The sequence below is a fragment of the Sinorhizobium terangae genome, from assembly GCF_029714365.1.
GTDB lineage: Bacteria > Pseudomonadota > Alphaproteobacteria > Rhizobiales > Rhizobiaceae > Sinorhizobium > Sinorhizobium terangae.
The window spans coordinates 3185001-3242671 of the sequence record NZ_CP121659.1 but is presented as its reverse complement, the minus strand read 5'-3'; the positions used below and the strand labels follow the sequence as shown (position 1 = coordinate 3242671).

Annotated in this window: 44 protein-coding genes and 1 tRNA gene (1 of these 45 only partly in view); 20 read left to right on the top strand and 25 right to left on the bottom strand. The window is 63.0% G+C overall.

The window, feature by feature from the left end:
- Nucleotides 1-265 precede the first annotated feature (265 nt).
- The 8 genes from QA637_RS15350 to QA637_RS15315 all read right to left on the bottom strand — a co-directional run bounded on the left by QA637_RS15350 (nucleotide 266) and on the right by QA637_RS15315 (nucleotide 8868).
- Entirely contained in the window at nucleotides 266-1990 is a 1725-nt protein-coding gene (locus QA637_RS15350) for an ABC transporter substrate-binding protein (protein WP_153436665.1), read from the bottom strand.
- 81 nt (nucleotides 1991-2071) lie between these two features.
- Nucleotides 2072-2491, bottom strand: a complete 420-nt coding sequence (locus QA637_RS15345) for a DUF2160 domain-containing protein (RefSeq protein ID WP_153436664.1) — start codon at nucleotides 2489-2491, stop codon at nucleotides 2072-2074.
- Nucleotides 2491-3315, bottom strand: coding sequence for a carbohydrate ABC transporter permease (locus QA637_RS15340; RefSeq protein ID WP_153436663.1), 825 nt, complete (start codon nucleotides 3313-3315; stop codon nucleotides 2491-2493). The genes QA637_RS15345 and QA637_RS15340 overlap by 1 nt, the downstream gene beginning before the upstream one ends.
- A gap of 20 nt (nucleotides 3316-3335) precedes the next feature.
- Nucleotides 3336-4202, bottom strand: a complete 867-nt coding sequence (locus QA637_RS15335) for a carbohydrate ABC transporter permease (protein ID WP_283062158.1) — start codon at nucleotides 4200-4202, stop codon at nucleotides 3336-3338.
- Nucleotides 4203-4205: 3 nt separating this feature from the next.
- Nucleotides 4206-5276 (bottom strand): ABC transporter ATP-binding protein, encoded by a 1071-nt coding sequence (locus tag QA637_RS15330; RefSeq protein WP_283062157.1) that lies wholly within the window; start codon nucleotides 5274-5276, stop codon nucleotides 4206-4208.
- Nucleotides 5277-5296: 20 nt separating this feature from the next.
- Nucleotides 5297-6367, bottom strand: coding sequence for an ABC transporter ATP-binding protein (locus QA637_RS15325; protein WP_283062155.1), 1071 nt, complete (start codon nucleotides 6365-6367; stop codon nucleotides 5297-5299).
- Between the two features lie 89 nt (nucleotides 6368-6456).
- A complete protein-coding gene (glpD, locus tag QA637_RS15320; RefSeq protein ID WP_283062153.1) occupies nucleotides 6457-7974 on the bottom strand; it encodes a glycerol-3-phosphate dehydrogenase in 1518 nt (505 codons plus the stop codon).
- A gap of 129 nt (nucleotides 7975-8103) precedes the next feature.
- Nucleotides 8104-8868 carry a DeoR/GlpR family DNA-binding transcription regulator gene (locus QA637_RS15315; protein WP_153436658.1) on the bottom strand — a complete coding sequence of 255 codons (765 nt, stop codon included), beginning with the start codon at nucleotides 8866-8868 and terminating at the stop codon, nucleotides 8104-8106.
- 268 nt (nucleotides 8869-9136) lie between these two features.
- Between QA637_RS15315 and QA637_RS15310 the strand changes: the two genes are divergently transcribed.
- The 7 genes from QA637_RS15310 (at nucleotide 9137) to QA637_RS15280 (ending at nucleotide 17414) form a co-directional block, all read left to right on the top strand.
- The gene (locus tag QA637_RS15310; RefSeq protein WP_153436657.1) at nucleotides 9137-9907 is read left to right on the top strand and encodes an SDR family NAD(P)-dependent oxidoreductase; all 771 of its coding nucleotides are present in this window, start codon (nucleotides 9137-9139) and stop codon (nucleotides 9905-9907) included.
- Nucleotides 9908-10051: 144 nt separating this feature from the next.
- Entirely contained in the window at nucleotides 10052-10966 is a 915-nt protein-coding gene (locus QA637_RS15305; protein WP_283062151.1) for a LysR family transcriptional regulator, read from the top strand.
- Nucleotides 10967-11206: 240 nt separating this feature from the next.
- A complete protein-coding gene (locus tag QA637_RS15300; RefSeq protein WP_283062150.1) occupies nucleotides 11207-11686 on the top strand; it encodes a formate dehydrogenase subunit gamma in 480 nt (159 codons plus the stop codon).
- Complete coding sequence (locus QA637_RS15295) at nucleotides 11683-13239, top strand: formate dehydrogenase beta subunit (RefSeq protein ID WP_283062148.1); 1557 nt, start codon at nucleotides 11683-11685, stop codon at nucleotides 13237-13239. Before QA637_RS15300 ends, QA637_RS15295 begins: the two co-directional genes overlap by 4 nt.
- A 224-nt stretch (nucleotides 13240-13463) precedes the next feature.
- Nucleotides 13464-16346 (top strand): formate dehydrogenase subunit alpha, encoded by a 2883-nt coding sequence (gene fdhF / locus QA637_RS15290; protein ID WP_283062146.1) that lies wholly within the window; start codon nucleotides 13464-13466, stop codon nucleotides 16344-16346.
- A 20-nt stretch (nucleotides 16347-16366) separates the two neighbouring features.
- A complete protein-coding gene (fdhD, locus tag QA637_RS15285) occupies nucleotides 16367-17194 on the top strand; it encodes a formate dehydrogenase accessory sulfurtransferase FdhD (protein ID WP_153436653.1) in 828 nt (275 codons plus the stop codon).
- On the top strand, nucleotides 17184-17414 hold the full coding sequence (locus tag QA637_RS15280; protein WP_153436652.1) for a formate dehydrogenase subunit delta: 231 nt from the start codon (nucleotides 17184-17186) through the stop codon (nucleotides 17412-17414). Before fdhD ends, QA637_RS15280 begins: the two co-directional genes overlap by 11 nt.
- Before the next feature lie 137 nt (nucleotides 17415-17551).
- Here QA637_RS15280 and QA637_RS15275 read toward each other — a convergent pair whose 3' ends face one another.
- The 3 genes from QA637_RS15275 to rocF all read right to left on the bottom strand — a co-directional run bounded on the left by QA637_RS15275 (nucleotide 17552) and on the right by rocF (nucleotide 20469).
- Nucleotides 17552-18031: a chemotaxis protein CheW gene (locus QA637_RS15275; protein ID WP_153436651.1), complete on the bottom strand. Its 480-nt coding sequence runs from the start codon at nucleotides 18029-18031 to the stop codon at nucleotides 17552-17554.
- 230 nt (nucleotides 18032-18261) lie between these two features.
- Nucleotides 18262-19467 carry an ornithine--oxo-acid transaminase gene (gene rocD, locus QA637_RS15270; protein ID WP_283062144.1) on the bottom strand — a complete coding sequence of 402 codons (1206 nt, stop codon included), beginning with the start codon at nucleotides 19465-19467 and terminating at the stop codon, nucleotides 18262-18264.
- Between the two features lie 78 nt (nucleotides 19468-19545).
- The gene (gene rocF / locus QA637_RS15265; RefSeq protein WP_283062143.1) at nucleotides 19546-20469 is read right to left on the bottom strand and encodes an arginase; all 924 of its coding nucleotides are present in this window, start codon (nucleotides 20467-20469) and stop codon (nucleotides 19546-19548) included.
- A 140-nt stretch (nucleotides 20470-20609) separates the two neighbouring features.
- On the opposite strand from rocF, the gene QA637_RS15260 reads away from it, so the two are divergent.
- Nucleotides 20610-21044, top strand: a complete 435-nt coding sequence (locus QA637_RS15260) for an Lrp/AsnC family transcriptional regulator (protein ID WP_283062142.1) — start codon at nucleotides 20610-20612, stop codon at nucleotides 21042-21044.
- Between the two features lie 243 nt (nucleotides 21045-21287).
- Complete coding sequence (locus QA637_RS15255) at nucleotides 21288-21764, top strand: VOC family protein (RefSeq protein WP_283062141.1); 477 nt, start codon at nucleotides 21288-21290, stop codon at nucleotides 21762-21764.
- 81 nt (nucleotides 21765-21845) lie between these two features.
- Here QA637_RS15255 and QA637_RS15250 read toward each other — a convergent pair whose 3' ends face one another.
- The 5 genes from QA637_RS15250 to QA637_RS15230 form a co-directional block, all read right to left on the bottom strand.
- The gene (locus QA637_RS15250) at nucleotides 21846-22631 is read right to left on the bottom strand and encodes an APH(3')-II family aminoglycoside O-phosphotransferase (protein WP_283062139.1); all 786 of its coding nucleotides are present in this window, start codon (nucleotides 22629-22631) and stop codon (nucleotides 21846-21848) included.
- Nucleotides 22632-22787: 156 nt separating this feature from the next.
- Nucleotides 22788-29837, bottom strand: coding sequence for a translocation/assembly module TamB domain-containing protein (locus QA637_RS15245; RefSeq protein WP_283062137.1), 7050 nt, complete (start codon nucleotides 29835-29837; stop codon nucleotides 22788-22790).
- Nucleotides 29838-29935: 98 nt separating this feature from the next.
- Entirely contained in the window at nucleotides 29936-31849 is a 1914-nt protein-coding gene (locus tag QA637_RS15240; protein WP_283062136.1) for an autotransporter assembly complex protein TamA, read from the bottom strand.
- A gap of 261 nt (nucleotides 31850-32110) precedes the next feature.
- Nucleotides 32111-33310, bottom strand: coding sequence for an NAD-dependent formate dehydrogenase (locus tag QA637_RS15235; protein ID WP_283062134.1), 1200 nt, complete (start codon nucleotides 33308-33310; stop codon nucleotides 32111-32113).
- A 279-nt stretch (nucleotides 33311-33589) separates the two neighbouring features.
- Nucleotides 33590-33841, bottom strand: a complete 252-nt coding sequence (locus QA637_RS15230) for a YMGG-like glycine zipper-containing protein (protein ID WP_153440661.1) — start codon at nucleotides 33839-33841, stop codon at nucleotides 33590-33592.
- 424 nt (nucleotides 33842-34265) lie between these two features.
- On the opposite strand from QA637_RS15230, the gene QA637_RS15225 reads away from it, so the two are divergent.
- The 4 genes from QA637_RS15225 (at nucleotide 34266) to hemA (ending at nucleotide 39419) form a co-directional block, all read left to right on the top strand.
- On the top strand, nucleotides 34266-34754 hold the full coding sequence (locus tag QA637_RS15225) for a (2Fe-2S)-binding protein (RefSeq protein WP_153440660.1): 489 nt from the start codon (nucleotides 34266-34268) through the stop codon (nucleotides 34752-34754).
- Nucleotides 34755-34834: 80 nt separating this feature from the next.
- Entirely contained in the window at nucleotides 34835-37183 is a 2349-nt protein-coding gene (locus QA637_RS15220; protein WP_283062132.1) for a xanthine dehydrogenase family protein molybdopterin-binding subunit, read from the top strand.
- A gap of 15 nt (nucleotides 37184-37198) precedes the next feature.
- On the top strand, nucleotides 37199-37996 hold the full coding sequence (locus QA637_RS15215) for an FAD binding domain-containing protein (RefSeq protein ID WP_283062131.1): 798 nt from the start codon (nucleotides 37199-37201) through the stop codon (nucleotides 37994-37996).
- A gap of 208 nt (nucleotides 37997-38204) precedes the next feature.
- Entirely contained in the window at nucleotides 38205-39419 is a 1215-nt protein-coding gene (gene hemA / locus QA637_RS15210) for a 5-aminolevulinate synthase (RefSeq protein ID WP_283062130.1), read from the top strand.
- 19 nt (nucleotides 39420-39438) lie between these two features.
- On the opposite strand, the gene dxr is transcribed toward hemA, so the two are convergent.
- Complete coding sequence (dxr, locus tag QA637_RS15205) at nucleotides 39439-40614, bottom strand: 1-deoxy-D-xylulose-5-phosphate reductoisomerase (RefSeq protein WP_283062128.1); 1176 nt, start codon at nucleotides 40612-40614, stop codon at nucleotides 39439-39441.
- A 213-nt stretch (nucleotides 40615-40827) separates the two neighbouring features.
- Here dxr and QA637_RS15200 point away from each other — a divergent pair, with 213 nt between their 5' ends.
- From QA637_RS15200 to QA637_RS15190, 3 genes are all read left to right on the top strand, one after another.
- Entirely contained in the window at nucleotides 40828-41553 is a 726-nt protein-coding gene (locus QA637_RS15200) for an META domain-containing protein (RefSeq protein ID WP_283062126.1), read from the top strand.
- A 119-nt stretch (nucleotides 41554-41672) separates the two neighbouring features.
- The gene (locus QA637_RS15195) at nucleotides 41673-42074 is read left to right on the top strand and encodes a MarR family winged helix-turn-helix transcriptional regulator (protein WP_283062124.1); all 402 of its coding nucleotides are present in this window, start codon (nucleotides 41673-41675) and stop codon (nucleotides 42072-42074) included.
- A 76-nt stretch (nucleotides 42075-42150) separates the two neighbouring features.
- A complete protein-coding gene (locus QA637_RS15190; protein ID WP_283062122.1) occupies nucleotides 42151-43446 on the top strand; it encodes an MFS transporter in 1296 nt (431 codons plus the stop codon).
- Nucleotides 43447-43556: 110 nt separating this feature from the next.
- Here QA637_RS15190 and QA637_RS15185 read toward each other — a convergent pair.
- Nucleotides 43557-43633 (bottom strand) — tRNA-Arg (locus tag QA637_RS15185).
- A 202-nt stretch (nucleotides 43634-43835) separates the two neighbouring features.
- Here QA637_RS15185 and QA637_RS15180 point away from each other — a divergent pair.
- From QA637_RS15180 to metH, 4 genes are all read left to right on the top strand, one after another.
- Nucleotides 43836-44732 (top strand): ROK family protein, encoded by an 897-nt coding sequence (locus tag QA637_RS15180; protein ID WP_153440653.1) that lies wholly within the window; start codon nucleotides 43836-43838, stop codon nucleotides 44730-44732.
- A 27-nt stretch (nucleotides 44733-44759) separates the two neighbouring features.
- On the top strand, nucleotides 44760-45254 hold the full coding sequence (locus QA637_RS15175; RefSeq protein WP_153440652.1) for a heme-degrading domain-containing protein: 495 nt from the start codon (nucleotides 44760-44762) through the stop codon (nucleotides 45252-45254).
- A 16-nt stretch (nucleotides 45255-45270) separates the two neighbouring features.
- Nucleotides 45271-46428, top strand: a complete 1158-nt coding sequence (pmi, locus tag QA637_RS15170) for a mannose-6-phosphate isomerase Pmi (protein ID WP_283062119.1) — start codon at nucleotides 45271-45273, stop codon at nucleotides 46426-46428.
- A gap of 353 nt (nucleotides 46429-46781) precedes the next feature.
- Entirely contained in the window at nucleotides 46782-50555 is a 3774-nt protein-coding gene (gene metH / locus QA637_RS15165; protein WP_283062118.1) for a methionine synthase, read from the top strand.
- A gap of 79 nt (nucleotides 50556-50634) precedes the next feature.
- On the opposite strand, the gene QA637_RS15160 is transcribed toward metH, so the two are convergent.
- The 7 genes from QA637_RS15160 to QA637_RS15130 all read right to left on the bottom strand — a co-directional run.
- Nucleotides 50635-52113 (bottom strand): aldehyde dehydrogenase family protein, encoded by a 1479-nt coding sequence (locus QA637_RS15160; protein WP_283062116.1) that lies wholly within the window; start codon nucleotides 52111-52113, stop codon nucleotides 50635-50637.
- Between the two features lie 203 nt (nucleotides 52114-52316).
- Nucleotides 52317-53912 (bottom strand): GMC family oxidoreductase, encoded by a 1596-nt coding sequence (locus QA637_RS15155; RefSeq protein ID WP_283062115.1) that lies wholly within the window; start codon nucleotides 53910-53912, stop codon nucleotides 52317-52319.
- 49 nt (nucleotides 53913-53961) lie between these two features.
- Nucleotides 53962-54963, bottom strand: coding sequence for a branched-chain amino acid ABC transporter permease (locus tag QA637_RS15150; protein WP_283062113.1), 1002 nt, complete (start codon nucleotides 54961-54963; stop codon nucleotides 53962-53964).
- Complete coding sequence (locus QA637_RS15145; RefSeq protein ID WP_283062112.1) at nucleotides 54956-55843, bottom strand: branched-chain amino acid ABC transporter permease; 888 nt, start codon at nucleotides 55841-55843, stop codon at nucleotides 54956-54958. The genes QA637_RS15150 and QA637_RS15145 overlap by 8 nt, the downstream gene beginning before the upstream one ends.
- A 3-nt stretch (nucleotides 55844-55846) precedes the next feature.
- A complete protein-coding gene (locus QA637_RS15140) occupies nucleotides 55847-56548 on the bottom strand; it encodes an ABC transporter ATP-binding protein (RefSeq protein ID WP_153440645.1) in 702 nt (233 codons plus the stop codon).
- Nucleotide 56549: 1 nt separating this feature from the next.
- On the bottom strand, nucleotides 56550-57332 hold the full coding sequence (locus tag QA637_RS15135; RefSeq protein ID WP_153440644.1) for an ABC transporter ATP-binding protein: 783 nt from the start codon (nucleotides 57330-57332) through the stop codon (nucleotides 56550-56552).
- Between the two features lie 12 nt (nucleotides 57333-57344).
- On the bottom strand, nucleotides 57345-57671 hold the 3' portion of the coding sequence (locus tag QA637_RS15130) for a beta-hydroxybutyrate-binding protein (RefSeq protein ID WP_283064978.1). 879 nt of this gene lie beyond the right edge of the window; the window shows 327 of its 1206 coding nt (coding positions 880-1206); the start codon falls outside the window, past its right edge; it ends in the stop codon at nucleotides 57345-57347.

The following is a 57671-nucleotide window of genomic DNA, read 5'->3' as shown; positions in this document are numbered from 1 at the left end:
CGGCGAGGCATTACCTTATTGAAAAAGGGGAAACAGTTTTCGGTTGATCAGCGGTAATACGGTCGATCTGCTACCTCCCGATTGCTTATTTTATCCATTCGTCTCCGGATACTTGCCGTTGTAAGACGCGCCCCGCCCGGCCTGGATGGGATAGAGTGCCTGCTTCTTCATCAAACGAAAGCCGGAGCTGTTTCCAGCCCCGGCGCCGCATCTCCAGATGTCGTGGCGCCGCCCGAAAATTCGGACGGCACCTGCCTTGGGAGGCTTAGTTCGTCTGCCAGCTCTTGACCAGTTCGTCATAGTTGACGGTCATCGGCTTTTCCTTCTCGTTCTCGACCTTCAGCTGTGGAGCGAGGTTGCCGGCCTTGACGGCTTCCGCGTTCCAGTATTCGAGGTCGTGCTCTTCGGCGAGCTTCGGGCCGATGTCGCCCTGGATGCCGGCGCGTTCGAGGCGCTGCAGCACCTTTTCCTGCTCGGCGCAAAGCGAGTCCATGGCCTCCTGCGCGGTCTTGGCACCGGAAGACGCGTCACCGATCGCCTGCCACCAGAGCTGGGCCAGCTTCGGATAGTCAGGCACGTTCGTGCCGGTCGGCGACCACTGCAGGCGGGCCGGTGAGCGGTAGAACTCGATCAGGCCGCCGAGCTTCGGTGCGCGCTCTGTGAAGCTCGGATGATCGAGCGTCGACTGGCGGATGAAGGTGAGACCGACATGGCTCTTTTTCACGTCCACGGTCTTGGAGGTCACGAACTGCGCGTAGAGCCAGGCGGCCTTGGCGCGGTCGTCCGGCGTGGATTTCAGGATCGTCCAGGAGCCGGCGTCCTGATAGCCGAGCTTCATGCCGTCCTTCCAGTAGACGCCGTGCGGGCTCGGGGCAAAACGCCACTTCGGCGTGCCGTCCTCGTTCACCACCGGCAGGCCCTGCTTCACGAAGTCCGCGGTGAACGCCGTATAGGTGAACATCTGCTGGGCGATTTCACCCTGCGAAGGAACCGGACCGGATTCCGAGAAGGTCATGCCCTGGGCGGCCGCCGGAGCATAGGCCTTCAGCCAGTCGAGATACTTCTGAATGGCATAGACCGACGCCGGGCCGTTGGTGTCACCGCCGCGCGCAACGCAGGATCCGACGGGGCGCGAGTTCTCGTCGACCCTGATGCCCCACTCGTCCACCGGCTTGCCGTTCGGGATGCCCTTGTCGCCGTTGCCGGCCATTGACAGCCAGGCGTCGGTGAAGCGCCAGCCGAGCGACGGGTCCTTCTTGCCGTAATCCATGTGGCCGTAGACCTTCTTGCCGTCGATCTCGCGGCCATTGAAGAACTCGGCGATGTCCTCGTAGGCCGACCAGTTGACCGGAACGCCGAGGTCGTAGCCGTACTTGGCCTTGAACTCTTCCTGGATTTTCGGATCGTTGAACCAGTCGTAGCGGAACCAGTAGAGGTTCGCGAACTGCTGGTCGGGGAGCTGGTAGAGCTTGCCGTCCGGGGCTGTGGTAAAGGACTTGCCGATAAAGTCATCAATGTCGAGGTTGGGGTTGGTGACGTCCTTGCCCTCGTTCGCCATGAAATCGGTCAGGCTGCGGGCCTGCTGGTAGCGCCAATGGGTACCGATCAGATCCGAGTCGTTGATGTAGGCGTCATAGACGTTTTCACCGGACTGCATCTGCGTCTGCAGCTTTTCGACGACGTCGCCTTCGCCGATCAGGTCGTGGGTGATCTTGATGCCAGTAATGTCAGAGAACGCCTTGGCGAGGGTCTTCGATTCATATTCATGGGTGGTGATCGTTTCGGAGACGACCTTGATTTCCATGCCGGCAAAGGGCTTTGCCGCATCGATGAACCATTGCATTTCCGCTTCCTGGGCGGCGCGGTCGAGCGACGAGAGGTCGCCGATTTCCTTGTCCAGGAACGCCTTTGCCTCATCCATGCCGGCGTAGGCCGACCCGGTGAGAGCCAGCAGCATGGCTGCCGTCGTCGTTAGAAGATGCCGTCGCATAAGTTCCTCCCTTGGGTTTTGCGATTGCAGTTCATTGCAGTTTCGAGGAGCGCGCCGTCGACGCGCCCCTCATTGCGTTTCTCAGACGTAGCGGAAGACGCCGATGGCATAGACCACCGAGAGCGCGACCGCCCACCAGAGGTTTGTGCCGACGAGCCCCAGCCAGCCGAGATGAATGAAGGCGGATCCGAGCAGCGAGACGAAGAGTCGGTCGCCGCGGGTGGTTTCGAAGCGCAGGATGCCGACGCGCGGATTTCCTCCGGGCCGGGCATATTCCCAGACGGCCATCAGCGAAAGCAGCGTGAAGATCGTCAGAAAGAACATGGCGGTCGGGAAGGACCAGGCCATCCACCCGCCGGGGATCAGCGGGGCGAACCAGTCGCGTTCGCCGTCCTTGAGCGGCAGGGCGGAAACAAGCAGGCCCGCAGCTACGACATAGACGACGAGCACCGCGACAAGTGCGACGGGCCAGCGGTTCTTGCGAGTGGCGATGGTTGCCATCAGACCCTCCCCAGGGCGAAGCCCTTGGCGATGTAGTTGCGGACGAAGTAGATGACGAGCGCGCCGGGAATGATCGTCAGCACGCCGGCGGCGGCAAGCACACCCCAGTCGAGACCGGACGCCGAGACGGTGCGGGTCATGGTGGCGGCAATCGGCTTGGCATCGGTGGTCGTGAGCGTACGCGCGATCAGGAGTTCGACCCACGAGAACATGAAGCAGAAGAAGGCGGCGACGCCGATGCCGGATGCGATCAGCGGCACGAAAATTTTCACGAAGAAGCGCGGGAAGGAATAACCGTCGATATAGGCCGTCTCGTCGATCTCCTTCGGCACGCCCGACATGAAGCCTTCGAGGATCCAGACCGCCAGCGGCACGTTGAAGAGGCAGTGCGCGATGGCGACCGCGATATGCGTGTCGATCAGGCCGAAGGCGGAATAGAGCTGGAAGAAGGGCAGCGCGAAAACGGCCGGCGGTGCCATCCGGTTCGTAAGCAGCCAGAAGAACAGGTGCTTGTCGCCGAGGAAGCGATAGCGCGAGAAGGCGTAGGCCGCCGGCAGCGCCACCGAGACCGAGATCACCGTGTTCATCACGACGTAGGTGATCGAGTTGATGTAGCCGTTGTACCAGGAAGGGTCGGTGAAGATCACCCGGTAGTTCCGGAGCGTCGGATTCTGCGGCCAGAGCGAGAACGTGCTGAGAATCTCGCCCGTCTCCTTGAAGCTCATATTGACCAGCCAATAGATCGGCAGGAGCAGGAAGACGATGTAGATCGTCGGGACCAGCCAGGAGAGGCGTTGCGACAGCGGTTGCGTATTGGTTTTCATAATGTCTCCTCCCTCCTTTCTCAGCCTTGAGCCTCGCTCGTGGTCATCACCGTGTAGAAGATCCACGACAGAAGCAGGATGATGAGGAAGTAGATGATCGAGAGGGCTGCGGCCGGGCCGAGATCGAACTGGCCGATCGCCATCTTGACGAGATCGATCGACAGGAAGGTCGTCGAATTGCCCGGTCCACCGCCGGTCACGACGAAGGGTTCCGTATAGATCATGAAACTGTCCATGAAGCGCAGCAGGAAGGCGATCAGGAGCACGCGCTTCATCTTCGGAAGCTGGATGTAACGGAAGACGGACCAGCGCGAGGCGCCGTCGATCTTGGCCGCCTGGTAGTAAGCGTCCGGGATCGAGACGAGGCCGGCATAGCACAGGAGCACGACGAGGCTCGTCCAGTGCCAGACGTCCATGACGATCAGCGTCACCCACGCATCGATCGGATTCTGCACATAGTTGTAGTTGATGCCGAGCGAGGCGAGCGTGCGTCCGAGGAGGCCGATGTCGACGCGGCCGAAGACCTGCCATATGGTGCCGACGACGTTCCACGGAATGAGCAGCGGCAGTGCCATCAGCACCAGGCAGATCGGAACGCCGATGCCCTTCTTCGGCATGTTGAGTGCGATCACGATGCCGAGCGGAATCTGGATCGTTAGGATGATCGCCGAGAAGATCAGGTTGCGGGTGAGCGCGTCCCAGAAGCGGTCGGATTCGAGTGTATCCACGAACCAGTCGGTGCCGGCCCAGAAAAACTCGTTGTTGCCGAAGGTGTCCTGCACCGAATAGTTGACGACGGTCATCAGCGGGACCACGGCGGAGAAGGCGACGAGCACCAACACCGGCAGGACCATGAACCAGGCCTTGTTGTTCCAGGTTTTTTCCATGGCTCAAACCTCCTCACCGACGCGCCAGGAATCGGCGTAGATATTGATTGCCTTCGGATCGAAGGTGACGCGCGGCTCGGCGGGGATCTCGCCGTCCTCGTCGACGACGATCGAGATCGTCCGGTCGGCAAAGCGGGCGCGGACGATCTTGCGGCGTCCGATATCCTCCACCTTGGTGATCGAGACCGGCATGCCTTCGCGCCCAAGCACGATGAACTCCGGGCGAATGCCGAGTTCGGTCTTGGCCCCGGACTGGATTTTCGGCAGGAAATTGAGCGGGATGCTCTCGCCGCCGATCGCGGCCTTGCTGCCTTCGATCGTCGCCGGCAGCACATTCATGCCCGGCGAGCCGATGAAATAGCCGACGAAGGTATGGCGCGGCCGTTCGAAAAGCTCGGCCGGCGTGCCGATCTGGACGATCTGGCCGTCATACATGACGACAACCTTGTCGGCGAAGGTCAGCGCCTCGGTCTGGTCATGCGTCACATAGACCATGGTGAAGCCGAACTGCCTGTGCAGCCGCTTGATCTGCGAGCGCAGCACCCATTTCATTTCCGGGTCGATCACGGTCAGCGGTTCGTCGAAGAGGATGGCGCTGACGTCCGAGCGGACGAGGCCGCGGCCAAGCGAGATCTTCTGCTTCTGGTCGGCGGTCAATCTCCGGGCCGTCTTCATCGCCCAGCCGCCAAGGCCGGTCATCTCGATGATCTCCTTGACGCGCCGGTCGACCTCCGCCTCCGGCACATGCCGGTTGCGCAGCGGGAAGGCGAGATTGTCGTAAACGGTCATCGTGTCGTAGATCACCGGGAATTGGAACACCTGGGCGATGTTGCGTTCCTGGGTGGAGAGATGCGTGACATCGTGACCGTCGAAAAGGATGCGTCCCTCGGACGGATTAATGAGGCCGGAAATGATGTTGAGAAGCGTGGTCTTGCCGCACCCGGAAGGACCGAGCAGCGCATAGGCGCCGCCGTCGTTCCACTCGTGATGCACTTCCCTCAGCGCGTAGTCCGCCTCCGACTTCGGCTTTGCGCCGTAGGCGTGGCGGATATGTTCAAGGTTGATTCTGGCCATGTTCTCCTCCCAGCGCCGCCTCAGGCCGTTCCGCCGATCGCGCGACCGTCCGGCCCGAAGGCCATCAGGTGGCGTGTATCGACAAAGACCTGAAGAACCGCGTCCGGTTCGATGTCGTGAATGCCGGGCGCGAGCATGACCCAGCGCGCGCCGGCGAAGCCGACGTGAATGAAGCTCTCCGAGCCGGCGATTTCAGAGATCGCCGTCTTGACGGTAAGCGCATTGCCGCTGCCGTTCGGCGGATCGAAAGAAAGGTGGTGCGGCTGGAAGGCGACCGTGCAGGGCCCGTCCGGAACGGCCGAAAGATGGGCCGGGACGGTAAGCACGGGCTTTCCATCGAGCGTGAAATCCGCTCCCGTCTTCACGAGCTCGATCGTGTTCAGCGGCGGATCGGCGAAAGTGCGCGCGGTGACGATGTCGATCGGGCGGCGATAAACGTCGATCGTGCGGCCGAACTGGGTGATGCGGCCCTCGCTCAAGGTGGCGGTATTGCCGCCGAGCAGCAAGGCCTCGGACGGCTCGGTCGTTGCATAGACGAAGATCGCACCGGAGGCGGCGAAAATCTTCGGCAATTCCTCGCGCAGTTCCTCGCGCAGCTTGTAGTCGAGATTGGCCAGCGGTTCGTCGAGCAGCACCAGGTCGGCGTTCTTGACGATCGCTCGTGCAAGCGCGGTGCGCTGCTGCTGGCCGCCGGAAAGGTTCAAGGGTGTGCGGTCGAGATAGGGGGTGAGCTTCAGGAGCTCGGCCGCCTTGCGCACGTCCCGATCGACAGTTGCGCTATCGGCGCCCTTGATGCGCATTGGCGAGGCGATGTTGTCGTACACCGTCATCGCCGGATAATTGATGAACTGCTGGTAGACCATGGCGACAGAGCGCTGCTGCACCGGCAGGCCGGTGACGTCGGCGCCATCAAAGCGAAGCGAACCGGAGGCGGGCTTGTCGAGACCGGCCATCAGCCGCATCAGCGACGTCTTGCCGGAGAGCGTGGGGCCGAGCAGCACATTGAGCGACCCCCTCTCCAGCACAAGGTCGGTCGGGTGGATATGGGTCTCCCCGCCCACGACCTTGGATATGTTCTTCATTTCAAGCATCGAATTCTCCGGTGTTCCACCCAGCCATCGGCAGTCTCAAATTGCACGGTCTCGGAGCGGGATTTTGGTTTTCCGCCTGCGTACCGTGCCTAGGCGGCAGCGTTGGCCGCGCCCTGCATATATTCCTCCAGCTCCGCGGCTTCGGCCGGCGAGAGCTTCAATCCCAGTTTCGTCCGGCGCCACAGCACGTCCTCCGCGCACCGCGCCCATTCCTGCTCGATCAGCCAATTGACTTCGGTTTCGTAGAGGTCTGCTCCGAAACGCCTTCCGAGATCGGTCTCGCTCGCCGCCTTTCCGAGAAGCCGGGCCGCCCGCGTGCCGTAGAGCCGCACGAGGCGGCGCGCGTGTGAACTGGCGAGAAAAGGGTAGCGCGCCTTGAGGCTGGCGACCTCGGCGTCGTAGCCGGTAGCGGGAAAATCGCCGCCCGGCAGGTTCGATCCGGCGGTCCATTTCCGGCCCTTGACTCCGATTGCCTCGCCAATTTTTTCGAGTGCAGACTCACTCAGCCGCCGATAGGTCGTGAGCTTGCCGCCGAAAATGTTCAAGAGCGGCGCCTGGCCGTTCTCACCCTCGAGGCGCAGCACGTAATCGCGGGTCGCCTCCTGCGCCTTGCTGGCGCCGTCGTCGAACAGCGGGCGCACCGCCGAATAGGTCCAGACGATGTCGTCGCGCGTTACCGGATCGGTGAAGTATTCGCTCGCCGCCTTGCAGAGATAGTCGATCTCGGCGTCGCTGATGCGCGCCTCCGCGGGGTTGCCGTCGAAATCGTGGTCGGTCGTGCCGATCAGGGTGAAATCGTTCTCGTAGGGAATGGCGAAGATGATCCGCCCGTCCGGGTTCTGGAAGAAATAGGCGCGCGGATCGTCGAACTTCTTGTTCACGACGATATGGCTGCCCTGGACGAGGCGCACATTGTGCACGTCGTTCTTGCCGATCGTGTCGGCGAGCACGCGATCCACCCAGGGACCGGTGGCATTGACGAGCATGCGGGCACGCAGGGTTGCGCGCGCGCCGGTCACCATGTTTTCCGTTTCGATAGTCCAGTGTCCGTCGTTGCGGCGCGCCGAGACGACTCGGGTGCGCGGCATGACCCGCGCCCCGCGATCGGCGGCGTCGCGCGCGTTCAGCACCACCAGCCGCGCATCGTTGACCCAGCCATCGGAATATTCGAATGCCTTGGTGAAAAGCCGCTTCAGCGGCAGTCCCGCCGGGTCGCGGGTCATGTCCAGCGTCCGGGTCGGGGGCAGCAGCTTGCGACCGCCGATATGATCATAGAGAAACAGGCCGAGGCGGATGAGCCAGGCGGGGCGTAGCCCGCCTTTATGGAAGGGCAGCACGAAGCGCATCGGCCAGATGACATGCGGTGCCATCGCCCACAGTATCTCGCGCTCCATCAGCGCCTCGCGGACGAGGCGGAGCTCATAATATTCGAGATAGCGCAGACCGCCGTGAATAAGCTTGGTGGAGCCGGACGATGTGCCGGAAGCGAAATCCTTCATTTCGGCCAGTGCGACGGTATAACCCCGACCGACCGCATCGCGTGCAATGCCGCATCCGTTGATGCCGCCGCCTATTACGAAGACGTCGAAGATCGTCTGCTCTGGCACTGTATTTCCCCTCCGCATTTCGCAATGCACAAATTGATGCGGCTGCGAAAGTGAAATCAGTTAAAACGAAAATATATCGAATGTCAAACGAATGTTTCCGCGAAGCCGGGCCCCGCAAAGCGGTCCGAGTCAGGCATCGGTCTCGACCAGCCGAACGTCCTGTTCCGCGCATATTTTCCGAACATTTTCAATGATGCAGCGGTCGGTGATAAAAGTCTGGACCTGGGAGATGTGGCCGATCCTGACCGGTGCGGTTCGTTCGAATTTCGTGGAGTCCGAAACGAGAATGACGTGCCGCGCATTGGCGATGATCGCCTGGGCGACTTTCACTTCCCGGTAATCGAAATCGAGAAGTGCGCCGTCGTGGTCGATCGCCGAGGCTCCGATGACGGCAAAGTCCACCTTGAACTGCTTGATGAAGTCGACGGCGGCCTCGCCGACGATGCCGCCGTCTGAGCCACGCACGACACCGCCCGCAATCACCACCTCGATCGACGGGAATACGCGCAACCTGTTGGCAACATTGATGTTGTTGGTGATGACCATCAATTCCTTGTGGTCGAGCAGCGCTTCTCCCACCGCTTCGGTGGTGGTGCCGATATTGATGAACAGCGAGGCGTTGTCAGGGATAAGCGCGGCGGCGGCGCGGCCGATCGCCTGCTTCTCGGTCGCGGCGATCTGGCGGCGTGCGTCATATTTGACGTTTTCCTTGCCGCTCGGGAAGATGGCGCCACCGTGGATGCGGTTAAGCACCCTTGCGTCGCAGAGATCGTTGAGATCCTTGCGGATCGTTTGCGGCGTCACTGAAAAGCGCTGGGCAAGCTCCTCGACAAGCACGCGCCCCTCTGTTTTTGCCAGTTCCAGAATTTCTGCCTGCCGCCCGCTGAGATACATTCCGGCTCCCCAGTTTTCGTTTTTTTTCATAATATGCAAAAACGAAAGCCATGCAATTTCAGAAGTCGGCGTTCTTGCATGATGCCGGTTTCGCGGCAACCGCTGGCTCGCCCATGTTGCAATCCGGCAATGGATGGGCGAGCCTGTCGGTCTGTCAGGCCAGGAGAAGAGATTGTGGCGCTCTTTCTCCCGCGTTCTGCTTCAATTTATGGCTGTTGATCGGCACGTGTGATCCGGACTGGGATATAGGGTCAGAGGGGGGAAGGGCATGTTTCATCCGGCCTTGTTCAAGGGCATGAACGTGGTGGTGACCGGCGGTGGCCGGGGTATCGGGCTGGAGGTTGCGCGACAGTTTCTCGATTGTGGCGCGCATGTCCTTGTCCACATGGGCAGGACGGTCGCCCGCGAACGGCACGATTTTCTCGAGTTGGCCGCAACCGAGGGCAGGGCGTTTCTTTGCGCCGCCGATTTTCTCGTCGCTGGCGGCGTCGAAACTCTGGCGGATGCCGTCCGGGAGCGCTTCGACAGGGTCGATGTCCTCATCAACAATGCCGGCACGATGGTCGGGCGCTTCCCGGCAGCCGACCTGACCGACGAAGACTATCGCACCGTCGTGCAGCTCAACCAGACGTCGGTCGTCGAGATGACGCGGGCGATGTTGCCGCTGCTGCGCAGGGGCACCCATCCTGCGATCGTCAACACGGTATCGATCTCCGCCTCGACCGGCGGCAGCGCCGGCTCGTCGATCTACTCTGCCACCAAGGCTTTCGTCGCGACCTATTCGAAGGCACTGGCGCGCGAACTGGCGCCGGAGGGCATCCGCGTCAATTGCGTCTCGCCGGGAACGATCGCCACCGATTTCCATGAACGCTATTCGTCGCCGGAGAAACTCGAGGCAACGCGCAAGACGATCCCGCTCGGCCGGCTCGGCTCAGCCGAGGATTGTGCGCCAGCCTATCTCTTTCTCGCGTCCCATGCGCTTTCGGGCTATATCACCGGCCAGGTGCTGGAGGTGAACGGCGGGCAGCTCATTGCTTGAGCGGAATCCGCTGTCTAGCTGCCCTCATCCGCCTGCCGGCACCTTCTCTCCGCGAGCGGGGCGAAGGGACAAGCGACACGGGGGCCGCGGGGAGAGGGTTAGGGGTGAGGGGAAGGTCAAATCATCGCGACCTAAAGGCCAGGAATGATCGATAAGCTGGAGTTCTTTCTCGCACTTGCCCGCCAACGGCATTTCGGCCGGGCGGCGGAGGAGTGCGGTGTCACGCAGCCGACGCTTTCGGCGGCGATCCGCCAGCTCGAAGACCAGCTTGGCGTCATGCTCGTCAATCGCGGATCGCGTTACCAGGGTCTGACGCCCGAGGGCCAGCGGGTGCTCGAATGGGCGCGGCGAATCGTCAGCGACACCCGTACCATGCGCGAGGAGATGCGCGCGGCACGCAAAGGTCTGTCCGGGCATATCCGGCTGGCCGCGATCCCGACGACGCTTGCCATGGTGCCGATGATCACCGCGCCGTTCCAGGAAAAGCATCCGGATGTGACGTTTTCGGTGCTTTCGACGACGTCGCTGCAGATCCTGACGCTTCTGGAAAACCTCGAGATCGACGCGGGCTTGACCTATCTGGAGAACGAGCCGCTCGGCCGCGTGACCACCGTGCCGCTGCAAATCGAGCAATATCATCTGGTTACCGCTTCCGGCACGCCGCTATCGGATCGCAAAAGCGTGACCTGGAAGGAAGTCAGCAACGTTCGGCTTTGTCTATTGACGGCCGACATGCAGAACCGCCGTATCATCAATCAGCATTTTGCAGAAGCCGGCGCGGTCCCCAGGCCGACACTCGAATCGAATTCGATGATTGTGCTTTTCTCTCACGTCCGCACCGGCCGGTGGGCGAGCATCATGCCCTTCAACGTCGCGAAATCATTCGGTTTTCACGAGGATATCCGGATGATCCCGATCATCGATCCGGATGTCCATCACACGGTCGGCTTGGTCGCCACCTACCGCGAGCCCTTCACGCCGCTAGTCTCCGCGCTCCTGCATGAAGCCCGCATCCTGGGCGAGCGCAACGAGGCCCTGGAACACGTTCACCGAGCCTGAACGCGATCAATTTCAATAAGTTGATGCAAAGGCCGCATTGCGTCTCGTCTTATCCTGCATCGATAGATTTTTCCTATCGATTAACGGAACAGCATTATTGACCCTTCCGGCCTTACGCGCGAAGCTTAAAGGGCAAAGATCGACGAGGCTCCGGTCTTTGCCGAGATGAAAACATTCGGCGCTGCAGCGGTCGGGCGGAAGGCCTGGTCGCGCCGCGCCAGAGCCGGGAGGGCTCTTCGGGTGAATATTCAGCTGCCGCGCGCAGACGTGGCTGAGCGAACGCTCGCGATTGTCGGTGAACTCAAGGGGCTCGAAGGCCCGCTTCTTGCGATCCTGCATGAAATCCAGGACGAATTCGGCTATGTGCCTGAAGAGTGCTTGCCGGTGATTGCGCGTGAGCTCAACCTTTCGCGCGCCGAAGTCTATGGCGTCGTCACCTTCTACCATGATTTCCGCGAGCACCCGGCCGGGCGTCATGTGCTGAAGCTCTGTCGTGCCGAAGCCTGCCAATCGATGGGCGGCGACCGGCTGGCCGAACGCGCCAAGGCGCTGCTCGGCATCGACTTCCATGAAACGACGCCGGATGGCGCGGTGACGCTGGAGCCCGTCTACTGTCTTGGGCTCTGTTCCTGCTCGCCGTCGGCAATGCTCGACGGTGAGGTGCACGGACGGATCGACGACGCAGAGCTTGAGGCGCTGGTCGCGGAGGCACGCCGATGACCGTGAAGATCTACATTCCGCAGGATGCCGCCGCACTTGCGCTCGGCGCCGAACGTGTCGCCACGGCGATGGCCGAAGAGATCGCGGCCCGCGGGCTCGACGTCGCTATCGTCCGCAATGGTTCGCGCGGCATGCATTGGCTGGAACCGCTGGTCGAAGTCGAAACAGCCGAGGGCCGCATAGCCTACGGCCCGGTGAAGGCGAGTGACGTCGCTTCGCTTCTGGATGCCGGGCTGGTCTCTGGCGGCGCGCACCCACTCTGTCTCGGGAAGACGGAAGATATTCCGTTCCTCAAGCAGCAAACGCGGCTGACCTTCGCCCGCTGCGGCGTCACAGACCCGCTGTCGCTCGACGACTATCGCGCCCATGGCGGCCTGCGTGGTCTCGAAAAGGCGGTGGCCATGCAGCCTGCAGCCATTGTTGCGGAGGTAACCGAAAGCGGCCTTCGCGGACGCGGCGGTGCCGGATTCCCGACCGGCATCAAGTGGAAGACGGTTCTCGAGGCGGCGGGTTCGCGCAAATACATCGTCTGCAATGCCGATGAGGGCGACAGCGGCACCTTCGCCGACCGGATGATCATGGAGGGCGATCCCTTCGTGCTGATCGAGGGCATGGCGACCGCCGGCATCGCGACCGGCGCGACCAAGGGCTATGTCTACACGCGCTCCGAATATCCGCACGCGATTGCGGCGATGGAGCAAGCGATCGAGATCGCCCGCGCCGCTGGCGTGCTCGGGGCCTCGATACTCGGTTCCGCTCATGCTTTCGATATGGAAGTCAGAACCGGCGCCGGCGCCTATGTCTGTGGCGAGGAGACCTCGCTTCTGAACAGCCTCGAAGGCAAGCGCGGACTGGTGCGCGCCAAGCCGCCGCTTCCGGCGCACAAGGGTCTGTTTGACTGTCCGACTGTCATCAACAACGTCATCTCGCTCGCCTCCGTGCCGATCATTCTGGACAAGGGCGCGGCATTCTACCGCGACTTCGGCATGGGCCGCTCGCGCGGCACGATCCCGATCCAGATCGCCGGCAACGTCAAGCACAGCGGCCTTTATGAGACCGCCTTCGGCCTGACGCTCGGCGAGATCGTCGACGAGATCGGCGGCGGCACGGCAAGTGGCCGGCCGGTCAAGGCGGTGCAGGTGGGCGGCCCGCTCGGCGCCTATTTCCCGCGGGCGCTGTTCGACACCCCGTTCGACTACGAGGCCTTCGCAGCCAGGGATGGCCTGATCGGCCATGCCGGAATCGTCGTCTTCGACGACACGGCAGACATGCTGAAGCAGGCGCGCTTCGCCATGGAATTCTGCGCCGTCGAAAGCTGCGGCAAGTGCACGCCCTGCCGCATAGGCTCGACACGCGGCGTCGAGGTCGCGGACAAGATCGCGGCCGGCATCGAGCCTGAGAAGAATCGCGAGCTGCTCGCCGATCTTTGCAACACGATGAAATTCGGCTCGCTCTGCGCGCTCGGCGGCTTCACGCCCTATCCTGTGATGAGCGCGATGACGCATTTCCCGGAGGATTTCTCGCCGGCTCCGGCGGTGGAGGCTGCGGAATGAACGTGGCGGCCTTTACCCCCCTCTGGCCTGCCGGCCATCTCCCCCACAAGGGGGGAGATCGATGCGCGGCCGGCCACCCGCTCCAACCGAAACGCTTCTGCGAGTGGAATGCCTCGGTGAAGACGCCCAGCGTGCCACATCCATTCTCCCCCCTTGTGGGGGAGATACCCGGCAGGACAGAGGGGGGTGATCTCTCCCTGAACGCAATTTCTCAGGAGGCCTAAATGTCTCTCATTCATGAAATCGACTACGGCACTCCCGCTTCCAAGTCCGAAAAGCAGGTGACGCTCACCATCGATGGGCGCGAGATCACGGTGCCGGAGGGCACGTCGATCATGCGCGCGGCGATGGAAGCCGGCATCGAGGTGCCGAAGCTCTGTGCCTCCGACATGATGGAAGCCTTCGGCTCCTGCCGCCTCTGTCTGGTCGAGATCGAGGGACGCGCCGGAATGCCGGCCTCGTGCACGACGCCGGTGGCGCCGGGCATCAGCGTCTCGACGCAAACCCAGCGGCTCAAGGACGTCCGCCGCGGCGTGATGGAGCTTTACATCTCCGACCACCCGCTCGACTGCCTGACCTGCGCGGCCAATGGCGACTGCGAACTGCAGGATATGGCCGGCGCCGTGGGCCTGCGCGACGTGCGCTACGGCTATGACGGTGCGAACCACGTTAAGGCACGGAACAATGGTGGCGAGATCAATCTCAAGTGGGCGCCGAAGGACGAATCCAATCCCTATTTCACCTTTGATCCGGCGAAATGCATCGTCTGCTCGCGTTGCGTGCGCGCCTGTGAAGAGGTGCAGGGCACGTTCGCGCTGACGATCGGCGGGCGCGGCTTCGACTCCAAGGTTTCGGCGGGGATGAACGAGGATTTCGTTTCTTCCGAATGCGTCTCCTGCGGCGCCTGCGTGCAGGCCTGCCCGACGGCGACGCTTACCGAAAAATCGGTGATCGAGATCGGCCAGCCGGAACATTCGGTGGTCACCACCTGCGCCTATTGCGGCGTCGGCTGCTCGTTCAAGGCGGAGATGCGCGGCGAGGAACTGGTGCGGATGGTGCCGTGGAAAGACGGCCAGGCAAACCGCGGCCATTCCTGCGTCAAGGGGCGTTTCGCCTATGGCTATTCGAACCACAAGGACCGCATCCTCAATCCGATGATCCGCGAAAAGATCACCGATCCCTGGCGCGAGGTCACCTGGGAAGAGGCGTTTGAGCATGTCGCGTCCGAATTCCGCCGTATCCAGTATCAGTACGGTCGTGATTCCGTCGGCGGCATTACGTCGTCGCGCTGCACCAACGAGGAGACCTATCTGGTGCAGAAGCTGGTGCGCGCCGGCTTCGGCAACAACAATGTCGACACCTGCGCCCGCGTCTGCCACTCGCCGACCGGCTACGGCCTCAATCAGACCTTCGGCACCTCGGCCGGCACGCAGGATTTCGACAGCGTCGAGCATACGGATGTCGCCGTCATCATCGGCGCCAACCCGACCGACGGCCATCCGGTATTCGCTTCGCGGCTCAAAAAGCGCCTGCGCGAAGGCGCTAAATTGATCGTCATCGATCCGCGCCGGATCGACCTCGTTCGCTCCGCCCATGTCGAGGCGTCCTACCACCTGCCGCTGAAGCCCGGCACCAACGTCGCCATCCTGACGTCGATAGCACACGTGATCGTCACCGCAGGGCTCGCCAACGAAGCTTTCATCCGCGAGCGCTGCGACTGGTCGGAATATGAGGACTGGGCCGCATTCGTCGCCGAGCCCTATCACAGCCCGGAAGCGACCGAAGCCTATACCGGCGTTCCAGCCGAGCTGGTGCGCGGCGCGGCGCGCCTTTACGCCACCGGCGGCAACGGCGCCATCTACTACGGCCTTGGCGTCACCGAGCACAGCCAGGGCTCGACCACCGTCATGGCGATCGCCAACCTCGCCATGGTGACCGGCAACATTGGCCGGCCCGGTGTTGGCGTCAATCCGCTGCGCGGCCAGAACAACGTGCAGGGCTCCTGCGACATGGGCTCCTTCCCGCACGAACTGCCCGGCTATCGGCATATTTCAGACGATGCGACGCGCGACGTCTTCGAGAAGCTCTGGGGCGTGACGCTCAACAACGAGCCGGGCTTGCGTATCCCGAACATGCTCGATGCCGCCGTCGACGGGACCTTCAAGGCGCTCTATATCCAGGGCGAGGATATCCTGCAGTCGGATCCGGACACCAAGCATGTCGCTGCCGGGCTTGCGGCGATGGAGTGCGTCGTCGTGCACGACCTCTTCCTCAACGAAACGGCCAACTACGCCCACGTCTTCCTGCCGGGGTCGACCTTCCTCGAAAAGGACGGCACCTTCACCAATGCCGAGCGGCGGATCAACCGCGTTCGCCGTGTGATGCGGCCGAAGAACGGCTATGCCGATTGGGAGGTGACGCAGAAGCTCGCCCAGGCCATCGGACTTGACTGGAACTATCGCCATCCGTCCGAGATCATGGACGAGATCGCGGCAACGACCCCGACCTTCGCCATGGTCTCCTACGACTATCTGGACAAGATGGGCTCGGTGCAGTGGCCCTGCAACGAAAAGGCGCCGCTTGGTTCACCGATCATGCATGTCGATGGCTTCGTGCGCGGCAAGGGCAAGTTCATCCGCACCGAATTCGTCGCAACCGACGAGAAGACCGGTCCGCGCTTCCCGCTGTTGCTCACCACCGGCCGCATCCTCAGCCAGTACAATGTCGGCGCCCAGACACGGCGCACCGAGAACGTGATCTGGCATGCGGAAGACCGGCTGGAGATCCATCCGCACGACGCCGAGCAGCGCGGCATACGCGACGGCGATTGGGTCAGGCTGGCCAGCCGTGCGGGTGAGACGACGCTGAGATCGTTGATCACCGACCGCGTCGCGCCGGGGGTGGTTTACACCACCTTCCATCACCCGACGACGCAGGCGAACGTCATCACCACCGACTTCTCCGACTGGGCGACCAACTGCCCGGAATACAAGGTGACGGCGGTGCAGGTCTCGCCCTCAAACGGTCCGTCCGACTGGCAGCGCGACTATGACGAGCAGGCGCGGCAGGCGCGCCGGATCGCCGGCAATCTGGAGGCGGCGGAGTAGGGAGTGCGGGAGCACGTCGCATGACCGGTATCAAGACGAGCGTGAAAGTGGCTGAAGCCGCCCGCCGCGCAGGGACCCTTGTCGCAGGGTCCCGGGTGGTGCCCGAGGAGACGCCGATCGCGTTGACCTATGGCGGCTCCACCCACGCGGTGATGATGGCGACGCCCGCCGATTTCGAGGATTTTGCTGTCGGCTTCAGCCTGACCGAAGGCATCATCACTGAACCGGACCAGATCGAGGCTGTCGACGTCGTGGCAGAGGACAAGGGCATCGACCTGCAGATCACCCTTCGGGACGAAGAGAACGACATGCTGCGCCAGCGGCGCCGGCACATGGCCGGCCCGGTCGGTTGCGGTCTCTGCGGCATCGAATCTATCGAGCAGGCCGTCCGCCATACCCCGGATGTCTCGGGGGCGGCACTCAGGCTTTCGCAGATGGACGTCGTCAAGGCCGTCGCACTGCTCAACGGCCAGCAGCCGCTGCATTTCGAGACACGCGCGGTGCACGGCGCGGCGTTCTATGTGCCGGGAAAAGGCCTGATTGCCGTACGCGAGGATGTCGGACGCCACAATGCGCTCGACAAGCTCGTCGGTGCGGCGGCGCGTGCCGGCTTCAAGGGCAGTGAGGGTGCCGTCGTCGTCACCTCGCGCGTATCGGTCGAGATGGTTCAGAAGACTGCGATCATCGGTAGCCCGGTGATCATTGCCATTTCGGCGCCGACGGCGCTCGCCATTCGCACGGCGGAAGAGGCGGGCATGACGCTCATCGCGCTCGTGCGCGGCGACGAATTCGAAATTTTCACCCATGCCGCGCGCATACATTCCGGAGCTGTTGCCGATGTCGCCTGATACCAATGCCAAGCTCATCTACATGGCCAACCAGATCGCCACGTTCTTCAAGAGCCAGCCGGCGGCGGAGGCGGCGGCGGGCGTTGCAACCCATATCAACAAATATTGGGAGCCGCGCATGCGCCGCAAGCTGTTCGAGCACATCGAGGCCGGCGGCGAGGGACTAAACCCGCTGGTCCTCGAGGCGGCCGCGAAGATCCGCCGTCCGGAAGCGGCGTAGTCTGTAGTCGGCGGTGGGCCGAAGAAGGCCCCTCCCCAAGCCTCAACAAGGCGGAGCTCCCCCCAGCCTGTCGCCCCGAACGGAAAAAGCCGCCTCACAGGGCGTGAGACGGCCTTCATCCAAGATTAAGCGAAACCTCACGCGGCGAGTTCTTCCACGTCCCGCTCCTTGAACATGCGGGCGAGGTTCAGGAAGCAGATCATGCCCGATTCATTGGCGATGATACCTTCGGCAAAACTCTTGTCGAAGGAGGCCGTCACTTCCGGTACCGGCTGAACCTGGCTGCCCTGAACGGTGAGAATGTCGGAGACGCGGTCGACGACCAGGCCGATGACCATGTTGTGCACTTCGGCGACGACAATCGCGCTGCGTTCGTTGGCGACCGTCGACTTCATTCCGAGCTTGTGGGCAAGGTCGATGATCGGGATTACCGTGCCGCGCAGGTTCATCACGCCGATCACTTCCGGCGGAGAATGCGGAATGGGTGTCGACGGCGCCCAGCCGCGGATTTCGCGGATCGTCGTGGTTTTGACGCAAAATTCCTGATCGTGAAGACGGAACGCTATGATTTCCAGCGTCTCGCCGTCAAATCCGGCCGTTCTCAGTGTGCCTGTCATCGAAGGTCCCTCCAGCTTTCCGGTCGATGCCTCCCGCCGCGAATAAGCGCAGCTTCCAGCCAATCAGGAGGCGTCGTTAGATCCGCCGAGGACATCCGGCGAGGCGCAAGGTGCATCATGCGCGGAGGAATCCGCTTTGCGCTTTGGGGCGCTAGTCTAAGCCGCGATTCGTTAAGACTTGCTTTTGCGGCCGACCCGCCCCGATGCCGGGACGGATCGGAAGTATGGTGTCATGCGGAGGCGAGCACGGCGGCGAAATGTTCGACCGCCCAATCGACCTGGTCCTCGGTGATGACGAGGGGCGGGGCGATGCGGATCGTGTCGCCATGGGTGTCCTTGGCGAGAATGCCGCGCGCCTTCAGTGCCTCGCAGTATTTGCGGGCGCCGCCCGCTTCCGGAACCAGCTCGACCGCGAGCATGAGGCCGCGACCGCGGACTTCCTTGATGATGTTGGAGCGGACATCGCGCAGGCCGTTCTGAAAGCGCTCGCCCATCCGGGCGGAATTTTCGATCATGCCCTCTTCGGTGAGCGCCTTCAGCGCGGCCCTCGCAATCGCGCAGGCAAGCGGATTGCCGCCGAAGGTCGAGCCGTGCTGGCCGGGTTTCAGGACGCCGAGTACCTCGGAATTCGAAAGCACGGCCGAGACCGGGTAGAAGCCGCCGGAGAGGGCCTTGCCGATCAGCGTCACATCCGCCTCGATGCCCTCATGCTCTTCCGCAAGCAGCTTGCCGGTGCGGCCGAGACCGGTCTGGATTTCGTCGAGAATGAGCGTGATGCCGTGCTTCGTGCAGAGCTCGCGAACCCCGGCGAAATATCCAGTCGGCGGCACGATCACGCCGGCTTCGCCCTGGATCGGCTCGACAAGGAACGCGACCGTATTTTCGTTGATCGCTTCGCGGAAGGCGTCGATGTCGCCGAAGGGAACGATCGTGAAACCCGGCGCAAAAGGTCCGAAGCCGCTGCGGGCGTCCGGATCGGTCGAAAAGCCGACGATGCCCATGGTGCGGCCGTGGAAGTTGTTGGAGCAGACGATGATCTCCGCCTTGTCGTCGGCAACGCCCTTGACCTCGTAACCCCATTTGCGCACGGCCTTGATGGCGGTCTCGACCGCCTCGGCGCCGGAGTTCATCGGCAGCACCTTGTGCGAGCCGGTAAGCGCCGCGATCTCCTCGTAGAAATGCGCGAGCTGGTCGTTGCGGAAGGCGCGCGATGTGAGCGTCAGCTTCTGCGCCTGCTCGATCATCGCCTTGAAGATCTTCGGATGACAATGGCCCTGGTTGACGGCGGAATAGGCCGAGAGGCAGTCGAGATAACGATTGCCGTCGATATCCCAGACATAGACGCCTTCGCCGCGCGAGAGCACGACGTCGAGTGGCTTGTAGTTATGGGCGCCCAGCCGGTATTCGGTTTCAATCAGGGCCTCGGTTGTTGTCATCAATGATCCTCCAGGTTGTATGTTGGCGCCGCGCCTCCCATGGCCATGCGCGGGATCGCCGGGACGTCTCGGCTGCTTTCAGGCGCTGCGGGTCGGCCGGTCAAGAATGCGGCGGCCGAAGAGGCTTGCGGTCAGTTCCACCAGAATACGGGCGCTCTTGCCGCGGTCGTCGAGGAAGGGATTGAGTTCGACGACGTCGAGCGACGAGACGAGATCACTGTCGCACAGCATCTCCATGATCAGATGCGCTTCGCGGAATGTCGCGCCGCCCGGCACGGTCGTGCCGACACCGGGCGCGATTTCCGGATCCATGAAATCGACGTCGAGGCTCACATGCAGGAGGCCGTTGGCGGCGCGGACCTCATCAAGGATCTGACGCATGATGTGGGCCATGCCGATCTCATCGACGGCGCGCATGTCGTAGACATTGACGCCGTGCTCGGCGATCTCCTCACGCTCGCGCGCGTCGACCGAGCGAATGCCGATCTGATAAACCTTCTTCGGGTCGACCAGCGGCCGGTCGCTGGCGAGGACCGGGGCGAATTCCGCCTCGCCGCAGAAGAAGGCGACAGGCATGCCATGCATGTTGCCGGAGGGCGACGTGTCGGGCGAATTGAAGTCGGCATGCGCATCGAGCCAGAGGACGAAAAGCGGCCGGCCGGCTTCATCGGCGTAGCGGGCCATGCCGGAGACGCTGCCCATGGAAAGCGCATGGTCGCCGCCGAGGATGATCGGGAAATGCCCCTTGCGGGCGGCGTCGTGCACGGCGTCGTTCAAGGCCCGGGCGAAGGCTGCGACCATCTGCAGATTGTTGGCGCGCGGATGATTGGCGAGGTCGCGCGCCGGCAGCGGCCGGACGTCGCCTTCGTCGTGAACCGTATGGCCGAGTTCGGCCAGAACCGTGTCGATGCCGGCGATCCTCAACGCTGTCGGGCCCATGGCCGCGCCGCGCCGTCCGGAGCCTTCTTCGATGGGTGCGCCGATCAAGGTGATGGTCTTCATTTCCGCCCTTTTCCTTCCTCTAATTCCCGCGAGAGTGGCGCGGATTATCGTCAAAAGGCATGACAGCAAAAAGATGGAAAACTGTCGATTGGAAGGCTATTGTTGCCGTATTGATAAGACGAATCTGGCAAATTGCAAACATGGACGATCTCGATCAAACCCTTATCAGCGCGCTCAGACAGAATGCGCGCACACCCGTGTCGAAGCTCTCGGCAATAACGGGCGTGTCGCGCGCAACCGTTGCCGCGCGCATTGATCGGCTGGTGGCAAACGGAACCATCGCGGCCTTCACGATCCGCACGGGGTCCGAAATTCCGGCTTCCGGCATGCGCGCCGTCGTCATGATCGAGGTTCACGGCAAGATGGCCGATCGCGTCGCGGATCAATTGCGCGGCCTGCCGCAGGTCAGGGCGCTGCACAGCACCAACGGGCGGTGGGATTTCATCGCCGAGCTCGAGGATCGCGACCTCGTCAGCTTCGACGAGACGCTGAGGCGCATTCGGCTGATCGACGGCATCACCGTGACCGAGACCAACATCCTCCTGAAGACCAGCAAGATGAGTGGAGCGTTCTGACGCGGCTGCATGTCTCCTGAATCGGAGCCGACCCAAGGAATCATGCGGCACCTCAAAGCGCGATCGCGCCGTACTTGTCCTTTTTCGCGGGCCGCAAGCTAGTTTGTTCTTGATTTGTTCTAGTTTCCCTGTAAGATATCCAACCTCAGCGAAAAAGAGAGGCAGAAGGACTGCGCGGCGTCCGCCCGCATCCGTTCTCATTCATTGCAAACCGGTCACGTATCGCGATCCAGGGAGGTTGTCATGGCCATGTACAATGGCGGCCCGGCACGGCAGATTTGCATAAAGCTGTTCGTCAGGCATGGGGACGAGGAGCGAGCGATCGCCTTCTATCGTGATGTCTTCGGCGCCGAGCTTCTGCAGCGCCATGAGTGGAGCGGTATCCTGACGAGCGCCGATCTCTGCCTCGGCGATTCCATCTTCCGGGTGGCTGGCGCCAATCCGCGACGGGACGCCGAGCCGGGCCTGGGCGGGCCGCGATCGCCGCATGCACTCGGCACGACGGCGGCGATCCTTGAACTCCATGTCGACGACGTGGATCGGGTGCTCGGACGGGCGATCGGTTCTGGCGCGAGCCTGCGCAATGCCGCCGAAACGTTGCCAACGGGAGACAGGGTCGGCGCCCTCATCGACCCGTTCGGACATATCTGGGCGCTGTTCACCGCCATGGACGAAAGCGAAGTGGTGGACGCGTTTGGAGTCGACCGAAATGCGGCTTGATGCGAGGCTCCGCTCACCCCTTCCCAATCCCCTTGTTGGGAGTGGGAAGGGAGCCGGAGGCCGTCCGCTTTCGCGTCTACTTTAGAAAAACTCGTCCAAAAGACAGTAAAAGGAAAGCTTCTCCGGATCGGGATTCGGCAAGCCGTACCGGCCGAGAAACGGCCGAACCCAGTCTTTTCCCAGATTGTAGCTGACGCTTCGGCAGGCCAGAGCGATGTCCTGGTGAAGATCCGCGACTCCGAGGCGACCGCAATCGATGAAACCGGCGAATCGGTCCCCGCGCGCGACAATGTTGGGCAAGCAGGCATCGCCATGTGTCACAACCAACTGCTCATCTTTCGGGCTTCGTACTTGCAGCTCGCCGAAGAGCTCTCGCGCCGTCCTTTCCCGCCGTTCGTCGTCGAAATCGTTTTCATCGACAAGGCCGGCGTCCATGCGCGCCTCTGCAGCGGCGATGCGGTTTCTTAGTCTGTGATCGAAGGGACATTTGGCCGGATCGAGGCGGTGGAGGCTGCGCAGCGCGTTGGCAAGAATGACGATGCGTTCGGCGGGCGACAGGCGAGAGGAGGCAAGATCGATCCCCCCGATTGCTTCCATCAACAGCCAGCTTTGCCCTGCATGCTGCGCCTGGCCGAGAACTCGCGGACAGGGCAGGCCCTGTGTTGCGAGCCATTCAAGTCGCGCCGCCTCGTTTTCCAATTCCGAAAAAGGTCCTGACTTTTCATGTTTGACGACGAGTGGGGGCTGGCCATCGGCCCTGAGCAGGAGCACAGTGGACGCCGATTGACCGAGCGTGTCTTTTTCTGAGGCATAGCCCGAAAGCCGGTCACGGAACGCCGGCGGCAGATCGATCTCTTGCATTTGCATGGCGGCTCGAAAGGTTGATTTTGCAGTGAATTGTGTGGGCGATGCAGTAGTCTCCGGCCAAAAGGGGGCGAAGCGTGCCGCAGCGGCTCAGTCCCGGTTCCCCGCTCGCGGCAGAGACAGCCACGGAGGGGCAGCCGAAACCATCTTTGCCTCGTCCTAATATTCCCTCTCGAAGAACACGCCGCCGGCAGCTGAGCCGTCGCCTGCGGCTTCGCCCTTCAGCTTAACGCCCCTTCCGACATCGAAATTGATCACAGCCTTGCTGGAGCTCGAATCCGAGCCCTGCTGCAATTCGAGGTACGTGCGGTCGTTGAGGTACTTGCCGGCGCGCACCTGGGCGCTGCCGCTCTCATCGGTCGTGATGTCGAGATCGTCGACGCCGAGTTTGTTGCGCAGACCGTCGAGCACGGATGTCGAACCGCCGCCGGCGAGCTGGCTGACGGCCGAGGCGAGCTGGGCGATCTGGAATGCCGACAGGTTGGAAAGGGACCGGTTGAAGATAAGGCGCGCCAGAATTTCATCCTGAGGCAGCGCCGGCGAGGAGGAGAAGGTCACCTGCGGATTGTTGGCAAGCCCGGAGACATTGACGGTGATGGTCGTCGAGCCGGCGCTCGAGGTGGCGTCGAGGTCGAGCGTCGGGATCAGGTCGCCGCCGAAACCGATCCGCCCGCGCGTAAACGTCAGGCGCTTGCCGAGAATTTCGAGCCGCCCGCGGCGCATGTCGAAGCCGCCGGCAACGATCGGCTGCACGGCTGTGCCCCGGATCGTCAGCTCGCCGCCGAGCTCAGCGTCGATGCCGCGCCCGCGCACGAAAAACTGTCCTGGAGCACTGACGACAAGGTCGAACGCAATGACGCCCTGAGCCTGGACCCCGGCGCCCGCGGAAGTATCCCTGCGAACGCTCCTTGCCATCTGCTGCACTTTGGCCGGGGCGTTCCTGTGCTTGATGTCGATCTCGGATAGAGAGGTGGGCAGTTTTTCTGGAACGGTGATTGCCGCGCGGCGGATCGTCAGCCTGCCGCCGAGCACGGGAGTGGCGACCAGCGGACCTCTCAGCGTCAGGTCGCCGGCGAGGTTTGCGGTAAAGAGCGTGCCGTCGACATAGGTGGCGTTGTTGAGGCGGATCCTCAAATCCGCAGGGAAACCGGAACCGGCCGCAGTCCCGACGGTCCCGCTCGCCTCGATCGAGCCGCCCGCGGCAAGATTGGTGGAGAGCCTCGAAATCGTCGCCTGCCTGCCGTCGAGTGTGACATTTGCTGCGATGTCGTTGAAAGCGAGATTGCGCCGGACGTCGACCAGCCGGCCACCGGCGGTCGTGATCGTCCCGGAGATCTGCGGAGCCTTCGCCGGGCCGGAAACCGAGAGATCGATCGTTGCCGAGCCTGTGAGCGTGAAGCCGTTTTCCGCCATGATACCGGCAAGCAGCGCGAAGGGCACGTTGCCGGAGAATTTCATCGAAAGAGGCATCGTGCCGCCAAGCTCGACGCTGCCGCCGCCCCTGATGGAAAGCCCGGAAGCGCCCGACAATACGGTATCGAGCGTGACGCGATTGTCGACGAGCCGACCTTTGGCGGTAATGTCGACCGCGCTGACGCCAGCCGAACGCACCTGCGCCAAGGAAGCGCCGCTCCATTTGAGATCGTATCCGACCACCGGTGCTGCCGGGGTGCCATCGACGTCAACCGTTCCGGCGATCGTGCCTTCGGCGCCAAGGGTGGGTGCGAAGGTGTTGATCAGAGCGGCGGGCATCGCGTTCAATCGTGCCGAAAGGTCGAGCTTTTCCCCCGCTGTGCCGGTGATTGTGATCGTACCTCGGGACGCCTGAATGACGAGGTCCATGAGACGCACGACGCCGTTATCGATCGCCACAACGGTCGGCTCGGCGAGCTTCAACGGAAGTCGCTTCGGCGTCGCCGAGAAGGAGGCAAGGCGGATTTCCGTGCGGCCGGCAGCGCTCGAAAGATCGCCCCTGGCCGCCAGCGGTCCGCCATCATAGTTTCCGTCGATCGAAAAACCTGTCCTGCCCGCCTGTCGCTCGAAAGCGAGATTGAGGCCGGAAACGCGATTCTGCCCCTGCGCGATGCTGTCCGCCCGGATGCTGCCCCGGATCGCGAGCGCTGCGACATCGGCAATGCTGATGTCCGCGACAGGTTTTGCGATCGTCAAGGCGTCGCGCTTGATGCTGCCGCCGCTTGCCTTGAGCGCGATCGAGGTGACGCCGTTGACGGTGCGCACCGTCGCGGAACCGGCGAGATCGCCGGATGCGGTCTGGCCAGCCATGGCGGCCAAGAGGCCGAGATCGGGCAGGTTGAAGTCGATCGTGCCATCCGGCTTGAAGTCGGGCGTCAGGTTGAGCGCGCCAGTCAGCCGGTTGTCGCCGATCCTTGCCTGCAAGGTCGGGATCGTCGTGCGGCCGTTCTCGGAGACCACGTCGGCACGCACATCGATCGCCTGGCCGCCGAGCGCGCCGGTCGCGGTCAGCTTGGCCTGCGGGCTGCCGGGCTTGGCTGTCACGTCGGCATTGATCGCCAGGTCCGTCAGGCTGCGGCCGGCCAGCGTCGCGCCGCTGGAGGTCATCTGAGCCTTGATGCCGAGTTCGTTGAGCGGGCCGGAGATGTCGGCGTTGAACGCCACGTTGCCCTCAGCGTCCGCCAGCAATTTGCCGAGGTTGGGGAGCGTGCCTTCGATTGCGGCGGTCAGCGCGCCATCGGCAAGCGCGGCGGTGCCGGTGGCGTCAAAGGTGCCGGACGAGAGATCAAGCGCGCTCAGCCGGACGCTGCCGCCTTCGCCGGTCTCGACCTTGCCGGAGATCGCGATCGTCCGGTCGAATTTCGTGGCAAGGTTGGGCGGCAGCAGATGCGGTTCGGCGAAGAGCTTGAAGTCGGCAGCGGCGGTTGCATTCGCGCGGTTGAGGCGGCCGGTGACGTTGCCACGGAAGGCGCCGCTTTCGATCGTCAGCGGATCGAAGCGGACATCGCCTTCGGCGACCGTGATCGTGCCTTTCGCGGTGACGTCTTGTGCGACGATGCCGGCGGAGCGAACCGACGCAATGGAGGCGCCGTTCCAGACGAGATCGTATCCGACCACCGGCGCGGCTGCCGCCCCGCTAACATTGACGGTGCCGCCGATCGCGCCCTCGGCGCCAAGCGTCGGGGCGAAGGTGTTGATCAGGGTGGCGGGGAGCGCGTTGATTTGCGCCGAGATGTCCAGCTCATCGCCGGCGGTGCCGGCAACGACAATTGCGCCGTCCGACGCGAGAATGGTGAGATCGTCGAGGCGAACAACGCCGCTTTCGATGGCGATTGTCGTCGGCGCGGCAAGCTGCAGCGGGACTCGCTTCGGCGTCGCCGAGAGGGATGCCAGGCGGATCTCCGTGCGACCGGCATTGCTGACGAGATCGCCGGTGGCAGCAACCGGCGCGCCGTCGTAGGCCGCATCGATCGTGAAGCCGGTCCGTTCTGCCTGCTGCTCGAAGGCGAGAGTGAGGCCCGAGAGGCGGTTTTCTCCCTGTCCGAGACTCTCCGCGCCGATCTTGCCTCGGATCGCCAGCTTGGCGACATCGGCAATGCTGATGTCCGCGACAGGTTTTGCGATCGTCAAGGCGTCGCGCTTGATGCTGCCGCCGCTTGCCTTGAGCGCGATCGAGGTGACGCCGTTGACGGTGCGCACCGTCGCGGAACCGGCGAGATCGCCGGATGCGGTCTGGCCAGCCATGGCGGCCAAGAGGCCGAGATCGGGCAGGTTGAAGTCGATCGTGCCATCCGGCTTGAAGTCGGGCGTCAGGTTGAGCGCGCCAGTCAGCCGGTTGTCGCCGATCCTTGCCTGCAAGGTCGGGATCGTCGTGCGGCCGTTCTCGGAGACCACGTCGGCACGCACATCGATCGCCTGGCCGCCGAGCGCGCCGGTCGCGGTCAGCTTGGCCTGCGGGCTGCCGGGCTTGGCTGTCACGTCGGCATTGATCGCCAGGTCCGTCAGGCTGCGGCCGGCCAGCGTCGCGCCGCTGGAGGTCATCTGAGCCTTGATGCCGAGTTCGTTGAGCGGGCCGGAGATGTCGGCGTTGAACGCCACGTTGCCCTCAGCGTCCGCCAGCAATTTGCCGAGGTTGGGGAGCGTGCCTTCGATTGCGGCGGTCAGCGCGCCATCGGCAAGCGCGGCGGTGCCGGTGGCGTCAAAGGTGCCGGACGAGAGATCAAGCGCGCTCAGCCGGACGCTGCCGCCTTCGCCGGTCTCGACCTTGCCGGAGATCGCGATCGTCCGGTCGAATTTCGTGGCAAGGTTGGGCGGCAGCAGATGCGGTTCGGCGAAGAGCTTGAAGTCGGCAGCGGCGGTTGCATTCGCGCGGTTGAGGCGGCCGGTGACGTTGCCACGGAAGGCGCCGCTTTCGATCGTCAGCGGATCGAAGCGGACATCGCCTTCGGCGACCGTGATCGTGCCTTTCGCGGTGACGTCTTGTGCGACGATGCCGGCGGAGCGAACCGACGCAATGGAGGCGCCGTTCCAGACGAGATCGTATCCGACCACCGGCGCGGCTGCCGCCCCGCTAACATTGACGGTGCCGCCGATCGCGCCCTCGGCGCCAAGCGTCGGGGCGAAGGTGTTGATCAGGGTGGCGGGGAGCGCGTTGATTTGCGCCGAGATGTCCAGCTCATCGCCGGCGGTGCCGGCAACGACAATTGCGCCGTCCGACGCGAGAATGGTGAGATCGTCGAGGCGAACAACGCCGCTTTCGATGGCGATTGTCGTCGGCGCGGCAAGCTGCAGCGGGACTCGCTTCGGCGTCGCCGAGAGGGATGCCAGGCGGATCTCCGTGCGACCGGCATTGCTGACGAGATCGCCGGTGGCAGCAACCGGCGCGCCGTCGTAGGCCGCATCGATCGTGAAGCCGGTCCGTTCTGCCTGCTGCTCGAAGGCGAGAGTGAGGCCCGAGAGGCGGTTTTCTCCCTGTCCGAGACTTTCCGCGCCGATCTTTGCTCGGATCGCCAGCTTGGCGATATCGGCGATGGTGATGTCGGCGGTGGGCTTGGCAATCGTCAGCGCATCGCGGCTGATGCTGCCGCCGCTCGCCTTGAGCGCGATCGACGTAATGCCATTGACGGTGCGGACTGTTGCGGAACCGGCGAGATCGCCGGACGCCGTCTGGCCGGCCATGGCGGCCAAGAGGCCGAGATCGGGCAGGGTGAAGTCGATCGTGCCGTCCGGCTTGAAGTCGGGCGTCAGGTTGAGCGCGCCGGTCAGCCGGTTGTCGCCGACCGTCGCTTCCAGGGTCGGGATCGAGGTGCGGCCGTTCTCGGAGACCACATCGGCCCGGGCGTTGATCGCCTGGCCGCCAAGCGCGCCGGTCGCGGTCAGCTTGGCTTGTGGGTTGCTCGGCGCCGCCGTCGCATCGGCGTTGATTCTGAGATCTTCCAGCGTGCGGCCGGCCAGCGTTGCGCCGCTGGAGGTCATTTCCGCCTTGATGCCGAGTCCGTTGAGCGGACCCGAGAGCGAAGCGCGGAACGCCGCCGCACCCCGGGCGTCGGCGATAAGCCTTCCGAGATCGGGCAGATTGCCCTCGATATCCGCGGTCAGTGCGCCGTCGGCGAGCGTCATGGTGCCCGAGGCATCGAGGGGACCGGATTTGACTTCGAGGCCGCTCAGCCGGACGCTGCCGTCCTCCCCGGTCGCGACGCTTCCTGTCACCGCGATCGTGTTGTCGAACTTTGCGGCGATGCCGGGCGGCAGAACGCCGGGTACCGCGAACAGCTTGAAGGCCGCCTCGACCGTCGTATCGGCGCGGTTCAGGTTGCCGGTGATGCTGCCGCCGATGCTTGCGCTTTCGATCGTCAGCGGATCGAAACGAATGTTCTCCGGCCCGACGTCAATCGTTCCGTCGAGCTTCACGGGCGCCTTGATCGCCCGGTCGAGATCGGCGCTTTCAAAACGGCTCTCGCCGACCTCGACCGTCGTCTTCAGCGATCCCGACTGTGTTTGCAGATTGAAGGCGTCGCTTTGCGCCGAAAGCCGAACGGCGCCAAGGCTCATCTCCGGCAGGGAGAGCGAAGGGATATCGCCAGCGATGTCGAGGATCGCCGATTGTCCGTCGCCGATCAGCGAGAGATTGGCGGTGTTGATCAGCGCGCGCAACTCGCCTTCCCGCAGCGGCCAGCGGAAGTCGATGGCGCCGCTGGTGCCTGCAAGGCTTGCCTGAAGATTGTTTTCGCCCTTGCTGTTGACGATGCCGGATGCGTCAAGCGTCAGTGCGCCGGTCGAAACCCTGCCGGCCTCGATCTCCACCTTGCTCGATCCATCGAAGGCGGCCGTCACGTCGATCTTCGTTGTCCCCTCGAACAGCGGTTTGAACACCGCCGGCACGAGCGGCACGAGGGCACCACCGCCAGCGAGGGTCAACCGGTGCATGCCGTCCGCGGCCTGCACATGGCGCCCATCGAGCCGGAGGGTTTCGTTGCCGTCGAGCGAGGCTGTGCCCGATCCGGCCCAATCGGAAAGCGGGCCTTCTCCGGTCAAGGTGATGTCGACAGCCGGTTCGCCCGGCAAGCGGAGCAGTTTGGCGAGCAGTCCGCCCTTCGGTTCGGCGACCTTCGCTTCCAGCTTCAGTTGATTGCCGGCCGGATTGAAGAGAATATCAGCGACGGCGTGCGCCTCGGGGCGATCGCGTTCGGTGGCATCGAAGGCAAGGGCGATGCTCGAATTCGTGGCGTTCACGTTGCCGCGCGCGGTCAGGAACTGATCCTCGCCGGCAATCGCCTTGCCGATCATGATCTCCTTGAGATCGAAGGCGTCGATCTTGACCTCGACCGGCAGTGCGAAACTCCTCCGCACCTCCCTTGTCTCGGTCGAGGGAATGGGCGTGCGTTCGACGCGGATCGAGCCCGCCGAAATATGGTTCGCATTGAACCGCATGGACAATAGCTCGACCGGCGACCAGTTGACCGACAGATCGCGGATCTCCGCATAGATCCCCTTTCCGTCGAAAAGCGTGACCGAGCCGGCCTTGAAATCACCGGTCAGCAGGGCGCTCGGATCCGAGATGCGGACGATCTGGTCGGGCGTTGCGGCATATTTCTCGATTGCCCAGGCGACGAGCCGCGCGCCGGGCGTCGTGAAGCCGACCAGGGCGATGACGAGGAGGAGCAGGACCACAAGAGTGCCGAGGCCGGCAAGGATAAAGCGCAGCGCGGACCGAAGGAAGCGGATGACCTGATTCATATCCTACCCATAGACCAACTTACGCCGTTTCGGAATCGGCAGCGGGTTGTCGCCTGCGTAAACTATCTGCCTGAACTATCAACAAAATCAGGCGCAATTCAGAAAGACTGGCCGATGCCGGCGTAGATGCCGTAGTCGGTCCCGTCGGGGTATTTGTTGAGCGGTACGGCGAAATCCAACCGGATCGGTCCGAAAGAGGTTGCATAGCGCAGGCCGATGCCGGCACCGGCGCGGATATCGGAGAAATCGGGGGTCGTCGATTCTGAAACGGTACCGGCGTCGAGGAAGGGGACGATGCCGATCGTTTCGGTTATCGCGATGCGCGCTTCCAGCGAGGCGCTGACATAGGAGCGGCCACCGGTCATATCGTTGTCTTCATCGCGCGGGCTGATCTCCTGGAAGGCATAGCCGCGTACCGACCCGCCCCCGCCGAGGAAGAAGCGACGGGGCGCCGGTATGTCGGCGAGTTCGTCACCGCCAACGAGTATGCCGGCGCCGAGCTTGCCGGCAAGAACGAAGCGCTTTTCCTCGCCCAGCGCGTAATAGCCGGAGGCGGAGGCCTCGAACGAGCTGAAGAAGGTCTTCCCCTCGATCTCGTAGCTCGGTTTGGCGTTGATCAGCGCGCGATAGCCTTCCGTTGCGTTCAGCTTGTCGTCGCGCGTGTCGCGGACATATTCGAACGGGAGGGCGGCGGTAAGATAGGAGTTCTTGCCGAAGGCGTCGTCGACGTCCGCCCAGCTCAATTCCGCCCCGCCCGAGAACGTATCCTGCGGCGAAAGCTCGAAGGTTGCGCCGGCGGCCGCGGTGATTATCTTTGCGCGGTAGGCGTCCGGGTCGACCAGGCTTGCCTGAAGGCTGGCAGTGAAGGTCGATGCCGGGCCGAAGGCGCCAGGCTTGGCGAACAGGATACCGGCGGAATAGTCGAGGCTGCCGACGTCCGTGGTCTCGCCAATCCGGTTGACCGAGCCTTCTATTCGCAAGGATTCCGCGCGGCCGAACAGATTGCGATGGCCCCAGTAGCCCTGCACACCGAGGCCGTCTGTGGTCGAGACCTGGCCGCCAAAACCGAAATAGCGGTGCTTGCCTTCGGAAACCTCGATGTTCATCGGGATCTTGCCGTCGGGCGTCAGCGCATCGGCTTCCTTGATCGTGACGCTCGAAAAAACGTTCAACTGACGCAGGCGTTCGGCGGCCTTGCGGATGTTTTCCGGCGAATAGGGGCGGCCGTTGTTGAGGCGGGAATAATCCCTGACAAAATCAGGATCGACGGTCTTCGTGCCGGTGACCGTGAGCTGTCCAACCGGCGCGACGGGGCCGCCGGAGGCGCTGATCGTCACGTCGACGGTGGATGTGGCATGGTCGGCGACGACGCTGCGCTCCGTCAGCTTCGCGAGCGGTCGGCTCTGTTCCTTCAGATCGTCCACGATCTGCTCGCCCGCCTTGATTATCAAGGTCGAGTCGGCGCGGGCGCCGCGCTTCAGATCGTAAGCGGCCGGATCGAACCCGGCGGCATCGCCTTCGAACCTGACCGAGTCCAAGGTAAACGCCGGCCCCGGCACGACAGTGACCGAAACCGGCACGGGTTTGCCTTTCGGGAAGGTCGGATCGGGCGGCAGGCTGTCGATATCCTGTCCGTTGACCAGAATGGTTATGGTTCCGCCGTAGCGGGCCTTTTCATAAAGGCCCGCGAGGATGCGATCGCGGTCGTCGCGTGCCTTGATCGCAAGGCCGAGATCGCCGGAGACCGGATTTTCCCGGTCCTGGTAGAGCAGCGAACTGTTCTCGATTGCCTCCCGTAGCTCCTTGTCATCGGTCCCGGCGTCAAATGTCAGGGCATAGTTGACCGGGTTGATGACCTGGACTTCTTCCTCGTCGCTTTCGAAGAAGCGCATGCCGAAGAGCCTGAACGCATGGGCCTGGTCGATGGAAAACGGGCCGAGCACCGCCGAAGCCACAACTGCGAGAGCGGTCGCTGCCTTCCAGTGCGCAATGCTCGATCGTGCTGGAGACATCCCCTCCGCATCCCGTTTCAGGCGACTCACAACAAACTGCCTGCATATGCGGCATCGGCCACTTTAGCAGAACAAAGTTTTCTATCTGTTAACGATGACGGGCTGCCGCATCCACCCCGAAGCGACGATTCGGGGCAGATTTTCGGCAAAAGGGCCTCTTTATGTTGTGCTTGAGGCACAAAATTGCAGCTCGACGGACAATACGCCGTTCGGGGGCTCCCCCACGTTGCAACTGTCAGGCGATCCGCAGATCCGGCGCATTCAGGTCTTGAAGCGTGCCGCCTCCTCGGACCCGCGCGTCGCGTCTCCGGCGCTGTAGGAGTGCGCGCCGGCTCCGGCGAGCTTGCCGCCGGCGACGATCAGATATTCCTCGCGGATCGGCTTGCCTTCGAACCAGCATTCGAGAATCTCGCGTGTGCCGGCGGCATAGCGCGCCTGGGCGGACAGTGACGAGCCCGAAATATGCGGCGTCATCCCGTGATAGGGCATCGATCGCCACGGATGGTCCTTGGGTGCCGGCTGCGGGAACCACACATCGCCCGCATAGCCGGCGAGCTGGCCGCTCTCAAGCGCCCGCGCGACGGCATCGCGATTGCAGATCTTGCCGCGTGCGGTGTTCACGAGATAGGCGCCACGTTTCATCTTGGCGATCATGGCTTCGTCGAAGAGGTTTTCCGTCTCCGGATGGAGCGGCGCGTTGATAGTCACGACATCGCAGACGGGCACCATTTCCGCCGCGGTCTGATGGAAGGTAACGCCAAGCTCCTTCTCGACCGCGTCCGGCAGCCGGTGTCGGTCGGTGTAGTGGAGTCTGACGTCGAATGGCTTCAGCCGGCGCAGCACCGCGGTGCCGATCCGCCCGGCACCCACCGTGCCGATCTCCATGCCCTCGATATCGTAGGAGCGCGCGACGCAGTCGGCGATGTTCCAGCCCCCTTTCACGACCCACTGGTAGGAGGGTATGTAGTTCCGCGCAAGGCTAAGGATCACCATGACCACGTGCTCGGATACGCTGATCGAATTGCAATAGGTCACTTCGGCGACCGTCACGCTGCGGTCCATCGCGGCCTGCAGGTCGACATGGTCCGAGCCGATGCCGGCGGTGATCGCGAGTTTGAGCTTGGCCGCCTTGGCGAGCCGTTCCGCAGTCAGATAGGCCGGCCAGAAGGGCTGCGAGATCACAACCTCGGCGTCGACAAGTTCCCTTTCGAACACGCTGTCGGGACCGTCCTTGTCGGAGGTCACCACCAGGCTGTGCCCCTGTTTTTCGAGAAACTTCCTTAGGCCGAGTTCGCCGGACACGCTTCCCAAGAGGATGCCCGGCTGAAAATCGATAGCCTTCGGGGTGGGAAGCGTCTGGCCGCCGGGATAGTGTTCCAGTTTCGGCAGGCCATCCCGCGCGTAAGTCGTCGGGTAGCCGTCGACCGGATCATCATAGAGGACGCAAACGACCTTTGCCATTTCCATCTCCCTTTGAAGACGAAGAGGAAGGCCACGGTCTTTCAAGACTGCCGGTCAATGCGGACGAACAGCAGAGCGAGGTGCCCTGTTGAATATCGGTGGCCAGCAAGGTCGCTCCTGGCCCTCCCACATTCGTGGAGTTGATACTGCTCAAGAAGGTGGAGGAGCGGGACACGGTTTCAAGTGGCCACAACGCCGCATGCGAACGGACAACGCTGGCCTCCAGAGAAAAAGCCCCGGATCGCTCCGGGGCCGTGTGCTTGCGAATCGCTGCGGCAATCAGCAACGGTCGATGTAGCGGCGGCCGTAGCGGTCGCGGTAGTAGCACTGGCCCGGCTGTTCACTCACATGGCCGATCAACGCGCCGGATACGCCGCCAATGGCTGCGCCGACCGCAGCACCACGTACGTTACCGGTGATCGCGCCACCGATGATCGCGCCCGATGCAGCACCGATGCCGGCGCCCTTTTCTGTCTGCGTGCAGCTTGCGACCGACAAGGCGACCAGCACCAATGCGATGGCTTTCTTCATGTTGTCCTCTCCGATCTCTACGGATCTCAGCCTGTCGCTTCGTCCGTCCCTGGATTGAAGGCGGGTCGACGAACGTCTCCGCCACTTGAACTTGCAATCGGGAAAATAAACGGTCGCCCGTGAAAGTCCACGGGATCCAGCGAAATGTTCCCGCCGCAAGATAATGGGATGTTTCCTGAACGGAACATGAAGGCGCTGTTCCCACAGTCACAGCCACCGCGGAATTTTTTTGTCGCGCACTGGCCGAAACGGTTGCGGCATTCCAAAAAAAGACAAATGATACAAAGCGCCGCGTCAGTCCGGGAGGAGCGGGCCCGCGGGCAAAGGGCATTGATATCAGTTGCGCGTACTTCAGTCGCGTGGACGCATGTCACCCGATTTGAAGCCGCGCTCGAGTTGGCACGACCGACCCCGGAGGAGCGAAATGGCGAAAATAACGATGACGGTCAACGGCCGCCAGGTCAGCGGCACGTGCGATGACCGGACGCTGCTGGTGCACTTTATCCGCGAAAATCTTGGACTGACCGGCACGCATGTCGGCTGCGACACGTCGCAGTGCGGCGCCTGCGTCATCCATATGGACGGACTGTCGGTCAAGAGCTGTTCCATCCTCGCGGTGCAGGCGGCAGGCTCGTCGATCACCACCATCGAAGGGTTGGCCAAGGACGGCGAGCTTCATCCGGTCCAGGCGGCGTTCAAGGCGCATCACGGGCTGCAATGCGGTTTCTGCACGCCGGGCATGGTGATGACCGCCGTCGACATGATCGCCCGGCACGGCAGCAACCTCGACGAGGCGACGGTGCGCGCCGAGCTCGAGGGCAACATCTGTCGCTGCACCGGCTACCACAACATCGTCAAGGCGATACTCGCCGCCGCGGCCGAGATGGGCAGCGTGCGCCAAGCGGCCGAATGAGGCGCTTTCTGAGGGACGAAAGCGTCCCCGACGGATTTCATCGCAGGACTTTCGCTGAATGTCTCGGGAGGAGATAGGCAATGGGCGTTGAAGGAATTGGCGCGCGGGTGGCGCGCAAGGAAGACAAGCGGTTCCTGACCGGAAAGGGCCGCTACACGGACGACATGAGCGTGCCGGGCATGAAATACGCGGTTTTCGTGCGCAGCCCCCACGCGCATGCGAAGATCAGGAACATCGATGCCGCGGCGGCGAAAGCGATGCCCGGCGTCATCGACGTGCTCGACGGCAAGCAGCTCACGGCAGACGGCATCGGGAACCTGATTTGCGGCTGGATGATCCACTCGAAGGACGGTTCGCCGATGAAGATGGGCGCCTGGCGGCCGCTGGCCGACGAGACCGTGCGCTATGTCGGCGATGCGGTCGCGGTGGTCGTCGCCGACAGCGTGAACGAAGCGCGCGATGCGGCCGAGGCCGTGGTCGTCGATTATGACCCGCTGCCGGTCATCACCGATCCGGTCAAGGCGCTGGCCGACGGCCAGCCCCAGCTTCATCCGGAAGCACCGAACAATCTCATCTTCGACTGGGAGCTCGGCGATGCAGCCGCGACCGACGCGGCGATCGCGGCCGCGGCGCATGTGACGGAGCTGAAAATCCTCAACAATCGCCTGTCGCCGAATGCGATGGAGCCGCGCGCGGCCCTCGGCATCTACGACTCGGGCGACGATCACTATACCTGCTACACGACCAGTCAGAATCCGCATGTGGCGCGGCTGGTGATGAGCGCCTTCTACAACGTCGCGCCGGAAAACAAGTTGCGGGTGATTGCCCCCGACGTCGGCGGCGGTTTCGGCTCGAAGATCTACATCTACCCGGAGGAGATCGTCTGTCTCTGGGCCTCGAAGCGGACCGGCGTACCGGTGAAGTGGACGTGCGATCGTACCGAAGCCTTCATGACCGACGCCCACGGCCGCGATCACGTGTCGACCGTGAAAATGGCGTTCGACAGCTCCAACAAAATCACCGCGCTGAAGGTCGACACTATCGCCAATCTTGGCGCCTATATGTCACTCTTCTCCTCGTGCGTGCCGACCTATCTTTATGCCACCCTGCTTTCCGGGCAGTACGATATCCCGGCGATCCATGCCGATGTCCGCACGGTCTATACCAATACCGCCCCGGTCGATGCCTATCGCGGCGCTGGGCGGCCGGAGGCCACCTATCTCCTCGAGCGGACGATGGAGACCGCGGCACGGGAGCTCGGTCTTTCGCCCGCGGAGCTGCGGCGCATCAACTTCATCCGCTCCTTCCCCCATCAGACGCCAGTGATCATGAACTACGACGCCGGCGACTATGAAGCGTCGTTGAAAGCGGCGATGGCCGCGGCCGACTGGGACGGGTTTGCCGCCCGGAAGGCGGAAGCGGAGCGGCGCGGCATGAAGCGCGGCATCGGCATGAGCTGCTATATCGAGGCCTGCGGGCTTGCGCCCTCGTCCGCCGTCGGCTCGCTCGGTGCCGGCGTCGGCCTTTGGGAATCGGCGGAGGTCAGGGTCAATGCGGTCGGCACCATCGAAGTGATGACCGGCTCGCACAGCCACGGCCAGGGGCATGAGACGACCTTTGCCCAGCTCGTCGCAGACCGCTTCGGCGTGCCGATCGACAGCGTCAATATCGTCCATGGCGACACGGACAAGGTACAGATGGGCATGGGGACCTATGGCTCCCGATCGGGTGCCGTCGGCATGTCGGCGGTCGTCAAGGCGCTGGACAAGGTCGAGGCCAAGGCCAAGAAGATCGCCGCCCATCTCATGGAGGCGGACGAGAGCGACATCGTCATTGAAAATGGCGAGCTGAAGGTTGCCGGTACCGACAAGTCGGTGCCCTGGTTCCAGATGGCGCTTGCCGCCTACACCGCCCACAACCTCCCGGCCGGAATGGAGCCTGGCCTGAAGGAGGGCGCCTTCTACGATCCGTCGAATTTCACCTTCCCGGCAGGCTGCTACATCTGCGAGGTGGAGGTCGATCCGGATACCGGGAAGACGGAGATCGTCCAGTTCGTGGCAGCGGACGATTTCGGCAATATCGTCAATCCGATGATCGTCGAGGGACAGGTGCATGGCGGATTGGCACAGGGCATCGGCCAGGCGCTGCTCGAAAGCGTCCATTACGATCCGGATACCGGCCAGCTCCTGACGGCGAGCTATCAGGATTACGCCATGCCGCGCGCCGACGACCTGCCGTCATTCAAGGTGTCGACGTCGAACACGCCCTGTCCGAACAATCCGCTCGGCGTCAAGGGTTGCGGGGAAGCGGGTGCGATCGGCTCGCCGCCGGCGCTGATCAATGCGATCACCGACGCGATCGGCAACAATACCCTTACCATGCCCGCGACGCCCGAGAAGGTCTGGGCCGCGGCCCATGTCGCCAATTGAGACGGAGGACGAGAGATGTATGAGACGAACTATCACAGAGCGTCCTCTGTTCAAGAGGCCGTGAAGCTGATCAGCGGGGCCGCCGAAGGCAAATTAATCGCCGGCGGCATGACGCTCATTGCGACGATGAAGCAGCGGCTGGCGGCGCCGAGCGATCTCGTGGACCTTCGGCACATCGCCGAAATGAAAGGGATTACTGTCAACGGACGGTCGGTGCGGATCGGCGCGGCGACAACCCATCACGAAGTCGCGTCGTCGGCCGAACTCAAGGCGGTCTGTCCGGCGATTTGCACGCTGGCCAGTCATATCGGCGACCCGCATGTCCGCCACATGGGAACGATCGGCGGCTCCATCGCCAACAATGATCCGGCGGCGGACTATCCGGCAGCGTTGCTGGCACTTGATGCAACGATCGTGACCAACAATCGCGAGATCGCGGCGGCGGACTTCTTCACTGGACTGTTCGAAACGGCGTTGGACGATGGCGAGATCATTACCGCCATCACCTTCGATGCGCCGGCGAAGGCGGCCTACCAGAAGTTCCCGAACCCCGCCTCGCGCTACGCGATGGCTGGCGTCTTTGTCGCGCGCCGCGACAACGGCGACGTGCGCGTCGCGGTGACCGGCGCGGGCTCGAACGGTGTCTTCCGCCATCAGGGCATGGAGGCGGCACTTGCCGGCAACTGGTCACCGGATGCAGTCGGCAACGTCTCCGTGGATGCATCGGATTTGCTGACAGATCTTCATGCCAGCGCTGCCTATCGCGCCAACCTGATCAAGGTTATGACCAAGCGCGCCGTGGCCGCGGCGTGATGGGACTTAAGTATCGAAATAAGGGCGGCCTCGGCCGTCCTTTTTTGCAAAAGCTTGACTTCGATCAAAGTTAGGCGGATGGAGTTGCACTACCTGTTTTGGAATAGTTCAAAAGTAGGGGCCTTTTGCCGCAGGAGCAGGGGCCCTTCCGGGGTTGACCCCTGACCGCTTTGAATGAATGAAAGGCGTCAGGGCACTGGAGATGATGATGGATTTCGAGAGTTTCTTCAAAAACGAGCTGGACGGGTTGCATCAGGAAGGCCGCTATCGGGTTTTCGCGGATCTCGCCCGCCATCGCGGTGACTTCCCGAGGGCAACGCGCCACACGGCCGATGGCACCCAGGAAGTGACCGTATGGTGCTCGAACGATTATCTCGGCATGGGTCAGTCTCCGATCGTCACCGAAGCGATGAAGCGCGCCATTGACGAATGCGGCGCCGGCGCCGGCGGCACGCGCAACATCTCCGGCACCAATCACTACCACGTCCTGCTCGAGCGTGAGCTCGCCGATTTGCACGGCAAGGAATCCGCCCTCCTGTTCACCTCCGGCTATGTGTCGAACTGGGCCGCGCTTGGGACGCTCTGTTCCAAGATTCCCGGCATCATCGTCTTCTCGGACGCCGGGAATCACGCTTCGATGATCGAGGGGATCCGCCATTCGAAATGCGAACGCGTGATCTTCAAGCACAATTCCGTCGCCGATCTCGAAGCCAAGCTTGCGGCGGCCGATCCGCGTGCGCCCAAAATCATCGCTTTTGAATCCGTCTACTCGATGGATGGCGACATCGCGCCGATCAAGGAATTCTGCGATCTGGCCGACAAGTATGGCGCGATGACCTATCTCGACGAAGTGCACGCGGTCGGCATGTACGGCCTGCGCGGCGGCGGCATCGCCGAACGCGAGGGACTGATGCACCGGCTGACGGTGATTGAGGGAACCCTCGGCAAGGCCTTCGGCGTCATGGGCGGCTATATCACCGGTTCGGCGGCACTTTGCGATTTCATCCGCTCCTTCGCTTCCGGCTTCATCTTCACCACGGCCTTGCCGCCGGCGCTTGCCGCAGGTGCACTCGCCTCCATCCGTCACCTGAAGGAAAGCCAGCTCGAACGTTTCGCGCATCAGGAGCGCGTGCGGCGGCTGCGTTCGCTGCTCGATCAGCGCGGCATTCCGCACATGGTCAATCCGAGCCACATCGTGCCGGTGATGGTCGGCGATGCCGCCAAGTGCAAGTGGATCTCCGACCTGCTGCTCGACAATTTCGGCGTCTACGTCCAGCCGATCAACTATCCGACGGTGCCGAAGAAGACCGAGCGCCTGCGCATCACACCGACGCCGCTGCATTCCGATGCCGACATCGACCATCTGGTCGGAGCGCTGCATTCGCTATGGTCGCGCTGCGCACTCGCCAGGGCGGTCGCGTAAGCGCGGCCTGACAAATATTCTACCCAATGAGCCCGGCAGCCATCTGCCGGGCTTTTTCGTCCGCGGCGAAGACGTCGTCCATGGTGGCGGCCGCAGGCAGGTCCGCAAGCTCGTCCATCACTTTTTCGACAATCTCCGCCATGACGAGGAAGCCGGTACGTCCCTTGATGAAGGCCTCGAGCGCCGTTTCCTTGGCGCCGTTCAGCACGGCGCCCTGGACGCCGCCTGCCTCCATGGCGCGCCGGGCGAGGCGGAGCGCCGGAAAGCGGGCTTCGTCCGGCGCCTCGAAGTCGAGTCGCGAGAGTTTCGCGAAATCGAGCCGCTCGACCGGCAGATCGCACCGGCTTGGATAGGAAAGCGCATAGCCGATGGCGGTGCGCATATCGGGACAACCGAGCTGCGCCAGCACCGATCCGTCGCTGTAGCCGACCATCGAATGGATGACGGACTGCGGATGCACGATGACCTCGATCTGCTCGGGATTGAGCCCGAAGAGATGGCGCGCCTCGATCATTTCCAGCGCCTTGTTGAACATCGAGGCGCTGTCGATCGAGATCTTCAGCCCCATCGACCAGTTCGGATGGGCGCGCGCCGTCTCGGCCGTCACGTGGCGCATCTCGTCGAGCGACTTGGTGCGGAACGGGCCGCCGGAGGCCGTCAGGATGATTCGTTCGACGGCGTGGCGCTGATCGTTCTCCAGCACCTGGAAGATCGCATTATGTTCGCTGTCGACGGGGAGCAGCCGGCCGCCGCCCTTCTTGACCGCGTCGACGAAGAGGCTGCCGGCCGAGACGAGACACTCCTTGTTGGCAAGGGCGATATCGGCGCCGCGCCGGGCCGCGGCAAGCGTCGGGGCAAGCCCGGCATTGCCGACGATTGCCGCCATCACCCAGCCGGCGTCGCGTTCGGCCGCCTCGGTCAGGCCGCTGCGACCCGCGGCGACCGCGATCCGGCTGCCGGCGAGCGCCGATTTCAGGTCCTGATAAAGGTTGTCGTCCGCGGTCACCGCAAGTTCGGCGCCGAGCCGGCGCGCCTGTTCGGCAAGAAGCGGGATATTGCCGTTACCGGTCAGCGCGGCGACCTCGAAACGATCTCGTCCACCCAGCCGGTCGATGACGTCGAGCGTATTCGTGCCAATCGAGCCGGTCGAGCCCAATATCGTCAGACGGCGCTTCGTGCTGTCGCCGGATGCCATTGCCAAATCCCGTGTTCTTCTCGTTTGTAAGCTTTGCTTTAGGCTCTACAGCCGAAAGCCGCGGGCAACAAGGGTGGAGTTTGGCGTCACTCCATCTCGGCTCGACGGCAGCGGGCAAAGAACGGGCGATTCGTTTTCCGCTCGCATCCTGTGTCATGACTTATTAGCATCGGAATGGGTGGCCAAACGTGCCGCTTTGTGGAGGAGTTCCAGATGCTCAAGGCTCTGACTGCCGCTTCCTGCGCCTGCGTGTTTATAGAGCTTGCTTCCACCGAGATAGTTGCCGCCGAAAAGGTGCCGGAAGAACTGGTCGGCTCGTGGCTTGTCGAAGATATCGGCGGCGGCGGCGTGATCGACGATCTTCAGAGCGTGCTGGAGATACGCGAGGATGGTACCTATGGCGGCATGGCCGGTTGCAATAATTTCACCGGTGCCGTCAGCCTCTTGGGCACGACCATCACCTTCGGTCCCACCGCCGCAGCGCGCAAGATGTGCGCACCCGCGATCATGGATCAGGAACAGAAGTTCTTCGACACGCTCCGCGACGGGCTCACCTGGCGGATCGACGGAGGAAGACTCACGCTGACGAAGCCGGACGGTTCGCCGGTCATGCGCCTCGCCTCAATGGAGGCTGCGGCCGCCGGCGTCGCCGAAGTCACGCTCAGCATCCCCGATGCCGGCGCGGTCGATCGACAGAAGGTTCGTTATGATTGTGGCGGCGAGACGGTCGAGGCCGAATATATCAATGCCGGCCCCGTCTCGCTGGTGACCTTCTCGATCGGCGGCACCTACATCGTTGCTTCGGCGGTCATCTCCGGATCGGGCGCCAGATACGCCGGCGGGCGATATGTCTGGTGGACCGACGGTGAAGAGGCGACCCTCTTTGATGTAGCGAAGGGCGAAGACGATCCCGGCATCGCATGCCGTAAGACTGGATAGTCACAGCGATAGGCGTTTGCCGTCTCCGCCGGGTTTGGGGGACCGAAAGGGAGATTGCGTCAGCGGAATCCCGGATCCGTCCTCTTGCGCAAACGAAATCGCGGGTATATACCCGTGCTATGCCAAGCGAAACATGTCACTGTATCGTGCTGCGCCAAGCCTCCCGAAAGGTCTCGTCCTACTATGACGAGGCGCTGGCGCCGCTCGGCGTGAATATCGGCCAGTTCAGCCTGCTTCGGAGCATTAACCGGCTCGAGCCGATCTCGCTTACGGAGCTTGCTGGCAAGGTAGAACTCGACCGCTCGACGGTGGGCCGCAATACGAAAGTGCTGGAGCGCATGGGACTCGTTGCGATCGGTCACGGTGAAGACCAGCGCGAAGCCATGCTGACCTTGACGGAGAAGGGCCGCCGCGTGCTGGAGGAAGGCGCCCCTCTCTGGGATAGTGTCCAGGAGAATATTGAGGTCCGTCTCGGACCGGAGAAGACGAAACAACTGCTGGAGCTGCTCAGGGAGCTCTGATTCTTTTATGCAAAAGCGGGCATATACCCGCAATATCCGCTGCAGCTGCGGCGACGATCAGGAAAGGGATGGTAAGATGATCTCCAATGGCGCCGCCCGCTGGATGTCCGACAGAAACCTTCACTATGGATGGGTGGTTGCGGCCACCACCTTCCTCACCATGCTGGCCACCGCCGGCGCCATGGGCTCCGCCGGCGTAATGATCCAGCCGCTGCACGAGGAGTTTGGCTGGGACATTGCCGATATTTCCTCGGCCATGGCCGTCCGCCTCGTGCTCTTCGGTCTGCTTGGGCCCTTCGCAGCCGCATTCATGAACCATTTCGGCGTGCGGCAAGTGGTCACGACGGCACTGGCGCTCATCATGGGCGGCCTCGTCGTTTCGCTGTTCATGTCCGAAGTCTGGCAACTCGTGGCACTCTGGGGTGTGGTAATCGGGGTCGGCACGGGCATGACCGCGCTGGTGCTCGGCGCGACCGTTGCAACCCGCTGGTTCTCCAAGCGTCGGGGCCTGGTCGTCGGACTGATGACCGCTAGCAACGCAACCGGTCAGCTGGTCTTTCTTCCTCTTCTCGCGGCAATGACCGAAGCCTATGGCTGGCGCGCAGCGCTGACGGTCACCGTTGCGGTCATTGCGGCAGCCATGTTGCTGGTGCTCCTCCTGATGCGTGATTATCCCGCCGATGTCGGCTTGCCTGCCTACGGCGACGCTACGGTGTCGAAGCCGCCGAAACAGGACTACAAGCTGCTGGCGACGCTTGTCTCTCCGCTCCTCGCGCTCCGCGATGCAACCGGCAGTGCCACCTTCTGGGTCCTGTTCGGAACCTTCTTCGTCTGCGGGCTTTCGACGAATGGGCTCATCCAGACGCACTGGATCTCGATCTGCGGCGATTTTGGCATGGCGGCGGTGGCAGCGGCGAGCACGCTGGCCGTGATCGGTATCTTCGACTTCTTTGGGACGATCTTCGCCGGCTGGCTCTCCGACCGCTACGACAACCGCTGGCTGCTCTTCTGGTTCTACGGCCTGCGCGGCTTGTCGTTGATCTATCTATCCGTTTCGGGCTTCAGCTTCGTGGAGCTGTCGGTCTTTGCGATCTTCTACGGCCTCGACTGGGTGGCGACCGTGCCGCCGACCGTCAAGATCGCAGCCGAGCAATTCGGCCGTGAAAAAGCTGGCCTCGTTTTCGGCTGGGTGTTTGCCGGCCATCAGCTCGGCGCGGCGACCGCCGCTTTCGGTGCCGGTTACTTCAAGAGCGACTTCGATACCTACATGCCGGCCCTGCAGATTGCCGGCGTCATGTGCATGATCGCCGCGATCTCGGTTCGGCTGTTGAGGAAGCCGGGCTCCGCGACCATGGTGCCACAAGCGGCGTAGGCGCATGGTTTAGGCAACAGAAGGCCCGCTCGACGCGGGCCTTTCGCTGTCTTGATCCGACCGCCTATCGAGCGGCGAGCGTAGTCATGGCAATCTGCAAAAGCGGAAAATGGTGATCCCGGCGCGATTCGAACGCGCGACCCCCAGATTAGGAATCTGATGCTCTATCCTGCTGAGCTACGGGACCACTCGGTATAGACCCATACAAAAGCGAGGCTCTTTCGCCAAGTGTTTTTGCAGGGCGTCCTGCGGATTTGCGATGAGGCGCCTCACACTTTTCCGCGTCCCACTCTAGCATCTCCGACATTGCAGATGCTAAGCAAGGCCGGCGGCGGTCGGAGGAGCGTCCTGCCGTTTCCTCGACATCCATCCTGAGATCTGATCCACACATGTTCATCGGAATTGATTGGGGCGGCACGAAAATGGAAGTCATCGCGCTTGATCGCGATGGCGAAACGCGCGCCCGGCACCGTGTCGCAACGCCGACCAGCGGCTATGACGACTGCATTCGCGCCGTGGTCGACCTCGTGGCCGCAGCCGAACAGACGGCCGGCGCGCGCGGAACGATCGGCATCGGCATTCCCGGCAGCCCCAATCCGCGCACCGGCATCGTGCGCAACTCCAACGCCGTTCTCATCAACGGCAAGCCGCTCGGCCGCGATCTCGAAGCCGCGCTCGGCCGTGAGGTGCGGCTTGCCAACGACGCCAATTGCCTTGCCGTTTCCGAAGCGGTGGACGGGGCGGGCAAGGATGCCCGCGTCGTCTTCGGCGTGATCGTCGGCACGGGACACGGCGGCGGGCTTGCGATCGAGAAGAAGGTTCATGCGGGCTACCAGGGGGTTGCCGCCGAGATCGGCCACTATCCGCTGCCCTGGATGACGCGAGCCGAGTATCCCGGCCACAAGTGCTGGTGCGGCAAGCTCGGCTGTCTCGACATGTATGCCTGCGGCACCGGGCTGGAACTCGACTATCGTACGACGACGGGGGTCGACCGCCGGGGCAGGGATATCATCGAGGCCAAGCGCGCGGGCGATCCGGCGGCGATCGGTGTCTATCAACGCTTCGTCGATCGTCTTGCCCGCAGCCTGGCGCTACTCACCAATGTGGTCGACCCGGACGTCTTCGTGCTCGGCGGCGGCATGTCCAATGTCGATGAAATCTACGGCGAACTGCCTGCGCTGATTACCAAATACATCTTCGGCGACAGTTTCGAGACGCCGATCCGCAAAGCGGTGCACGGCGATAGTTCCGGCGTGCGCGGCGCCGCCTGGCTCTGGAAGAGCTGATCCCTGACCCGAGAGCGAGGAGATATCATGAACATCGACAACGATCTGCGCCGCATCGCGCTGCAGGAGCGGGAACTGCAGTTCGAGCAGTTCAATCTCGATACGGCCTGGGAGCTCGGCTCGACGCTTCGGCGCATGGCGGCCGAGCGCAAGCTCGGCGTGGTCATCGACATCACGCTTTTTTCCATGCAGGTCTTCTACGCTGCGCTCGAGGGCGCGACGCCGGACAATCCGAACTGGGTCCGGCGCAAGCGCAACACGGTCTTCCGGCTGTTCAAGAGCAGTTACGCGACCGGCCTCAGCCTCTTGAAGCAACAGACGAACCTGCAGGCGAAACTCGGCCTGCCCGACGCCGAATACGCGGCGCATGGCGGCAGTTTCCCGATCGTCGTCAAGGGTACCGGCTGCATCGGCGCCGTTACCGTTTCGGGCTTGCCGCAGCGTGAAGACCATAATCTCGTCGTCGAGGCGCTGGCGGAACTGTTCAAGGCCGACCACGCCGCGCTGAAGCTCGAAGACTGACAGGAACGGACACGGAATGGACATTCATTCGCAGGCACGCGAACTTGCCGACTGGCTTGCTAATGCCGCCTTGCCGCTTTGGCGGCAAAAGGGTTTCGACGTAGCCGGCGGCGGCTTCGTGGAGACCATCGACATGGAGGGTGAACCGACGCGGGCCGATCGGCGATCGCGCGTGCAGCCGCGGCAGGTTTATTGCTTCGCGGAGGCCGGACGGCGCGGCTGGCCAGGAGACTGGCGCACGGTGGCCGAAGGAGGGATCGCCTATTTCGACCGAGTCTACCGGCTGCCAACTGGCTTTTACGGCGCACTCGCCGACGCAGAGGGTGCGTTGATCGACCCATCCTTCGATCTCTACAACCAAGCCTTTGCGCTGCTTGCTTTTTCCTATCTGGCGCAAGTCTTCCCGGAGCGGAGCCGCGAGATGGCCGAGCGCAGCAACGATCTCAGGCAGAAGCTCGAGGCCTATTGCAAGCATCCGATCGCCGGGTTCGAGGAGGACAATCCGTCCCGTCTGCCGCTCGGTTCCAATCCGCACATGCATCTCTTCGAGGCGTGCCTCGCATGCGAGACGGTCGAAGGTTTCGACCGGGTGACCTGGGCCAACCTTGCCGACGAAATCGCGCAGCTGGCGATGGATCGTTTCGTCGATGCCGAAACGGGTGCGCTGCGCGAATTCTTTGACCATGATTGGACGCCTTTTCCCGGCGAGAAGGGCCGCATCGTCGAGCCGGGCCACCAGTTCGAATGGGCGTGGCTCCTGCTTCGCTGGGGCGAGCGGCGCGGCAATGCCGAAGCCATCGTCAAGGCGCGGCGGCTGTTCGCGATCGGTGAGGAATACGGCATCTGCCCAAAGCGCGACGTCGCGGTCATGACCCTTCTCGATGATTTCTCGGTCGCCGACCCGGTGGCGCGCCTCTGGCCGCAGACTGAGTGGCTGAAGGCGGCGATCCGTTTCGCCGCCCTGACCGAGGGGAAGGAGCGCGAACGCTACCTCGCCTCGGCGTCGCGGGCGTCAGCCGCTCTTGGCCGCTTCCTCGAAACGCCGATCCGTGGCCTCTGGCGCGACAAGCAGCAGGCGGATGGTGCATTTGTCGAGGAGCCCGCGCCGGCGAGCAGCTTCTATCACATTGTCTGCGCGATCTATGAACTCGAGGATTGTCTGAAGCGGACGTGAGGCGGCGGACGTCGATTGCCCCTCACCCTAGCCCTCTCCCCGCTCGCGGGGAGAGGGGACTGGAGCGTGCGCCACCCTACTTCTTTCGTCTCAAGCGATGCATGGGAGAAGGGCGGGCTGCGCGGCAAAGTGCCTTCTCCCCGTCAGAACGGGGAGAAGGTGGCCGGCAGGCCGGATGAGGGGCGCGCCCGCGCGCTTTCAAGAGTTTTCGACTATCAGCGATGGCCTGCCGCAACCGCGGCGGGCCATTTTTATTTGCCGACGGTGAAATTGTGATTGGCGCGTATGTTGACATAAAGATATGTTTATGTGAGTAAATCAGAAATTGTCGTTTTCAGAACGGGGGATTTTCCATGCCCGCCATCGACTCCCTCTTCGGAGATGTATCGCCCAGGCCTGATGGTTCGGAAATCCTTTTGGCGCTGAGAAAAGCGGCCAGCGAACGCATCCTGATCATGGATGGCGCCATGGGCACCGAGATCCAGCAGCTCGGCTTCGCGGAGGATCATTTCCGCGGTGAGCGCTTCGGCGGCTGCTCCTGTCACCAGCAGGGCAACAACGACCTCCTGACGCTGACGCAGCCGAAGGCGATCGAGGACATCCATTACAGCTACGCGATTGCCGGCGCCGACATCCTCGAAACCAACACCTTCTCATCGACCCGCATTGCCCAGGCCGACTACGGCATGGAGGATATGGTCTATGAGCTCAACCGCGACGGGGCACGGCTGGCGCGGCGCGCGGCGAAGCGTGCGCAGGCGGAAGACGGCAAGCGACGTTTCGTCGCCGGCGCGCTCGGACCCACCAACCGCACGGCGTCGATTTCCCCTGATGTCAACAATCCCGGCTACCGCGCCGTCACCTTTGATGATCTGAGGCTTGCCTATGGCGAACAGGTCCGCGGCCTGATCGACGGCGGCGCCGATATTATTTTGATCGAGACGATCTTCGACACGCTGAACGCCAAGGCGGCGATTTTTGCCACACAGGAGGTCTTCGCCGAGAAGGGGATTCACCTGCCGGTGATGATCTCCGGCACGATCACCGACCTGTCCGGCCGCACGCTTTCCGGCCAGACGCCGACCGCCTTCTGGCACTCGGTCCGGCACGCCGCCCCCTTCACCATTGGGCTAAACTGTGCGCTCGGCGCAAGCGCCATGCGCGCCCATATCGACGAGCTTTCCTCGGTTGCCGATACGCTCGTCTGCGCCTATCCGAATGCCGGCCTGCCAAATGAATTCGGCCGCTATGACGAAACTCCCGAAGTGATGGCGGCTGAGATCGAGGGCTTCGCCCGTGACGGGCTCGTCAACATCGTCGGCGGCTGCTGCGGCTCGACGCCGGCTCATATCCGTGCGATCGCCGAGGCCGTCGGCAAATACCCGCCGCGTCAGGTCCCGGAAATCGAACGGCATATGCGGCTTTCCGGCCTCGAACCCTTCACGCTTACCAAGGACATTCCCTTCGTCAATGTCGGCGAACGCACCAACGTGACCGGCTCGGCCAAGTTCCGTAAGCTCATCACCGCTGGCGACTATGCGGCGGCGCTCGATGTCGCGCGCGATCAGGTCGCGAATGGCGCCCAGATCATCGACATCAACATGGACGAGGGCCTGATCGATTCGACCCAGGCGATGGTCGACTTCCTGAACCTCGTTGCCTCCGAGCCCGATATCGCCCGTGTACCGGTGATGATCGATTCGTCCAAATGGGAGGTCATCGAGGCGGGCCTCAAATGCGTGCAGGGCAAGGCGCTGGTGAACTCCATCTCGCTCAAGGAAGGCGAGGAGGCGTTCCTGCATCATGCGCGTCTGGTGCGTGCCTATGGCGCGGCGGTCGTGGTGATGGCCTTCGACGAGAGCGGCCAAGCCGACACCAGGACCCGCAAGGTGGAGATCTGCAAGCGGGCCTATCGGCTGCTCACCGAAAAGGTGGGCTTCCCGCCTGAGGACATCATCTTCGACCCGAACATCTTTGCGGTCGCGACAGGCATCGAAGAGCATAACAACTACGGTGTCGATTTCATCGAGGCGACGGGCGAGATCATCGCGACGCTGCCGCATGTCCATGTCTCCGGCGGCGTGTCGAACCTTTCCTTCTCCTTCCGCGGGAACGAGCCGGTGCGCGAGGCAATGCACGCCGTGTTCCTCTACCACGCGATCCAGGCGGGCATGGACATGGGTATCGTCAATGCCGGCCAGCTCGCCGTCTATGACACGATCGATCCGGAGCTGCGCGAAGCCTGCGAGGATGTCGTTCTGAACCGCCGGGCCGATGCGACCGAGCGCATGCTGGAGATTGCAGAGCGCTATCGCGGGCAGGGCGGCGCGCAGAGCAGGGAGAAGGATCTCTCCTGGCGCGAATGGCCGGTCGAAAAGCGGCTGGAGCATGCGCTCGTCAACGGCATCAACGAATTTATCGAGGTCGACACCGATGAGGCGCGGCTTGGCGCCGAGCGGCCGCTGCATGTCATTGAGGGGCCGCTGATGGCCGGCATGAACGTCGTCGGCGATCTCTTCGGCTCGGGCAAGATGTTCCTGCCGCAGGTGGTGAAGTCGGCGCGCGTGATGAAGCAGGCGGTCGCCGTGCTGTTGCCGTACATGGAGGCGGAGAAGCGCGCCAATGGCGGTGACGGCGCGCGCGAGAGCGCCGGCAAGATCCTGATGGCGACCGTCAAGGGCGACGTGCACGATATCGGCAAGAACATCGTCGGCGTCGTGCTCGCCTGCAACAATTACGAGATCATCGATCTCGGCGTCATGGTGCCGTCTGCGAAGATCCTTGAGGTGGCGAAGGAGCAGAAGGTCGACATCATCGGGCTTTCCGGCCTCATTACGCCTTCGCTCGATGAAATGGTCCACGTCGCCTCCGAACTCGAGCGCGAGGGGTTCGACATCCCGCTTCTGATCGGCGGTGCGACGACGAGCCGCGTGCACACCGCCGTGAAGATCAATCCGCGCTACAACCTGGGCCAGACGGTTCATGTCAACGACGCCAGCCGCGCGGTCGGGGTCGTTTCCAGTCTGCTCTCTCCGGACGCGCGCAATGGTTACATGGAGACCGTGCGCGCCGAATATCACAAGGTGGCCGATACGCACGCACGCAACGAGGCGGAGAAGCGCCGTCTGCCGCTGTCGCAGGCACGGGCCAATGCGCAGAAGCTCGATTGGGCAACCTATCGACCGAAGGCGCCCTCCTTCCTCGGAGCCCGCGTTTTCGAGAACTGGGACCTCGCGGAGCTTGCGGGCTACATCGACTGGACGCCGTTCTTCCAGACCTGGGAGCTTAAGGGCGTCTATCCGAAGATCCTCGACGACGAGAACCAGGGGCCGGCGGCGCGCCAGCTCTTCGACGACGCGCAAGCGATGCTCCGGCAGATCGTCGCCGAAAAATGGTTCGCGCCGAAGGCCGTGGTCGGGTTCTGGCCAGCGGGCGCGGTTGGTGACGACATCCGCCTGTTCACGGATGAGACGCGCGACGCGGAACTCGCGACGTTCTTCACCCTGCGACAGCAATTGGTGAAGCGTGACGGGCGGCCGAATCTTGCCCTTGCCGACTTCGTGGCGCCTGTCGACAGCGGCGCAAGAGACTATCTCGGCGGCTTCGTGGTGACCGCCGGCATCGAGGAGGTGGCGATCGCCGAGCGTTTCGAGCGCGCCAACGACGATTATTCCTCGATCCTGGTCAAGGCGCTTGCCGACCGTTTCGCCGAGGCCTTTGCCGAGCGCATGCACGAATATGTGCGCAAGGAGCTCTGGGGTTATGCCGCCGATGAAACCTTCACGCCAGAGGAACTGATCGGCGAGCCCTATGCCGGCATCCGCCCCGCGCCCGGCTATCCGGCGCAGCCCGATCACACGGAAAAGGAAACGCTTTTCCGTCTCCTCGACGCCGAGGCGTCGATCGGCGTCCGGCTCACGGAGAACTATGCGATGTGGCCGGGCTCGTCGGTTTCCGGCCTCTACGTTGGCCATCCGGACGCCTATTATTTCGGCGTCGCCAAGATCGAGCGCGACCAGGTCGAGGACTATGCCGAGCGCAAGGCGATGAGTGTTCGCGAAGTCGAACGCTGGCTGTCGCCGATCCTCAACTACGTGCCGATACCGGAGGCTGAGGCGGCGGAGTAGTGGGCCGAACCGATCTCGTTCGGGTGCCGCTCTACTCCGCGCGGTACCCGCTGTCGCCGCAACGAGCACAGCGCCGCGCTCACCCCTTGATATACCAGCCCCAGGGTTCGTCGGCGTCGAAGCTGGTGATCTGCTTCACCTCCAGATAATTGGCGAGCCCCCAGCGGCCGAGTTCGCGGCCGATGCCGGATTGCTTGTAGCCGCCCCATGGTGCTTCGGTGAAAGTCGGCTGCGAGCAGTTGATCCAGACGACGCCGGCGCGGAAGGCGCGGGCGACGCGTTCGCAGCGCGCCCTGTCCTCGGACATGACCGCGGCGGCGAGGCCGAAGCGGCTGTCATTGGCAAGGCGGATCGCCTCCTCTTCGTCGCTGAACGGCATGACGCAGACGACCGGTCCGAAGATTTCCTCGCGCCAGACGAAGCTGTCCGCGGTCATGTCCGTCAGCACCGTCGGTTCGATGAAATAGCCGCTGTCGAAGCCGGCCGGGCGGCGGCCGCCGGTGGCCACGGTTGCGCCGTCCAGTCGCGCCCGCTCGATCGCGGCGAGGATCTTGTCATATTGCCCCTTGGAGACGATCGGGCCGAGCAACGTGCCCTCGTCGAGGCCGTTGCCAATCCTGATCTTCGCCGCTTCCTCGGTCAGCCTTTTTAGAACAGCATCGTAGATCGGCTCTTCCACCAGGACGCGCGACGTCGCGGAGCAGACTTGCCCCTGGTTCCAGAAGATGCCGAACATGATCCATTCGACCGCCTTCTCGATATCGCTGTCGGCGAAGACGACGAAGGGCGATTTGCCGCCGAGCTCGAGGCTGATGTTCTTGATGTCCTGCGCCCCCGCCATCATGACCTTGCGACCGGTCGGGACCGAGCCGGTAAAGGCAAGCTTGTCGACGAGCGGATGTTCGGTCAGCGGCTCGCCGGCATCCGGTCCGGTGCCGGTAACGATGTTGAGAACCCCGGGCGGCAGCTCGATTTCTTCGGCGATCCTGCCGAGCTCGAGTGCCGTCAGCGGGGTGAGTTCGGATGGTTTCAGCACGATGGTGCAGCCGGCGGCAAGCGCGGGGGCGACCTTCCAGGCGACCATCAGCAGCGGGTAGTTCCAGGGCGTGATGGCGCCAACGACGCCGACCGGTTCGCGAACGGCTTTCGACGAGAACCGGGTATCTGCGATGGCGATCGATTCCTCGGCATTGGTGTCGAGCTCTTCGGCGAGGCCCGCATAGTAGTTGAAGCAGCCGGCCGCGTCGTCGATATCCCAGAGCGCTTCCGACAGCGGCTTGCCGTTGTTTGCGACTTCGAGCCTTGCGAGCGCGTGGCGTCGCTCGTCGATCTTTTGGGCGATCGCCCGAAGATAGCGGGCTCGTTCAGCGCCCGTCAGCTTCGGCCAGGGACCGCTGTCGAACGCGATGCGAGCCGCCTTCACAGCGTGATCGATGTCGTTGGAGGTCCCCGCCGCCGCCTTGCAGATCACCTCTTCCGTCGCCGGATTGATAACGTCGATCGTACCGCCCTTGCGCGGTTTTTCCCATTTTCCGTCGATGAAAAGCTTATCCTGCATGCCCATTCCCCATTCGTAGCATGCTACAGCATGTTTCCCTTAAATCGGAGCCGATTTAAGCGACGAAAACATGCAGCAATTCAAAGTGCTACAGCGGCCTTTGTGCACCGGAGTTCTGCGCCGCGCCTTTCTTCGAGGTGGACGCGCGTGGTCACGAGGCGCGTCGGATAGCCTCTGTCTGGGTCACCGGGTTGTTGCGGCCCTCATCGGTTAGCCGCAACAATCATCTCCGCCGCCTTTTCCGCGATCATGATCGTCGGCGAGTTGGTGTTGCCGGACGTGATCGTCGGCATGATCGAGGCATCGGCAACACGCAATCCCTTGAGCCCGCGCAGGCGCAGTTCGGGGTCGACGACGCTCTCTGAGTCGGCGCCCATGCGGCAGGTGCCGACCGGGTGGAAGATCGTCGTGCCGATATCGCCGGCAGCGCGCGTCAGATCCTCGTCCGTTTCGTAAGCCGGACCTGGCTTGAACTCGATCGGATTGAAGCAGGCAAAGGCGGGCTGCGAGACGATGCGGCGGGTGAGGCGGATCGCCTTGACCGCCACGTCGCGGTCGGCTTCGGCAGTCAGATAGCGGGGACGGATGTCGGGTGCGGCTGCGAAATCCGGTCCCTTCAGATGCACCGAGCCGCGACTTTCCGGCCTCAGATTGCAGACGCTGGCGGTGATCGCCGGGAAGGGGTGCACCGGTTCGCCGAATTTTTCGAGCGTGACCGGCTGGACGTGGTACTCCAGATCCGGGGTCTCCTTCTCGGGACCCGAGCGGGTGAAGATGCCGAGCTGGCTCGGCGCCATCGCCATCGGACCGGAACGGCGGACGAGGTATTCGAGGCCGATCGCCGCCTTGCCGAAAAGCGAGCTTGCCTTTTCGTTGAGCGTCGGAACGCCGGTGACCTTGTAGGCGAGGCGCAGTTGCAGGTGGTCCTGCAGGTTCTCGCCGACGCTGGGCAGTTCGTGGCGCACTTCGATGCCGTTTTGGTGCAGGATATCAGGTTGGCCGATGCCGGAGAGTTCGAGAATATGCGGCGAGCCGATCGAACCGGCCGAAAGCACGGTTTCGCGCCGGGCATTTGCACGCTTGGTGACGCCGTCATGTTGGAACTCGACGCCGGCAACGCGGCCCTCTTCGAGGATCAGCCTCTTCACATGCGCCTTTGTGAGGATCACGAGATTGCGCCGCTGCCGGGCAGGCTTCAGGAAAGCCTTGACCGTGTTCCACCGAACGCCGGAGCGCTGGTTTACGTCGAAATAGCCGGAGCCTTCGTTGCTGCCGCGATTGAAATCCTCCGTTTCGGGAATGCCCGCTTCACTCGCCGCCTTCTGAAAGGCATCGAGCACCGCCCAGCGGACGCGCGCCTTTTCGACCCGCCATTCGCCGCCCGCGCCATGCATGTCGTCGGCGCCGCGGTAATGGTCTTCGGATTTCCTGAAGAGCGGCAGCACGTCCTCCCAGCTCCACCCGGCGCAGCCGAGCTGGCGCCAGAGATCGTAATCGCGCGCCTGGCCCCGCATGTAGATCATGCCGTTGATCGAGGAGCAGCCGCCGAGCACCTTGCCGCGTGGGTAGAAGAGCGAACGGCCGTTGAGGCCTTCCTCCGCAGCGGTCGTGAAGCACCAGTCCGTGCGGGGATTGTTGATGCAGTAGAGATAGCCGACCGGGATGTGAATCCAGTGATAGTTGTCGCTGCCGCCGGCCTCGAGCAGCAGAACGCGGCGATCCGGATTCTCCGAGAGACGGTTTGCGAGCACGCAGCCGGCGCTACCCGCTCCGACGACGATGTAGTCGAACGTGTCCATGAGCTTTCTCTAATTTCGCGGCCCAGCGCCCGGCGCCGGGCGATAGGCGTCAATGCTTGTGGCGATACTCGAAGCCGAGCTTGCGGCCGAGGCGCGAGTTATAGAACTCTCCGACAATGCCACGGCGGAAAAGCAGCACGCAGGCCATGAAGACAAGGCCGGTGATGATCGTGACCGGGAATTCCGACGTCGCCAGATAGTTCTGAAGCGTGACGACGAGGCCCGCGCCGAAGAGCGGCCCGATCAGCGTGCCGATGCCGCCGAGAAGCGTCATCAGGATGACTTCGCCCGACATTTGCCAGCCGACATCGGTCAGCGTCGCGAACTGGAAGACGATCGCCTTCAACCCGCCGGCAAGCCCGGTAAGCGCCGCCGACATGACGAAGGCGGCGAGCTTGTAGTTCGCGACGGAATAGCCGAGCGAGATGGCACGCGTTTCGTTCTCGCGGATCGACTTCAGGATCATGCCGAAGGGCGAGTTGATGATCCGCCAGATGACGGCGATGCCGATGACAAATACAGCGAGCACGAAGTAGTACATGTTCGTCGACTGGGAGAGATCGATGAAGCCGAAAAGATGGCCGCGCGGTACCGACTGGATCCCGTCTTCGCCATGCGTGAACTCGGCCTGCAGGCAGAAGAAGTAGAACATCTGCGCCAGCGCCAGCGTGATCATCGCGAAATAGATGCCCTGGCGGCGAATGGCGAAGAAGCCGATGATCGCGCCGAGGAGCGCTGCGCCGGCGACACCGGCAAGGATGCCGAGTTCCGGCGGCACGCCCCATTCCTTGACGACGTGGGCGGTGAAATAGGCCGCGCCGCCGAAGAAGGCGGCATGGCCGAACGAGAGCAGTCCCGTATAGCCGAGCAACAGATTGAAGGCGCAGGCAAAGAGCGCGAAGCACAGAAGCTTCATCAGGAAGACGGGGTAGAAGAACAGAGGCGCGAGCAGAAGAAGCGCAAGCCCGGCGCCGAGAAAGATCGTCTGCGCGACGACCGGCGAGCGTTCCTTCTGCTTCTCAAGTTCGAGTGTCAGCGTCATATCAAGCATCCCGGCCGAAGAGGCCCGCGGGTCTCAGCAGGAGAACAATGGCCATGATCACGAAGATCACGATATTGGAGGCTTCCGGATAGAAGACTTTGGTCAGCCCCTCGGCAACGCCGAGCATGTAGCCGGTGATGATCGCCCCCATGATCGAGCCCATGCCACCAACGACCACGACGGCAAAGACGATGATGATGATGTTCGATCCCATCAGCGGTGAGACCTGGTAGATCGGTGCGGCCAGCACGCCGGCAAGCGCCGCGAGCGCCGCCCCGAGACCGTAGGTCAGTGTCAGCAAGAACGGCACGTTGATGCCGAAGGACTGCACCAGCACCGGATTCTCCGTTGCCGCGCGCAGGTAGGAGCCGAGCTTGGTCTTCTCGATGACCAGCCACGTGCCGAGGCACACGGCGAGCGAAAAGACGATGACCCAGCCGCGATAGATGGGCAGGAACATGAAGCCGAGATTGGTGCCGCCCACAAGCAGTGCCGGCGTCGCATAGGGCTGACCGGAGGCGCCGTAAAGATAGCGAAACGTTCCCTCGACGGTCAAAGCCAGGCCGAAGGTGAAGAGCAGACCGTAGAGCGGGTCGAGCGAATAAAGGCGCCTCAGCATGGTGCGCTCGATCGCGGCGCCCAGAAGACCAACGAGAAGCGGCGCGAGAATTAGCGCCGGCCAATAGCCGATGCCGAAATGCGACAAGAGCATCCAGGCGGCAAAGGCGCCCAGCATGTATTGCGCGCCATGGGCGAAGTTGATGACGCGCAACAGGCCGAAGATGATCGCAAGGCCGAGGCTCAACAATGCGTAGAAGGAGCCGTTGATGAGCCCGATCAGGAGCTGCCCGAGAAAGGCCTGCAGCGGAATTCCGAAAATCATGGTCATCGCTTAGACTCCGAGCACATCATGCAGCATGTCCATGCGTTGGGAAAGTTCCGAAACCGGGAACTCGCCGGCGACGCGGCCATGGTCCATGAGGTAGAAGCGGTCGGCGACCTTGCTGGCGAAGCGGAAATTCTGCTCGACGATGAGGACGGTCATGCCGCGCTCCTTCAGCTTCTTCAAGACCTCGCCGATCCGCTGGACGATCACCGGGGCAAGCCCTTCGGTAGGCTCATCGAGCAGCATCATCCGGACTCCGGTTCTAAGGATACGGGCAATCGCCAGCATCTGCTGTTCGCCGCCGGAAAGCTTGGTTCCCTGGCTGTTGCGACGCTCGTAGAGGTTCGGGAAAAGCTCGAAAATCTCGTCCATGGTCATGCCGCCCCTGGCGACCGCCGGCGGCAGCAGCAGGTTTTCGTAGACGGACAGGGTTGAGAAAATGCCGCGCTCTTCGGGAATGAAACCGAGGCCGCGATGGGCGACGCGGTGGAGGGGCACGCGGATCAGATCCTCGCCGGCGAAGCTGATCTCGCCTTTTCGTTCGCGCACGATCCCCATGATGGCACGCAGCGTCGTTGTCTTGCCGACGCCGTTGCGGCCGAGCAGCGTGACCATCTCACCCTCGCCGACAGTCATGTCGACGCCGTGCAAAATATGGCTTTCGCCGTACCAGGCATTGAGGCCCGAGACCTTGAGGAGCGGTTTCATGTCAGGCTTCCTCCGTGCCCATATAGGCGGTGCGCACGCGTGGATCCTCCGACACGGCGGCATAATCGCCCTCGGCGAGAATTTCGCCGCGCTGCAGCACGGTGACATGATGGCAGAGTGTAGCGACGACGGAGAGATTGTGCTCGACCATCAGAACCGCGCGTTCGCGCGCCACTTCGCGGATGATCTCGGCGACCATGCCGACGTCCTCGTGGCCCATTCCGGCCATCGGTTCGTCCAGCAAGAGCACCTTCGGATCGAGCGCCAGCGTCGTCGCGATCTCGAGCACGCGTTTGCGGCCATAGGAAAGATCGGCGGCGATGGCGTTGCGCTCCTTTTCGAGGCCGACGGAGCGGATCAACTGGTCGGCCTTGGCGTTCAAGGCCTCGAGTGCGGAAAGCGGCTTCCAGAATTGTGTCGCAAGGTTGTTCGGCCGCTGCAGGGCCACGCGCACATTGTCGAGCACCGTCAGGTGAGGGAATACCGCCGAGATCTGGAACGAGCGGACGAGGCCCATGCGTGCGACCTTGTCCGGGGCAGTGTTGGTGATGTCTTCCCCGAGCAGCGTGATCGTGCCGTGCGTCGGCTGCAGGAACTTGGTCAGCAGGTTGAACACGGTGGTCTTGCCGGCCCCGTTCGGGCCGATCAGCGCATGCACGCGGGCATGATGAACATCGAGATCGACATCCTTGACGGCGGTAAAGCCGCCGAAGTCACGGCGGAGACCGCGGGCGGACAATACCACCCGCGGCGCTCCATTCTGCAAAGGCATGGTCGCGGTCATCGATCCGGCCGATCAGGACTTCACGAGATCGCAGCCGCTTTTGGCCGGATCAATGAAGGCGTCCTTGCCGGGGATGGTTGCGAGAACCTTGAAGTAGTCCCAGGGCTCCTTGCTCTCGTCGGGCTTCTTGACCTCGAGCAGGTACATGTCATGTATCATCCGGCCGTTCGGCGCAACCGTACCGTTCTTGGCGAAGATGTCGTCTACGGGGAGCGCATGCAGTTCCTTGGAGACCGCGTCGGCATCGTCGCTGCCGGCCTTTTCGATCGCCTTCAGATATTGCAGCACGGCCGAATAGGTGCCGGCATGGACCATGTTCGGCATTTTGCCCGTGCGCTC

Excerpts from the sequence above, each read along its gene's own strand:
- QA637_RS15350 (WP_153436665.1), bottom strand. The coding sequence starts at position 1,990 with ATGCGACGGCATCTTCTAACGACGACGGCAGCCATGCTGCTGGCTCTC.
- QA637_RS15345 (WP_153436664.1), bottom strand. The coding sequence starts at position 2,491 with ATGGCAACCATCGCCACTCGCAAGAACCGCTGGCCCGTCGCACTTGTC.
- QA637_RS15340 (WP_153436663.1), bottom strand. The coding sequence starts at position 3,315 with ATGAAAACCAATACGCAACCGCTGTCGCAACGCCTCTCCTGGCTGGTC.
- QA637_RS15335 (WP_283062158.1), bottom strand. The coding sequence starts at position 4,202 with ATGGAAAAAACCTGGAACAACAAGGCCTGGTTCATGGTCCTGCCGGTG.
- QA637_RS15330 (WP_283062157.1), bottom strand. The coding sequence starts at position 5,276 with ATGGCCAGAATCAACCTTGAACATATCCGCCACGCCTACGGCGCAAAG.
- QA637_RS15325 (WP_283062155.1), bottom strand. The coding sequence starts at position 6,367 with ATGCTTGAAATGAAGAACATATCCAAGGTCGTGGGCGGGGAGACCCAT.
- QA637_RS15315 (WP_153436658.1), bottom strand. The coding sequence starts at position 8,868 with ATGTATCTCAGCGGGCGGCAGGCAGAAATTCTGGAACTGGCAAAAACA.
- QA637_RS15310 (WP_153436657.1), top strand. The coding sequence starts at position 9,137 with ATGTTTCATCCGGCCTTGTTCAAGGGCATGAACGTGGTGGTGACCGGC.
- QA637_RS15305 (WP_283062151.1), top strand. The coding sequence starts at position 10,052 with ATGATCGATAAGCTGGAGTTCTTTCTCGCACTTGCCCGCCAACGGCAT.
- QA637_RS15295 (WP_283062148.1), top strand. The coding sequence starts at position 11,683 with ATGACCGTGAAGATCTACATTCCGCAGGATGCCGCCGCACTTGCGCTC.
- fdhF (WP_283062146.1), top strand. The coding sequence starts at position 13,464 with ATGTCTCTCATTCATGAAATCGACTACGGCACTCCCGCTTCCAAGTCC.
- fdhD (WP_153436653.1), top strand. The coding sequence starts at position 16,367 with ATGACCGGTATCAAGACGAGCGTGAAAGTGGCTGAAGCCGCCCGCCGC.
- QA637_RS15280 (WP_153436652.1), top strand. The coding sequence starts at position 17,184 with ATGTCGCCTGATACCAATGCCAAGCTCATCTACATGGCCAACCAGATC.
- QA637_RS15275 (WP_153436651.1), bottom strand. The coding sequence starts at position 18,031 with ATGACAGGCACACTGAGAACGGCCGGATTTGACGGCGAGACGCTGGAA.
- rocD (WP_283062144.1), bottom strand. The coding sequence starts at position 19,467 with ATGACAACAACCGAGGCCCTGATTGAAACCGAATACCGGCTGGGCGCC.
- rocF (WP_283062143.1), bottom strand. The coding sequence starts at position 20,469 with ATGAAGACCATCACCTTGATCGGCGCACCCATCGAAGAAGGCTCCGGA.
- QA637_RS15260 (WP_283062142.1), top strand. The coding sequence starts at position 20,610 with ATGGACGATCTCGATCAAACCCTTATCAGCGCGCTCAGACAGAATGCG.
- QA637_RS15255 (WP_283062141.1), top strand. The coding sequence starts at position 21,288 with ATGGCCATGTACAATGGCGGCCCGGCACGGCAGATTTGCATAAAGCTG.
- QA637_RS15250 (WP_283062139.1), bottom strand. The coding sequence starts at position 22,631 with ATGCAAATGCAAGAGATCGATCTGCCGCCGGCGTTCCGTGACCGGCTT.
- QA637_RS15245 (WP_283062137.1), bottom strand. The coding sequence starts at position 29,837 with ATGAATCAGGTCATCCGCTTCCTTCGGTCCGCGCTGCGCTTTATCCTT.
- QA637_RS15240 (WP_283062136.1), bottom strand. The coding sequence starts at position 31,849 with ATGTCTCCAGCACGATCGAGCATTGCGCACTGGAAGGCAGCGACCGCT.
- QA637_RS15235 (WP_283062134.1), bottom strand. The coding sequence starts at position 33,310 with ATGGCAAAGGTCGTTTGCGTCCTCTATGATGATCCGGTCGACGGCTAC.
- QA637_RS15230 (WP_153440661.1), bottom strand. The coding sequence starts at position 33,841 with ATGAAGAAAGCCATCGCATTGGTGCTGGTCGCCTTGTCGGTCGCAAGC.
- QA637_RS15225 (WP_153440660.1), top strand. The coding sequence starts at position 34,266 with ATGGCGAAAATAACGATGACGGTCAACGGCCGCCAGGTCAGCGGCACG.
- QA637_RS15220 (WP_283062132.1), top strand. The coding sequence starts at position 34,835 with ATGGGCGTTGAAGGAATTGGCGCGCGGGTGGCGCGCAAGGAAGACAAG.
- QA637_RS15215 (WP_283062131.1), top strand. The coding sequence starts at position 37,199 with ATGTATGAGACGAACTATCACAGAGCGTCCTCTGTTCAAGAGGCCGTG.
- hemA (WP_283062130.1), top strand. The coding sequence starts at position 38,205 with ATGGATTTCGAGAGTTTCTTCAAAAACGAGCTGGACGGGTTGCATCAG.
- dxr (WP_283062128.1), bottom strand. The coding sequence starts at position 40,614 with ATGGCATCCGGCGACAGCACGAAGCGCCGTCTGACGATATTGGGCTCG.
- QA637_RS15200 (WP_283062126.1), top strand. The coding sequence starts at position 40,828 with ATGCTCAAGGCTCTGACTGCCGCTTCCTGCGCCTGCGTGTTTATAGAG.
- QA637_RS15195 (WP_283062124.1), top strand. The coding sequence starts at position 41,673 with ATGCCAAGCGAAACATGTCACTGTATCGTGCTGCGCCAAGCCTCCCGA.
- QA637_RS15190 (WP_283062122.1), top strand. The coding sequence starts at position 42,151 with ATGATCTCCAATGGCGCCGCCCGCTGGATGTCCGACAGAAACCTTCAC.
- QA637_RS15180 (WP_153440653.1), top strand. The coding sequence starts at position 43,836 with ATGTTCATCGGAATTGATTGGGGCGGCACGAAAATGGAAGTCATCGCG.
- QA637_RS15175 (WP_153440652.1), top strand. The coding sequence starts at position 44,760 with ATGAACATCGACAACGATCTGCGCCGCATCGCGCTGCAGGAGCGGGAA.
- pmi (WP_283062119.1), top strand. The coding sequence starts at position 45,271 with ATGGACATTCATTCGCAGGCACGCGAACTTGCCGACTGGCTTGCTAAT.
- metH (WP_283062118.1), top strand. The coding sequence starts at position 46,782 with ATGCCCGCCATCGACTCCCTCTTCGGAGATGTATCGCCCAGGCCTGAT.
- QA637_RS15160 (WP_283062116.1), bottom strand. The coding sequence starts at position 52,113 with ATGCAGGATAAGCTTTTCATCGACGGAAAATGGGAAAAACCGCGCAAG.
- QA637_RS15155 (WP_283062115.1), bottom strand. The coding sequence starts at position 53,912 with ATGGACACGTTCGACTACATCGTCGTCGGAGCGGGTAGCGCCGGCTGC.
- QA637_RS15150 (WP_283062113.1), bottom strand. The coding sequence starts at position 54,963 with ATGCTTGATATGACGCTGACACTCGAACTTGAGAAGCAGAAGGAACGC.
- QA637_RS15145 (WP_283062112.1), bottom strand. The coding sequence starts at position 55,843 with ATGACCATGATTTTCGGAATTCCGCTGCAGGCCTTTCTCGGGCAGCTC.
- QA637_RS15140 (WP_153440645.1), bottom strand. The coding sequence starts at position 56,548 with ATGAAACCGCTCCTCAAGGTCTCGGGCCTCAATGCCTGGTACGGCGAA.
- QA637_RS15135 (WP_153440644.1), bottom strand. The coding sequence starts at position 57,332 with ATGACCGCGACCATGCCTTTGCAGAATGGAGCGCCGCGGGTGGTATTG.